Source organism: Nocardia sp. NPDC003482 (assembly GCF_053588115.1).
This window is the reverse complement of the sequence record NZ_JBSFPI010000006.1, coordinates 114,860-170,489: the sequence shown is the minus strand read 5'-3', so window position 1 is coordinate 170,489 and position 55,630 is coordinate 114,860. Positions and strand designations below refer to the sequence as shown.

Annotated in this window: 60 protein-coding genes (1 of these 60 only partly in view); 30 read left to right on the top strand and 30 right to left on the bottom strand. The window is 69.0% G+C overall.

Going from position 1 to position 55,630, the window contains the following annotated elements:
- Both ACWDSJ_RS11610 and ACWDSJ_RS11605 read left to right on the top strand, forming a co-directional pair.
- A protein-coding gene (locus ACWDSJ_RS11610; RefSeq protein WP_450031296.1) for a (2Fe-2S)-binding protein crosses the window boundary here: on the top strand, nt 1–193 show its 3' portion. It extends 311 nt beyond the left edge of the window; the window shows 193 of its 504 coding nt (coding positions 312–504); its start codon lies off the left edge, out of view; its stop codon occupies nt 191–193.
- The gene (locus tag ACWDSJ_RS11605; protein ID WP_450031294.1) at nt 190–864 is read left to right on the top strand and encodes an SRPBCC family protein; all 675 of its coding nucleotides are present in this window, start codon (nt 190–192) and stop codon (nt 862–864) included. Before ACWDSJ_RS11610 ends, ACWDSJ_RS11605 begins: the two co-directional genes overlap by 4 nt.
- Nucleotides 865–916: 52 nt before the next feature.
- Here the strand turns inward: ACWDSJ_RS11605 and ACWDSJ_RS11600 are convergent, their stop codons facing one another.
- Nucleotides 917–1,408 (bottom strand): hypothetical protein, encoded by a 492-nt coding sequence (locus ACWDSJ_RS11600; protein WP_450031293.1) that lies wholly within the window; start codon nt 1,406–1,408, stop codon nt 917–919.
- A 44-nt stretch (nt 1,409–1,452) separates the two neighbouring features.
- On the opposite strand from ACWDSJ_RS11600, the gene ACWDSJ_RS11595 reads away from it, so the two are divergent.
- Genes ACWDSJ_RS11595 through ACWDSJ_RS11585 form a run of 3 tightly spaced genes read left to right on the top strand, consistent with a single transcriptional unit; the run spans nt 1,453 to nt 3,112 of the window.
- Complete coding sequence (locus ACWDSJ_RS11595) at nt 1,453–1,737, top strand: hypothetical protein (protein WP_450031291.1); 285 nt, start codon at nt 1,453–1,455, stop codon at nt 1,735–1,737.
- A complete protein-coding gene (locus tag ACWDSJ_RS11590; protein WP_450031289.1) occupies nt 1,737–2,285 on the top strand; it encodes a DUF6879 family protein in 549 nt (182 codons plus the stop codon). The genes ACWDSJ_RS11595 and ACWDSJ_RS11590 overlap by 1 nt, the downstream gene beginning before the upstream one ends.
- A complete protein-coding gene (locus tag ACWDSJ_RS11585; protein ID WP_450031287.1) occupies nt 2,282–3,112 on the top strand; it encodes a helix-turn-helix domain-containing protein in 831 nt (276 codons plus the stop codon). The genes ACWDSJ_RS11590 and ACWDSJ_RS11585 overlap by 4 nt, the downstream gene beginning before the upstream one ends.
- A gap of 24 nt (nt 3,113–3,136) precedes the next feature.
- On the opposite strand, the gene ACWDSJ_RS11580 is transcribed toward ACWDSJ_RS11585, so the two are convergent.
- From ACWDSJ_RS11580 to ACWDSJ_RS11540, 9 genes are all read right to left on the bottom strand, one after another.
- Entirely contained in the window at nt 3,137–4,558 is a 1,422-nt protein-coding gene (locus ACWDSJ_RS11580) for an MCE family protein (RefSeq protein WP_450031563.1), read from the bottom strand.
- Between the two features lie 2 nt (nt 4,559–4,560).
- Nucleotides 4,561–5,703 (bottom strand): MCE family protein, encoded by a 1,143-nt coding sequence (locus ACWDSJ_RS11575; protein ID WP_450031285.1) that lies wholly within the window; start codon nt 5,701–5,703, stop codon nt 4,561–4,563.
- A 2-nt stretch (nt 5,704–5,705) separates the two neighbouring features.
- Entirely contained in the window at nt 5,706–6,944 is a 1,239-nt protein-coding gene (locus ACWDSJ_RS11570; RefSeq protein WP_450031283.1) for an MCE family protein, read from the bottom strand.
- Entirely contained in the window at nt 6,941–7,966 is a 1,026-nt protein-coding gene (locus ACWDSJ_RS11565; protein ID WP_450031281.1) for an MCE family protein, read from the bottom strand. Before ACWDSJ_RS11565 ends, ACWDSJ_RS11570 begins: the two co-directional genes overlap by 4 nt.
- Before the next feature lie 2 nt (nt 7,967–7,968).
- Nucleotides 7,969–8,991, bottom strand: coding sequence for an MCE family protein (locus ACWDSJ_RS11560; protein ID WP_450031279.1), 1,023 nt, complete (start codon nt 8,989–8,991; stop codon nt 7,969–7,971).
- Nucleotides 8,988–10,148 (bottom strand): MCE family protein, encoded by a 1,161-nt coding sequence (locus tag ACWDSJ_RS11555; protein WP_450031277.1) that lies wholly within the window; start codon nt 10,146–10,148, stop codon nt 8,988–8,990. The genes ACWDSJ_RS11560 and ACWDSJ_RS11555 overlap by 4 nt, the downstream gene beginning before the upstream one ends.
- Nucleotides 10,149–10,154: 6 nt before the next feature.
- Nucleotides 10,155–11,000: an MlaE family ABC transporter permease gene (locus ACWDSJ_RS11550; RefSeq protein ID WP_450031275.1), complete on the bottom strand. Its 846-nt coding sequence runs from the start codon at nt 10,998–11,000 to the stop codon at nt 10,155–10,157.
- 10 nt (nt 11,001–11,010) lie between these two features.
- Nucleotides 11,011–11,808 carry an MlaE family ABC transporter permease gene (locus tag ACWDSJ_RS11545; protein ID WP_450031273.1) on the bottom strand — a complete coding sequence of 266 codons (798 nt, stop codon included), beginning with the start codon at nt 11,806–11,808 and terminating at the stop codon, nt 11,011–11,013.
- Nucleotides 11,809–11,882: 74 nt separating this feature from the next.
- Nucleotides 11,883–12,545, bottom strand: coding sequence for a TetR/AcrR family transcriptional regulator (locus ACWDSJ_RS11540; RefSeq protein ID WP_450031271.1), 663 nt, complete (start codon nt 12,543–12,545; stop codon nt 11,883–11,885).
- A gap of 151 nt (nt 12,546–12,696) precedes the next feature.
- Here ACWDSJ_RS11540 and ACWDSJ_RS11535 point away from each other — a divergent pair, with 151 nt between their 5' ends.
- Genes ACWDSJ_RS11535 through ACWDSJ_RS11510 form a run of 6 tightly spaced genes read left to right on the top strand, consistent with a single transcriptional unit; the run spans nt 12,697 to nt 17,371 of the window.
- Nucleotides 12,697–13,557: a mycofactocin-coupled SDR family oxidoreductase gene (locus tag ACWDSJ_RS11535; protein ID WP_450031269.1), complete on the top strand. Its 861-nt coding sequence runs from the start codon at nt 12,697–12,699 to the stop codon at nt 13,555–13,557.
- 34 nt (nt 13,558–13,591) lie between these two features.
- Nucleotides 13,592–13,783, top strand: coding sequence for a ferredoxin (locus ACWDSJ_RS11530; protein WP_387360372.1), 192 nt, complete (start codon nt 13,592–13,594; stop codon nt 13,781–13,783).
- A gap of 22 nt (nt 13,784–13,805) precedes the next feature.
- On the top strand, nt 13,806–15,173 hold the full coding sequence (locus ACWDSJ_RS11525; protein ID WP_450031267.1) for a cytochrome P450: 1,368 nt from the start codon (nt 13,806–13,808) through the stop codon (nt 15,171–15,173).
- A complete protein-coding gene (locus tag ACWDSJ_RS11520) occupies nt 15,170–16,138 on the top strand; it encodes a hypothetical protein (RefSeq protein WP_450031265.1) in 969 nt (322 codons plus the stop codon). The genes ACWDSJ_RS11525 and ACWDSJ_RS11520 overlap by 4 nt, the downstream gene beginning before the upstream one ends.
- Before the next feature lie 23 nt (nt 16,139–16,161).
- Entirely contained in the window at nt 16,162–16,683 is a 522-nt protein-coding gene (locus ACWDSJ_RS11515; protein WP_450031561.1) for a twin-arginine translocation pathway signal, read from the top strand.
- Between the two features lie 28 nt (nt 16,684–16,711).
- Nucleotides 16,712–17,371 carry a TetR/AcrR family transcriptional regulator gene (locus ACWDSJ_RS11510; protein WP_387360366.1) on the top strand — a complete coding sequence of 220 codons (660 nt, stop codon included), beginning with the start codon at nt 16,712–16,714 and terminating at the stop codon, nt 17,369–17,371.
- On the opposite strand, the gene ACWDSJ_RS11505 is transcribed toward ACWDSJ_RS11510, so the two are convergent.
- Nucleotides 17,352–17,861, bottom strand: coding sequence for a hypothetical protein (locus ACWDSJ_RS11505; protein ID WP_450031559.1), 510 nt, complete (start codon nt 17,859–17,861; stop codon nt 17,352–17,354). The genes ACWDSJ_RS11510 and ACWDSJ_RS11505 overlap by 20 nt on opposite strands.
- 223 nt (nt 17,862–18,084) lie before the next feature.
- On the opposite strand from ACWDSJ_RS11505, the gene ACWDSJ_RS11500 reads away from it, so the two are divergent.
- The 4 genes from ACWDSJ_RS11500 to ACWDSJ_RS11485 are packed head-to-tail and all read left to right on the top strand — an operon-like array spanning nt 18,085 to nt 24,118.
- The gene (locus ACWDSJ_RS11500; RefSeq protein ID WP_450031263.1) at nt 18,085–19,254 is read left to right on the top strand and encodes an amidohydrolase family protein; all 1,170 of its coding nucleotides are present in this window, start codon (nt 18,085–18,087) and stop codon (nt 19,252–19,254) included.
- Nucleotides 19,251–20,486, top strand: coding sequence for a M24 family metallopeptidase (locus ACWDSJ_RS11495; RefSeq protein ID WP_450031261.1), 1,236 nt, complete (start codon nt 19,251–19,253; stop codon nt 20,484–20,486). Before ACWDSJ_RS11500 ends, ACWDSJ_RS11495 begins: the two co-directional genes overlap by 4 nt.
- Nucleotides 20,476–21,594 (top strand): M24 family metallopeptidase, encoded by a 1,119-nt coding sequence (locus ACWDSJ_RS11490; RefSeq protein ID WP_450031260.1) that lies wholly within the window; start codon nt 20,476–20,478, stop codon nt 21,592–21,594. Before ACWDSJ_RS11495 ends, ACWDSJ_RS11490 begins: the two co-directional genes overlap by 11 nt.
- Nucleotide 21,595: 1 nt before the next feature.
- The gene (locus tag ACWDSJ_RS11485) at nt 21,596–24,118 is read left to right on the top strand and encodes a CoA transferase (RefSeq protein WP_450031258.1); all 2,523 of its coding nucleotides are present in this window, start codon (nt 21,596–21,598) and stop codon (nt 24,116–24,118) included.
- Between the two features lie 31 nt (nt 24,119–24,149).
- Here ACWDSJ_RS11485 and ACWDSJ_RS11480 read toward each other — a convergent pair whose 3' ends face one another.
- Genes ACWDSJ_RS11480 through ACWDSJ_RS11410 form a run of 15 tightly spaced genes read right to left on the bottom strand, consistent with a single transcriptional unit; the run spans nt 24,150 to nt 39,867 of the window.
- Nucleotides 24,150–25,373: a cytochrome P450 gene (locus tag ACWDSJ_RS11480; protein WP_450031557.1), complete on the bottom strand. Its 1,224-nt coding sequence runs from the start codon at nt 25,371–25,373 to the stop codon at nt 24,150–24,152.
- Between the two features lie 30 nt (nt 25,374–25,403).
- On the bottom strand, nt 25,404–25,598 hold the full coding sequence (locus tag ACWDSJ_RS11475) for a ferredoxin (RefSeq protein ID WP_387360354.1): 195 nt from the start codon (nt 25,596–25,598) through the stop codon (nt 25,404–25,406).
- Between the two features lie 13 nt (nt 25,599–25,611).
- The gene (locus tag ACWDSJ_RS11470; protein ID WP_450031256.1) at nt 25,612–26,820 is read right to left on the bottom strand and encodes an NAD(P)/FAD-dependent oxidoreductase; all 1,209 of its coding nucleotides are present in this window, start codon (nt 26,818–26,820) and stop codon (nt 25,612–25,614) included.
- Entirely contained in the window at nt 26,817–27,659 is an 843-nt protein-coding gene (locus tag ACWDSJ_RS11465; RefSeq protein ID WP_450031254.1) for an SDR family NAD(P)-dependent oxidoreductase, read from the bottom strand. Before ACWDSJ_RS11465 ends, ACWDSJ_RS11470 begins: the two co-directional genes overlap by 4 nt.
- Complete coding sequence (locus ACWDSJ_RS11460; protein ID WP_450031252.1) at nt 27,656–28,495, bottom strand: alpha/beta fold hydrolase; 840 nt, start codon at nt 28,493–28,495, stop codon at nt 27,656–27,658. The genes ACWDSJ_RS11465 and ACWDSJ_RS11460 overlap by 4 nt, the downstream gene beginning before the upstream one ends.
- Nucleotides 28,492–29,259 carry a hypothetical protein gene (locus ACWDSJ_RS11455; RefSeq protein WP_450031250.1) on the bottom strand — a complete coding sequence of 256 codons (768 nt, stop codon included), beginning with the start codon at nt 29,257–29,259 and terminating at the stop codon, nt 28,492–28,494. The genes ACWDSJ_RS11460 and ACWDSJ_RS11455 overlap by 4 nt, the downstream gene beginning before the upstream one ends.
- The gene (locus tag ACWDSJ_RS11450; protein WP_450031248.1) at nt 29,256–29,873 is read right to left on the bottom strand and encodes an NADPH-dependent FMN reductase; all 618 of its coding nucleotides are present in this window, start codon (nt 29,871–29,873) and stop codon (nt 29,256–29,258) included. The genes ACWDSJ_RS11455 and ACWDSJ_RS11450 overlap by 4 nt, the downstream gene beginning before the upstream one ends.
- A 33-nt stretch (nt 29,874–29,906) precedes the next feature.
- The gene (locus tag ACWDSJ_RS11445) at nt 29,907–30,896 is read right to left on the bottom strand and encodes a cyclase family protein (RefSeq protein WP_387360342.1); all 990 of its coding nucleotides are present in this window, start codon (nt 30,894–30,896) and stop codon (nt 29,907–29,909) included.
- Nucleotides 30,896–31,723, bottom strand: a complete 828-nt coding sequence (locus ACWDSJ_RS11440; protein ID WP_450031246.1) for a coniferyl-alcohol dehydrogenase — start codon at nt 31,721–31,723, stop codon at nt 30,896–30,898. The genes ACWDSJ_RS11445 and ACWDSJ_RS11440 overlap by 1 nt, the downstream gene beginning before the upstream one ends.
- A gap of 21 nt (nt 31,724–31,744) precedes the next feature.
- Entirely contained in the window at nt 31,745–33,049 is a 1,305-nt protein-coding gene (locus ACWDSJ_RS11435; RefSeq protein WP_450031244.1) for an LLM class flavin-dependent oxidoreductase, read from the bottom strand.
- Nucleotides 33,046–34,764 (bottom strand): FAD-binding protein, encoded by a 1,719-nt coding sequence (locus ACWDSJ_RS11430; protein ID WP_450031242.1) that lies wholly within the window; start codon nt 34,762–34,764, stop codon nt 33,046–33,048. The genes ACWDSJ_RS11435 and ACWDSJ_RS11430 overlap by 4 nt, the downstream gene beginning before the upstream one ends.
- Nucleotides 34,761–35,726 carry a 3-carboxyethylcatechol 2,3-dioxygenase gene (locus tag ACWDSJ_RS11425; protein WP_450031241.1) on the bottom strand — a complete coding sequence of 322 codons (966 nt, stop codon included), beginning with the start codon at nt 35,724–35,726 and terminating at the stop codon, nt 34,761–34,763. Before ACWDSJ_RS11425 ends, ACWDSJ_RS11430 begins: the two co-directional genes overlap by 4 nt.
- Entirely contained in the window at nt 35,683–37,329 is a 1,647-nt protein-coding gene (locus ACWDSJ_RS11420) for a bifunctional 3-(3-hydroxy-phenyl)propionate/3-hydroxycinnamic acid hydroxylase (protein ID WP_450031239.1), read from the bottom strand. Before ACWDSJ_RS11420 ends, ACWDSJ_RS11425 begins: the two co-directional genes overlap by 44 nt.
- Nucleotide 37,330: 1 nt before the next feature.
- Nucleotides 37,331–38,194: an alpha/beta fold hydrolase gene (locus tag ACWDSJ_RS11415; RefSeq protein WP_450031237.1), complete on the bottom strand. Its 864-nt coding sequence runs from the start codon at nt 38,192–38,194 to the stop codon at nt 37,331–37,333.
- Nucleotides 38,195–38,226: 32 nt separating this feature from the next.
- Nucleotides 38,227–39,867 (bottom strand): FAD-dependent oxidoreductase, encoded by a 1,641-nt coding sequence (locus ACWDSJ_RS11410; protein WP_450031235.1) that lies wholly within the window; start codon nt 39,865–39,867, stop codon nt 38,227–38,229.
- Between the two features lie 161 nt (nt 39,868–40,028).
- Here ACWDSJ_RS11410 and ACWDSJ_RS11405 point away from each other — a divergent pair, with 161 nt between their 5' ends.
- From ACWDSJ_RS11405 to ACWDSJ_RS11370, 8 genes are all read left to right on the top strand, one after another.
- Nucleotides 40,029–41,120, top strand: coding sequence for an amidohydrolase family protein (locus ACWDSJ_RS11405; RefSeq protein ID WP_450031233.1), 1,092 nt, complete (start codon nt 40,029–40,031; stop codon nt 41,118–41,120).
- Between the two features lie 331 nt (nt 41,121–41,451).
- Entirely contained in the window at nt 41,452–42,546 is a 1,095-nt protein-coding gene (locus ACWDSJ_RS11400; RefSeq protein ID WP_450031231.1) for an amidohydrolase family protein, read from the top strand.
- A complete protein-coding gene (locus ACWDSJ_RS11395) occupies nt 42,547–42,939 on the top strand; it encodes a Rieske (2Fe-2S) protein (RefSeq protein WP_450031230.1) in 393 nt (130 codons plus the stop codon). It begins immediately after the preceding gene.
- Between the two features lie 11 nt (nt 42,940–42,950).
- Nucleotides 42,951–44,372: an NADH-ubiquinone oxidoreductase-F iron-sulfur binding region domain-containing protein gene (locus ACWDSJ_RS11390; RefSeq protein ID WP_450031228.1), complete on the top strand. Its 1,422-nt coding sequence runs from the start codon at nt 42,951–42,953 to the stop codon at nt 44,370–44,372.
- Complete coding sequence (locus ACWDSJ_RS11385) at nt 44,369–44,605, top strand: ferredoxin (protein WP_450031226.1); 237 nt, start codon at nt 44,369–44,371, stop codon at nt 44,603–44,605. The genes ACWDSJ_RS11390 and ACWDSJ_RS11385 overlap by 4 nt, the downstream gene beginning before the upstream one ends.
- Nucleotides 44,598–44,918, top strand: a complete 321-nt coding sequence (locus tag ACWDSJ_RS11380) for a hypothetical protein (RefSeq protein WP_387360320.1) — start codon at nt 44,598–44,600, stop codon at nt 44,916–44,918. The genes ACWDSJ_RS11385 and ACWDSJ_RS11380 overlap by 8 nt, the downstream gene beginning before the upstream one ends.
- Nucleotides 44,903–45,892, top strand: coding sequence for an enoyl-CoA hydratase/isomerase family protein (locus tag ACWDSJ_RS11375; protein WP_450031224.1), 990 nt, complete (start codon nt 44,903–44,905; stop codon nt 45,890–45,892). Before ACWDSJ_RS11380 ends, ACWDSJ_RS11375 begins: the two co-directional genes overlap by 16 nt.
- A gap of 14 nt (nt 45,893–45,906) precedes the next feature.
- Nucleotides 45,907–46,773, top strand: coding sequence for an alpha/beta fold hydrolase (locus ACWDSJ_RS11370; protein WP_450031555.1), 867 nt, complete (start codon nt 45,907–45,909; stop codon nt 46,771–46,773).
- Nucleotides 46,774–46,786: 13 nt separating this feature from the next.
- Here ACWDSJ_RS11370 and ACWDSJ_RS11365 read toward each other — a convergent pair whose 3' ends face one another.
- On the bottom strand, nt 46,787–47,341 hold the full coding sequence (locus tag ACWDSJ_RS11365) for a hypothetical protein (RefSeq protein WP_450031222.1): 555 nt from the start codon (nt 47,339–47,341) through the stop codon (nt 46,787–46,789).
- Between the two features lie 101 nt (nt 47,342–47,442).
- On the bottom strand, nt 47,443–47,916 hold the full coding sequence (locus ACWDSJ_RS11360) for a hypothetical protein (protein ID WP_450031220.1): 474 nt from the start codon (nt 47,914–47,916) through the stop codon (nt 47,443–47,445).
- A 181-nt stretch (nt 47,917–48,097) separates the two neighbouring features.
- Here ACWDSJ_RS11360 and ACWDSJ_RS11355 point away from each other — a divergent pair, with 181 nt between their 5' ends.
- The 7 genes from ACWDSJ_RS11355 to ACWDSJ_RS11325 all read left to right on the top strand — a co-directional run bounded on the left by ACWDSJ_RS11355 (nt 48,098) and on the right by ACWDSJ_RS11325 (nt 53,922).
- A complete protein-coding gene (locus ACWDSJ_RS11355; protein WP_450031218.1) occupies nt 48,098–48,421 on the top strand; it encodes a hypothetical protein in 324 nt (107 codons plus the stop codon).
- 221 nt (nt 48,422–48,642) lie between these two features.
- Nucleotides 48,643–50,055, top strand: a complete 1,413-nt coding sequence (locus tag ACWDSJ_RS11350; protein WP_450031216.1) for an alpha/beta hydrolase — start codon at nt 48,643–48,645, stop codon at nt 50,053–50,055.
- A complete protein-coding gene (locus tag ACWDSJ_RS11345; RefSeq protein ID WP_450031214.1) occupies nt 50,052–50,618 on the top strand; it encodes a hypothetical protein in 567 nt (188 codons plus the stop codon). Before ACWDSJ_RS11350 ends, ACWDSJ_RS11345 begins: the two co-directional genes overlap by 4 nt.
- Nucleotides 50,619–50,658: 40 nt before the next feature.
- Nucleotides 50,659–51,051, top strand: a complete 393-nt coding sequence (locus tag ACWDSJ_RS11340; protein ID WP_450031212.1) for a hypothetical protein — start codon at nt 50,659–50,661, stop codon at nt 51,049–51,051.
- Between the two features lie 69 nt (nt 51,052–51,120).
- Nucleotides 51,121–52,161: a fatty acid desaturase family protein gene (locus ACWDSJ_RS11335; RefSeq protein ID WP_450031210.1), complete on the top strand. Its 1,041-nt coding sequence runs from the start codon at nt 51,121–51,123 to the stop codon at nt 52,159–52,161.
- A 60-nt stretch (nt 52,162–52,221) separates the two neighbouring features.
- Nucleotides 52,222–53,040, top strand: coding sequence for a PIG-L family deacetylase (locus ACWDSJ_RS11330; protein ID WP_450031208.1), 819 nt, complete (start codon nt 52,222–52,224; stop codon nt 53,038–53,040).
- Nucleotides 53,041–53,115: 75 nt separating this feature from the next.
- On the top strand, nt 53,116–53,922 hold the full coding sequence (locus tag ACWDSJ_RS11325; RefSeq protein ID WP_450031206.1) for an LLM class flavin-dependent oxidoreductase: 807 nt from the start codon (nt 53,116–53,118) through the stop codon (nt 53,920–53,922).
- Nucleotides 53,923–53,989: 67 nt separating this feature from the next.
- Here ACWDSJ_RS11325 and ACWDSJ_RS11320 read toward each other — a convergent pair whose 3' ends face one another.
- Complete coding sequence (locus ACWDSJ_RS11320; RefSeq protein ID WP_450031204.1) at nt 53,990–54,592, bottom strand: hypothetical protein; 603 nt, start codon at nt 54,590–54,592, stop codon at nt 53,990–53,992.
- A gap of 32 nt (nt 54,593–54,624) precedes the next feature.
- Nucleotides 54,625–55,518, bottom strand: coding sequence for a Scr1 family TA system antitoxin-like transcriptional regulator (locus ACWDSJ_RS11315; RefSeq protein ID WP_450031202.1), 894 nt, complete (start codon nt 55,516–55,518; stop codon nt 54,625–54,627).
- Between the last annotated feature and the right edge of the window lie 112 nt (nt 55,519–55,630).

Sequence of the window (55,630 nt, the reverse complement as noted above, 5' to 3'; positions counted from 1 at the left end):
CTGCACACCGGGTTTCGTGGTGTCGGTGACCGCCTTCCTGCGCGAGCACCCCGATCCGTCCGAGGACGAGATCCGCGAGGGCTTGTCCGGAAACCTGTGCCGCTGCACCGGATATCAGGGCATCGTGCGCGCCGTCCGCGCCGCCGCCGACACCCTCGCCACCGAATCCGCTCCCGTCGAGGAGATCGCATGAAACTCGAGAACTCCTTCAGCATCCCGGTCCCCGCCGCCGACGCGTGGCCGGTCCTGCTGGACCTGGAACGCATCGCGCCCTGCGTGCCCGGAGCGGTGCTCACCTCCCGCGAGGGCGACGACTTCCACGGCAAGATCAAGGTCAAGCTGGGTCCGGTGGGGCTCACCTACACCGGCGTCATCAAGGTGCTCTCCCAGGACGAGCAGGCTAGGGTGGCCGTGCTCGAGGGGGGTGGGCGCGAAACGCGCGGCAACGGCACCGCGAAGGCGGTGGTCACCTGCCGGATGGTCGAGAACGGCGGTGCGACTGACGTTTTCGTGGAGACCGATCTGGCGATCACAGGCAAGCCCGCGCAGTTCGGCAGGGGGGTGCTGGCGGATGTGGCGGGGACGCTTATCGGGCGGTTCGCGGACAATCTGGCGGCTGAGATTTCGGCTTCGGTACCGGCGGATCCCGTTGCTGCGCAACGGGAACAGGGAGGGGGAACGCAACGGGAAGAGGGAGACGAAGGGCGAATCACCCCGGCCCGACCGGCGGCCGAGCCCATCGACCTCATCCGCGCGGCGGGGATGGGCGGCAATCGGGAACTGGGACTGACCGTCGCGGTCGTGGCCCTGGGTCTGCTGTCCCTGGTGTTGCTGTTGCTGCGGCGGCGGACAGACCGGACATAGCACGAGATCAAAGAGGACGTTCGGCGTCATCGCCATGATTCATGCGTGATATTCAGTTGGGGCGCTTCGCTTTTGGCTGGGGTGAGCGGCCGATGCCCGCGGTCTCCGGCGCTTGCCAGCGTTGCAGGCTCCGGGCGCCCACCGTGTACTCCTCGATGTCGCCGATCATCGGGCCCGCGCTGAGATCGACGTCGAAGGTGTCGGGCGCGGCTCCGGTGAGGGCGGCGATCATCTGCCGGGCGGTCGGCTCGATCGCCTTCTTGTCGTCGACCGGCGTCCACCGATCGACCGCGGGGACCTGGATCAGCCAGCGACTGCCGCAGCAATGAACCTTCACCAAGTATCGACGCACCGAAACGCACTCCTTCGATGTTGAGGTGGGGCAGTTCGGCACCAGGGATGAACAAGCCGAATGCGCTGTCCCGCGCGGGCTTTCGCTGATGCCGAGTGCCTGTTCGTCGATGCTGAAGCCCACCACTGTGGCGTGGCCACCGTTTTGCGCGTCTTTGCGCGCGACCTTGACCGACATCGCCGTGGACGTCACGATTTGCGTGCCCGCTCTTCCGCATTCCGCAAAGGGGCTCTGCCATGACCACACTTCGCTTGCTCGGGTCCGGCTCCGATCACGGCGCGTGTCCGGCCGTCTACGCCACCGACGACAACGGCCTCATCGTGCAGGGCGACCGGATCCCCGATGGGCACGCGGTCGCTGTCCCCCACCGGCTGCTCGATTGGCTCGAACCGGGCATGACGCTGCCCGTGGAAGCCACGAGCACCCCCGGCGTCATCTTGGTTCCCGGTACCCCTGCGACCGAGGACGTGCGTGGGCAGCTGACGCTCGATCCGCACGAAATCGCCGTCGAGGTGCGCTGATGCTCCACGTCAGCGGCGACGACATCTGGGCCCCGCTGTTTCGTCGGGCGCACAGCAGCGCCTTTCATCTCGAAGTGCGCGACAGCTACGCCGTGGCCGACGAAACCGAAGCGCTGCGCCGCTGGGCGGCCGGTGAGCCGTACGAACGCGAAGAGCAACCCGACTCCTGGCGGGCGTGGGATGAGCTGATGATCGAAACCGCCCGTCGCGGCGTCGCGCTCGAACGACTGCGGGTCGTCACCGTGCCGCACTCCGACTACGTGCGGTGGCTACTCGAGAACACCGACGACAACGTGGAAACCGGCGAAGACGTGCGCTGGCTCCCCCGCCATCTGGCTGAGCCGACGGCCATTCCCGGCGACGACTATTGGTTGTTCGACAGCGCCACGCTCGCGTTCACCACCTTCGACGAGGAAGGCGGCTTCATGGGCCTGTCGATCAGCACCGATCCTGGGCTGGCGGCATGGGCCGGTCACGCACGAGACATCCTGTGGCCCACGGGAATCGATCACGCCGCCTACGTCAAGAGCGAGTACGTCCAGGCGTGACCGATGTTCAGCGGGCGCGGGCGGCACTCGGCGCACGCCTTCGGGAGTTGCGCCGAGCCGCCCGCATGTCCGGCGTCGAGCTGGCGGCCGTCTGTGGCTGGCACTCGTCCAAGGTGTCGCGAATCGAGCACGGCAAGCAGAGCCCGACGGAAGAGGATGTGGCCCAGTGGTGTTCGGCCGTCGGCAATCTCTCCGTTCTCGATGATCTCGTCGCCTCGCTACGAAACGCGCAGGCGATGTATCTCGAATGGCAACGCGCGGTGGCGGCGGGGCACGCGCACCGACAGCGTCGATCCATCCAGCTCGAAGGCCGCACCAAGCTCATCCGCTGGTGGTCACCCGACGTCGTCCCCGGCCTACTGCAAACCGAACCCTACGCACGCGCCGTCCTCACGGCCTGTATCGCCGTCACCGCGGGAAGGAACGATCTCGACGAGGCGCTCACCGCCCGCATGCAACGCCAACACGTCCTGCACCGGGGCGAGCGTCGCTTCCACCTGATCGTCGGCGAATGGTCGCTCTACCGCACCGTCGGCGACGACGAGGTGATGCTCGGTCAACTCGCCCGCCTGACCGAGACGATCACCCATCCCCGTATACGACTCGGCATCCTCCCGCTGACCGCCGAATACCGCGTGCCCGCAACCAATTTCGTCATCTACGACCGCACCCGAGTCCAGACGGAGACGGTCAGTGCCGAACTGACCATCACCCAACCCTCGGAAATTGCCCTACACGAGAAGACCTTCGCCACTCTCGCCGCACAAGCCGCCTACCGGGACGACGCCCGCGCCCTGATCGCCCGAGCGATGCAAAGGCTCCGGTAATTCCGACACCTTGGCCGCTCCCCGTCAATGCGGCAGCATGTCCTTCCACACCTGCGGCTTCCCCCCTGCCAAATCGGTCTGCTCATAGAGCTTGCCGTCGGGCCCCACGTACTTGCCGGTGTTCGGGTCGTACTTCGCGACACCGATCGACGGACCCATCAGGTTGGCGGACCCTGGTGTGCGGGACTGCTCGTCCTGGGGGATGCCTTGTCCAGCCAGGCCCGGATCGTAGGGGTAGGGGCCGACTACCGGTTGCTCGTTGGCGACCGGCTCGTATTGTTGGTCGCTGTCGCACAATTCGGCTGTGGGGGCGCGTTTGTCAGGATGGCCGGCGCAGGGGTAGTTGCGGGCGCCGCGGACGGCTATCGGGGAGTCTTGGGGGAGTTTGCAGTACATGCCGTCGGGGGTGTCGAGGGTGGTGGTGTCGGCGGGGGAACGCCATTGGGAGGGTGGGAGGAAGCCGACGGTGCAGGCGGGGGGATCGGAGGTGCCGCTGAGGCGGAAGTCGCCGAGGCCCCAGCCGGAGGCGTTGTTGGTGGGGTGGACCGCCTCGATCATGGAGATGGCGGGGGGCAGCAGGACCAGGACCTGTTCGATATTGGCGTGGTAGGTCACGGCCAGCTGGCCCACGGTGGTCAGGTTGGCCAGCAGCACCGGGAGGGTGAGTTTCACCGAATCCAGCAGCTGCGCCACGTCGTGGGTGAAGCCGGGGCCGTTCTGCAACAGCGCTCGCACCCGCGGATCGTCGGCGACGAGCTGATCGGTGACCCCGGCCAGGCTGCGGCTCCAGATGCGGATCGCGTCCGCGGTGCGGGCCTGCGAATCGATCAGAGGCCCGCTGTCCTCCACGAGGGCGCGCGCGTTCTCCCCCACCCCGTTCAGGCCCGCGGCCACCTTGCCCGCCGAGGACAGCAGCGAATCCAGGTCGTAGCCACCGCCGTTCACGCCCCGGAACATCTCGTCGAGCAGCTCGTGCAGTTTGTCCTTGGGGATCGTGCCGACCAGGGCGCTGAGGCTGTCCAGCATCGGGCCGACCGGCTGCGGGATCGTGGTGTCGCGCCGCGCGATCACCGAACCGTCGTGCAGATACGGCCCGTTGTCGGTGCGCGGGCGCAACTCGACGTACTGTTCGCCGACCGCCGACACGCTGCGCACCTCGGCCTCGAGATCGGCTGGGATGCGCCACTTCTCGCCGATGGCGAGGGAGGCGCGCACCCCGTCGTGGGTGAGTTCGACGCTGGTGACCTTGCCGACCTCCACGCCACGATAGGTGACATTGCCGAACCGGTACAGCCCGCCCGCCGCGGGCAGATCCACCGCGACCCGGTAGGTGCTCATCCCGGTCAGCGCGGGCAGGCGCATGTACACCGTCGCCATGACCACGATCCCGATCACCGACAGGATCGCGAAGATGGTCAGCTGCATCCGGACGAAACGCGACAGCAGCATCAGCGGCCTCCCGAATTCCCCTGTGCGGGAGCGGGTTCGATGCCGACCGACAGCGGATCGCTGGTCTGGCGGGCGTACCCCGGATCCCCGATGGCCGCCTGCACCACCGCGGTCGGATCGCCGAGCGGGGTGCCGAGCAGCAGTTCGCGCCGCAATCGCGGGATGGTCAGATCCACCGTGGCGTCGAGATTGACGTAGTCGCCCTTGAGCGCGTGGTCGATGCCGTACTGCCCGTAGGGATAGGTGGTGGCGAACGCGATGGCTGAGTTGATGTCGGCGCCGACGTCGGCGAGCGAGTGCAGCGTCGGCTCCAGATGCCTCAGATCCGTGACCAGGTCGTCGCCGACGTCGGTGACGACCCCGGTCGCGGTGTCGCTGAAGGTCTTCAGCTTGTTCAGCGCGGTGACGATATCGGGCCGCGCGGCCAGCAGCGTGTCCAGCGCGGGCGGCAGCTTCTCCAGGGCGTCGGTGAGCACATCGCGCTGACCGGCGAATGTCGTTGCCAGCCTTTGTAATCCGGTGATGGTGGCGACGATGTTGTCGCGCTGGCCGTCGAGCGCGCCCATGAGGGTGTCGAGCCGGGTCAGCAGCGATCCGACGGTGTCCTGCCGCCCGGCGAACGCCTCGTTCAGTCCGTGGATGATGTCGCCGATCTGGCCGAGCCCGCCGCCGTTGACGACCACCGACAGCGAGGCGAGAGTTTGTTCGGTGGACGGGTAGGTCGACGAGGAGTTCAGCGGGATCGTCGCCCCCGAGGACAGCCGTCCGGTGGGCGCGGCGCCGGACGGGGTGTTCAGCGCCAGATGACTCGAGCCCAGCAGGCTGGTCTGCCCGATCATCGCCACCGCGTTCGCGGGCACGACCGTGCCGGGCCGGATCCACACCTCCACCTCGGCGTGCCAGCCGCGCAGCGTGATCGCGCCGACGCTGCCGACCACCACATCATCGATCATGACCGGCGAATTCGACACGAGCGTACCGACGTCCGCCATCTCGACGTGGAGCACGGTCGATCCGGATTCGTGCCCGGTCGCACCGGGCAACGGCAGCGAGTTCACCCCGTTCCAGCCGCAGCCCCCGGCGGTGAGCACCGCGCAGACGCCCAGCGTCAGCAGCAGCCGGCCGCGATGCGAGTCGGTCATGGTCAGCGCCTTCCGCCCGGGAGGAGGATGTCGCCCAGGCTCGGCGGCGGGGGCGCCGGGGTCCGGGTGTCGACCACCTTCGGGATGAGATCGGGCTCGGTGTAGATCAGGTTCTTCGGGTCCGCGGTGGGCCCGAGGATCGGATTCACCGGCAGCGGAAGGTAATTGAACGCCAGCATCTTCAGAAACGGCCCGAGGTATTCGCGACAGCGGTCGGCGGATTGTGCGGCGGTGGCGTTCTCCAGACTGGCGATGGCGGTGCACACGAACTGGACCGGGTTGGTGAAGTTGTTCAGCGTGAAAACGCCCGCCTCCGTACCGGTGTCGGGGTTGTAGATGTTGTAGAAGTTCGCCAGGCTCGTCGGGAACAGATGCAGCAGGTTCGCCAGATCGCCGCGATGGTCGACGAGGTTCTGGGTGACGTCCGCCAGCCGCCGCACCTGCTCACTCGCCTTGTCGCGGTTCTCGTTGACGAACCGCTGCACCTCGCCGATCGCGGTGGTCAGCGTCGTCAGCGCGGTGTCGAGTTCGGAGCGGCTGTCGTCGAGCACGCTGGTCAGCGAGGCCAGCCGGTTCTCGAACTGCACGATCTCGGTGTTGCTGTCGCGCAACGCCGTCACGAACCGCTGGAGATTCTCGATGATGTCGACGATGTTGCCGCTGCCGTCGGCGAGAATCCGTCCCACACCGGACAGCTGGGCCAGGGTCTGGCGCAGCTTGTCGCCGTTGCCCGCCAGCGCGTCGGCCGCGCTGTCGACGAACCGGCCGGTGGAGCTGCTCGCCAGCACGCTGTCGGGGCCCAGATCCGTTGCCAGCCGGGTCAATTGGGATTTGATCTCGTCCCATTCCACCGGCACCGCGGTCCGTTCGCGCGGGATGGTCGCGCCCGCGGCCAGCGTCGGCCCCGACCCGCGATAGGCCGGGGTGAGCTGCACGTAGCGCGCGGCGATGAGGCTCTGCGCGATGATGACCGCGCGCGCGTCGGCGGGCACGCGCAGCCCGCGGTCGACGTGCAGCACCATCTCGGTGCCGGTGCCGCGCGGTTCGATCGCGGCGATGGTGCCGACCTTCACCCCCGCCACCCGCACGTCGTCGCCGGGGTAGATGGCGGTCGCGGAGGCGAACACCGCGCGAATCGTGGTGGGCGCGAACATCTCCCGGCGCACGACCAGCGCTCCCGCCGCGACGACGGCGACGATGAGCACGGCCCCGGCGGCCCGCAGGATGCGACGGTTTCTCATCGGGGCGCCTCCGGTGCGGGAGTGGGGACCGGCAGCTGCCCGAACGCCTGATCGATGAACGGCTGGGTCAGCTCGGCGGGCAGCAGATTCGCGACGTAGGCGTTGTAGAACGGTCCGCTGGACACGATCTCGCCCTGGGTGAGCGTGACCTTCACCAGGCCGGGCAGCGCCGCGGAGATGCTGTCGCGGTTCTTCTCGAGCATGGCGGCCACCGAGTTCAGGTGGTCGAGCACGGGCCCGAGCCGCGCCTCGTTGTCGGCGACCAGTCCGGACAGCTGCCGCGACACGGCGGTCGTGTTGGCCAGCAGGTCCACGATCGCCTGCCGCCGCTCCGCGAGCACGCCGAGCAGCGAATTCGCGTTGAGCAACAGCGTGTTCAGCCGATCGCCGCGCTGGGCGAGGATGCCGCTGACGTCGGCGGTGGCGCCGAGCAGGGCGCGCAGCGCGGCGTCGCGGTCGTTGAGGGTGTGCGAGAGCTTGGTCAGCCCGTCCAGGGTCGGGCCCAGCTGCGGGGCGATGTGGTCGAGGGTGGACGACAGCAGATCCAGCGACTCGTTGAGCGCCTTGGTGTCGAAGTCGGTGACATTGCCGGTGAGGTCGCCGACCGCGTCGGTGAGCGAATACGGCGACGAGGTCCGCTCGGTGGGGATGACCGCGTGCGGGCGCAGCGTGCCCGACCCCTCGGAGACCACGGTCAGGATCCGTTTGCCCAGCAGCGAACCGGTTTTGATGTGCGCGGAGGTCCGGTCGCCGAGCCGGACGGTGCACTCGGTGGTGAACTCCACGTGCGCGTCGCCGTCGCGCAACGCCACCGTCGCGACCCTGCCCACCTTCACCCCCGACACGATGACGTCGTCGCCGACGGTGAGCCCGCCCGCCTCGGTGAACACCGCCTCGTAGCGAACCGTTGTGCCCCAGGCCAGTACGGCCTGGGACTGCAATCCGATCAGGATGACGCACACGATGACGACGATGCCGACCAGACCCTGACGGAACAGCTGACCGCCTCGATACTCGAGCATGACTAGGGCGCACACCTCCCCGCGTCCTGCTTGATCGCGGGCAGCACCACGACCTGGCCGGACGGATCGTTCACCCGGACGGTGATCTCGCACAGGTAGTACTGGATGAAGTTGCCGTAGGTGCCCGTGCGGGCCATCTTGCGGAAGTTCTCCGGGGCCTTCTGGATGGCGGTCTCCAGGGTTCCCTTGTCGCCGTCCAGCGCGGGCGCGAGCCGGGCGAGTTCGGCCACGCTGCCCGCCAACGGGTTTCGCGTCCGGGTGAGCAGATCGGCGATCGAGGCGGTGCCGGTGTCGAGCGCGGTGATGGCCGCGCCGATCGGATCGCGATCCCGCGACAACTCGGTGACCAACTGCTCGAGCCGGTCCACGGTCCCGGCGAACTGGTTGCCGTCCGCGGCCAGCGTCGCCATCACCGTGTTCAGGTTGTCGATCAGCTGCTGGATCACCGCGCTGTTGTCGGCGAGGGTGGTGGTGAACGACGCGGTCCGGGTCATCAGCGAATCGAGGGTGCCCTGCTTGCCCTGGACGGCCTCGAGCAGCGACCAGGTGAAGGCGTTCACCTCGCGCGAGTTCAGGCCCTGGATCACCGGTTTCAGCCCGCCCAGCAGCAGGTCCAGATCCAGTGCGGGCGTGGTGTTCTCGACCGGGATCCGCGCGCCGGGGCGCAGGATCGTCGTCGAGCCCGGTCCCTCGCTCAGTTCGAGGTACCGGTCCCCCACCAGGTTCAGGTAGCGGACCGCGACGTGGGTGCCGGTGGTGAGCGCGACGCCGCGGTCGGCGTCGAAGGTGACCGTCACGGTGTGGTCGGGCCGCAGCTCGATCCCTTTCACCGTGCCCACCCGCACCCCGGCGACGCGCACGGTGTTGCCCGCGCGCAGGCCCGAGGAGTCGGTGAACACCGCCGAGTAGCCGTTGGTGGAGCCGGTGCGGTAGTCGCCGAACACCAGGATCAGCACTCCCGACAGCACGACCATCACCGCGGCGAAGGCGCCGAACTTCAGCAGCGGGGCGTTGCGCCGCGTCATCGCGGCGCTCCGTTCGCCGGAATGCCCAGCAGCAGTTGCTGAATCGAGTCGACGTTGAGTTCCAGATCCCGGCGCGGATGCTCCCAGGGCGAGGCGCCGACGTCCGCGACGACGAACGGGGGCTTCCCCTCGTAGGGCACCGGAACCACCTCGCACTGCGGACCGCCGCTGGCCGCCACCTTGGGCAGATCCTGCGGGTATTGATACGGATACGTGCCGAACTGGAAGTTCGCCGAGATCGCGACGCCCTCCATCCGCGCCGGGGGCAGCCGGTACAGCTTCGCCAATCCGGCCATCGAGCAGTTCAGCGCGTCGCGGTACTCGTCGGTGAGTTCGGTGGTGGGCACCAGCAGCCGCAGCGTGGACGCGAGGCCCGCGTGGTTGTCGCCGAGCACCTGGGTTCCGGTGTCGGACAAGCCGATCAGGCCGGTCAGCAGGGCGTCGAGATTGTGCTGTTCGGCCACCAGGGTCTCGCTGATGCGCGCGGCGTTGCCCGCGGTGTCCAGCAGCGCGGGCGCGGCATCGGCGTAGGCGTTCACCACCGTCGGGGCCTGCACGAGATCGGTGTTCAACGCGAGCAGGCTCGGTTCGAGCTTCGCGAGGAACGCCTCGAGGTCGGTGAGCATCTGCCCGATGTGCTGGCCGCGGCCCTTGGTGGCGGCCGCGATGGCCCCGAGGGTCTCGTTCAGCTTCTCCGGTTCGATGCTGCCGAGCACCTGGGTGAGTTGTTCGAAGACCGTGTTGATCTCGACGGTCACATGGTCGGCGTCGAACACCTGACCCGCCGCGAGCGTGGCCCGGGCGGGCCGATCCGGCGGGATCAGTTGCACGAACTTCGCACCGAAGACGGTGGTGGAGGCGATGTCGACGGAGACGTCGGCGGGGATCATCCGCACCTGATTCGCTTGGATCGCAAGGTGGATCGCGGCCGTGCCGTCGGGGCGTTCGTCGATCGCGCTCACCCGGCCCACGGTCACCCCGCGCATCTCCACCTTCGCGTCGGGGTACATCACCAGCCCGGCGCGCCCGGCCAGCACCGTCACCGGGACGGTGTCGGTGAGCCCGCCGCGGAACAGCGTGATCGCGCCCGCGACGATCGCCACCACGGCGCCGATGGACAGCAGACCCAGCAAGGGCCGCAACACATTCGACAGCATCGCTCCCTATCCCGACAGGTTGAAGTTGCCGTTGGCCCCGTACACCGACAGCGACACCAGCAGCGTCACCGAGACCACCGCGATCAGCGAGGTGCGCACCGCGTTGCCCACCGCGATGCCCACCCCGGACGGCCCGCCGCTGGCGAAGAACCCGAAGTAGGTGTGGATGAGCAGGATCGTGATGGCCATGCACAACGCCTGCACGAACGACCACACCAGATCCAGCGGATTGAGGAACGTCGAGAAATAGTGGTCGTAGAGTCCCGCCGACTGCCCCAACAGGAACACCGTGGTGAACCGGCTCGCGAGGAACGAGGCGATGACCGCCAGCGCGTACAGCGGCGTGATGGCCACCATGCCCGCGACGATCCGGGTGCCCACCAGATACGCGATCGGTTCGATGGCCAGCGATTCGAGCGCGTCGATCTCCTCGTTGATGCGCATCGCGCCCAGTTGCGCGGTCGCGCCCGCACCGAAGGTCGCGGCCAGGCCGATGCCCGCCACGACGGGCGCCGAGATGCGCACATTGATGAACGCCGACAGGAATCCGGTCAGCGCCTCGATCCCGATATTGCCCAGCGAGCTGTATCCCTGCACCGCGAGCGTGCCGCCGGTGGCCAGGGTCAGGAACCCGACGATGACGACCGTGCCGCCGAACACCGCCAAAGCCCCTGAGCCCATGCTGATCTCGGCGATGAGCCGGATCGTCTCGCGCGGATAGCGGACCGCCGCCGCGGGCGCGCGCACCAACGCCTTCAGATAGAACAGGGTGTGGTCGCCGATGCGGCCCAGCCCCTTGATCGGCCGCTGCGCGCGGCGCACCTGTTTGGGATAGCGCGCGGCAATGGTCATGGGCGGCACCTCATTTCGCCGTCATCTGGATGCCGATCGCGGTGACGACGACATTGATGACGAACAGGGACATGAACGCGTACACCACGGTCTCGTTGACCGCGTTGCCGACGGCCTTGGCCCCACCGGTGACGATGAGCCCCCGATAGCAGGCCACCAGCCCCGCGACCAAGCCGAACAGCAGCGCCTTGATCGAGGAGATGATCACCTCGTTCACGCCGGTGAGCAGCGTGATGCCCGCGGCGAACGCGCCCGGATTGACGTCCTGGACGTAGACGGAGAAGACGTAGCCGCCGAGGATGCCGATGATGCAGACCAGATTGTTGAGCAGGAACGCCACCAGACCCGAGGCCAACATGCGCGGAGTCACCAGGCGCTGCACCGGATTGATGCCGAGCACCTGCATGGCGTCGATCTCCTCGCGGATCGTGCGCGAGCCGAGGTCCGCGCACATGGCCGTCGCCCCCGAACCCGCGACGATCAGCACCGTCACCATCGGCCCGACCTGGGTCACCGCCCCGAAGGCCGCGCCCGCGCCGGACAGATCGGCCGCGCCGAGCTCGCGCAACAGGATGTTGAGGGTGAAGCTGACCAGCACGGTGAACGGGATCGCCACCAGCAGCGTCGGCACCAGCGACACCCGCACGATGAACCAGGACTGCTCGAGGAACTCCCGGGTCTGGAACGGCCGCCGGAAGACGAACCGAACCGCGTCGGCCGACATGGCGAACAGCCCGCCGACCACTTGGAGAACGCTCACGCTCCGCCGGGCCAGGGCCGGGGACCAGCGGGGCACTCCGACACCCATCGATCCACCTCCCTCTCACAAACGGATAATGAGATTCTCGTCATCGACAAGGCTCGCATACCGAATATGAGAATTCAATACTCGCCAGCGCCGACGATGCCGTGCGCGCAGAACGCCCACGCCTCGGCGGCCGAGATGGGATGCGGATCGGCCTCGACCGTACCGGGATGGGCGATGAACATGACCGCCTGCATGGTCGTCGCGGCCAGCCGTCGCGGATTCGCGCCAGGCCGCAGCCGCCCGGCCGCGCCGACCCGTTCCATCAGCTCGGCGAACAGCGCGAACAGCGCGGCGTGCGCGGCCCGCACCTCGGCCGGATCGCAGGTGCGCAGCCGCGGCGAGAACTCGGTGAACAGCGGCCGGTGCGCGTCGGGGTCCGGGCGGCACAGATGGAACAGCAGCTCGACCGCCGTGCGCAGCGCGTCCACCGGATCCTCGCGCACGGTCGCGGCCGCGCGGATCTGGGCCGCGGTCTTGCCGACCGCCTCCTCGTAAAGGGCCAGCAGCAGTTGATGTTTGCCGTCGAACTGGAGATAGAAGCTGCGCAGCGACTGCCCCGACCGGTCCACGATCTCCTGAACGGTGAAGTCGGTGCTGCCCTTCTCGGTGATGATGGCCTGCGCCGCGTCCAAGAACTGCTCGACCCGCCGCCCCGCGCGCTGGGCCGCGCCGCGCAGGGCACGCTCGACCGCGCGCTGTTTCCAGGCGGCTTGCCGCGTCTCGCCGGTGTTACCCATCGCCGCCTCACTGAAAATGTGATTCTCGCGTTCCACTCCTGGTCGTGAACGGAGTCGAACCTTGCTGCCAACTTCTAGGTAGAGTACCGTTCTCTTTCGCGGAAGTATGATTCTTCTCGCATCGAGCACCCAGCAGTGAAGGGGAACGACCGTGGGACGTGTCGAGGGCAAGGTCGCATTCATCACGGGCGCCGCGCGCGGCCAGGGTCGCAGCCACGCGGTCCGCCTCGCCGAGGAGGGCGCCGACATCATCGCGGTCGATCTGTGCGAGGACATCCCCACCCTCGGCTACGCGCTGGCCCGTCCGGAGGATCTCGAGGAGACCGCGAATCTGGTCGGCAAGACCGGCCGCCGCATCGTCACCGCGAAAGCCGATGTGCGCAAGGTGGATTCGCTGCGCGCCGCGCTGGACGCGGGGCTGGCCGAATTCGGCAGGCTCGATATCGTGGTGGCCCAGGCCGGGATCGCGGGGATGAAGGGGGAGCCGCAGTACCAGGCGTGGTGCGATGTCATCGACACCAATCTGATCGGCACCATCAACGCCATCCAGGTCGCGTTGCCGCACTTGAGGTCCGGCGCATCGGTCATCGCCACCGGATCGACCGCGGCCATGATGGACACCTCCAAGACCGATCAGCCCGGCCGCGATCTGGGCGGCATCGCCTACGTGCACTCCAAGCGGGCGCTGTCGGCCTACGTGCACGACCTCGCGACTCACCTCGCGCCCCACGGCATTCGGCTCAACGTCGTGCATCCGACCAACTGCAACACCCCGATGTTGCAGAGCGAGCCGATGTACCGCTCCTTCCGCCCCGATCTGGAACATCCCACCCGCGCCGACGCCGAACCGGTGTTCGGGGTGCAGCAGGCCATGCCGATCTCCTACATCGAGCCCGAGGACATCAGCAACGCCATCGTCTACCTCGCCTCCGAGGAGGCCCGGTACGTGACCGGCATGCAGCTGCGGGTGGACGGCGGCGGCTATCTGAAGTGGTACGACCACCACCTGTGAGACCGGCGGACGAGACGACAGCGAGGACAGTGCGATGAAGGTTCGGGTCGATCCGGAACGCTGCCAAGGCCACACCCTGTGCGCCCTGGCTGCGCCGAAGGCGTTCGAGTTGAGCGAGATCGATGGCCATTCGACGGCGGTGTTCGACGAGGTGCCCGCCGATCAGGAGGAGCAGGTGCGCGAGGCGGTGCGTTCGTGCCCCGAGCGCGCCATCGCCGAGGCGTGAGCACACCGGAGGGAAACACACTGTGAGCATCGACGAGGTCGCCGCGGGCGAGGACCGCAAACGCAACCGCTACCACTTCGACCGGCACACCCCCGAATACCGCGGCCGCTTCGAGCAGATCACCCGGGAGATGCACGAGCGCTGCCCGATCGCGTGGACCGACACCTACGACGGGCACTGGGTCGCCAGCGGCGCCAACGAGGTCTTCGAGCTGGCCCGCTGCCCGCACGTGTCGAATGATCACGACCTGAACGGGGAACGCAAGGGCTACAAGGGAATATCGATCCCCACCGCCCGGCGCGCCTCGGTGGTGCGCGGCGGCATCCTGGAGATGGACGATCCGGAGCATCGGATCTATCGGCAGGTGCTCAACCCGTATCTGTCGCCCGCGGCGGTCAAGCGGTGGGAGCCGTTCATCGACGAGGTGGTCCGCGCGAGCCTGGACGAGCGGATCGAGGACGGGCGCATCGACTTCGTCGACGATCTGGCCAATATCGTTCCCGCCGTGCTGACCCTGGCGATGCTCGGTATCCCGCTGGAGAAGTGGTCGGTCTACAGCGAGCCGGTGCACGCGGCGGTCTACACCCCCGAGGATTCCCCCGACGCGGTGCGGGTGGCGGAGATGCACCGGCAGATGGGCCTGGATCTGGTCACCAATCTGCACGAGATCAAACAGAATCCGCGGCCCGGTCTGGTCGACGCGCTGATCCAGCTGCGCATCGACGGCGAGCCCGCGCCGGATCTGGAGATCCTCGGCATGCTCGGGCTGATCATCGGCGGTGGGTTCGACACCACCACCGCGCTCACCGCGCACGCGCTGGAGTGGCTGTCGGAGCATCCGGACCAGCGCGAGCTGCTCGGCCGGGAGCGCGAGCATCTGCTCAATCCGGCGACCGAGGAGTTCCTGCGCTACTTCACCCCCGCGCCCGGCGACGGGCGGACCATCGCGCAGGACTTCGAGGTGGCGGGCACCCGCTTCCAGGAGGGCGAGCGGCTGTGGCTGTCGTGGGCGATGGCCAATCGCGATCCGGCGGTGTTCCCGGATCCCGACGATGTGCTGCTGGATCGGAAGGGCAACCGGCACTTCAGTTTCGGGATCGGCATCCATCGCTGCATCGGCTCGAACGTCGCGCGCACGGTGTTCAAGTCCATGCTCACCGCCGTGCTCGACCGGATGCCCGACTACCGTTGCGATCCCGAGGGCACCGTGCACTACGACACCATCGGCGTCATCCAGGGGATGCGGCATCTGCCCGCGACCTTCACCCCCGGGGAGCGGCTGGGCCCCGGACTGGACGACACCCTGAAGAAGCTGCAACGCATCTGCGACGAACAGCGATTGGCCGCGCCGGTGACGGTCCGGCCGGAGGCCGCGGTGATCACCGAGTGAAAGATCTCGCCGATCCCGACGTGGATCCCCGCACCCTGCTCCTGGCCGCCGAGGAGGCGGAGGCCGCCGCCGAGGCCGCCGAGGCCGAGGCCGCCGCCGCCCGGGCCCGCGCCCGCGCGGCCCGGCTCCGCCAGCGCGCCGACGCTTCGGCCCGCACGTCTGAAACCAGCACGCCCGCAACCGAACCCAGCGTGCCCGTCTCCCCCACCCCGCCTGAACCCCCCGGGTCCGAGGAACACTCGACACCGCAAACGGCGCTGCACACGACGAACCCCGCTGTGGCAGAGGACGATTCCGCGACAGATACGGATACCCGAGCGCGCGCCGGGGCCGAGGAGGACGCGACGCCGCAGGCGGTGCGGTCCGTGGCGGATCCGGAGGCCCGAGCGGGTACCGACGCGGCGGGGGAAACGGCTGGGGGCGAGGCGGATTCCGAGGAGCGGACCCGGCTGCGGCGGGTGCGGGCGCGGGTGGCGGCGGTCGGGTGGCGGCGGGGCGCGGTGGTGGCCGTGGCGGTGGTGCTCATCGTGGTGTCGCTCGGGGTGAGCGGGTTCTCGGTGTGGCGGCATCGTCAGGCGGAGGCGGAGCAGCGGCGGGCCGCGGAGTTCACCGCGGCGGCGCGGCAGGGGGTGGTGGCGCTGACGTCGCTGGACTTCAACCACGCCAAGGACGATGTGCAGCGCGTGCTGGACAATTCCACCGGGGCGTTCCGGGACGACTTCCAGGGCCGCGCGGACGATTTCACCAAGGTGGTCCAGCAGTCGCAGGTCACCACCGAGGGCAAGGTCACCGCGACCGCCGTGGAGTCCATGACCGACGACTCGGCCGTGATCCTGGTGGCGGCCACCTCGCAGATCACCAATTCGGCCGGGGCGAAACAGGAACCGCGGGTGTGGCGGCTCAGCGTGACCGTGACGCGGGCCGACGACCGGATCAAGATGTCGAAAGTGGAGTTCGTGCCGTGAACGCCGTCCGCACCGGGGCCACCGTGGCCGCGCACCTGATCCGTCGCGGATTCGCCGCGCTGCGCCGCGCGCCCGGGGCCGTCGCGCTCACCGTGCTCGTGCTCGCGAGCACCGTCACCGCGGCGTCGCTGATCTGGTTCCAGTACCTGCCCGATCGCCGCGCCGACGACTCGGACCGGGCCGCCGCGCTCGCCGCCGCCCGGGACGGCACGGTTGCGCTGCTGTCCTACGCCCCCGACACCCTCGATCACGACTTCGACACCGCCAAATCCCATCTCACCGGCGACTTCCTGACCTACTACACGCAGTTCACCCAGCAGATCGTGGCCCCGGCGGCCAAGGACAAATCCGTCAAGACCACCGCCACGGTCGTGCGCGCCGCGGTCTCGGACCTGCGCGACGACACCGCCACGGCCCTGGTGTTCATCGATCAGAGCACCACCTCCGCCGCCAAACCCGATCCGGCGATGACGGCCAGCAGCGTGCGCGTCACCCTCACCAAAACCCAAGGGATATGGCGCATTTCGGCGTTCGATCCGGTGTAGGCCCGCCGGGCCGAGGGGCAGGACGCGCATGAGCCACCTCGAGGAGGAGCGGCAACCGGCGTGGGTGCGGCGCTCGGTCGACCGCTCGCTGCGCGGGGCCCGGGTGCGAGCGGGCAACCGCGCCAACCGTTTTCTGGACGCGGCGCAGGCGGCCATCACCGAGAAGGGCAGCACCGACATCACCGTGCAGGAGGTCGTCGACCGCGCCGGGCAGTCGCTGACCAGTTTCTACATGCGCTTCGACGGCAAACACGAACTGCTGCTCGCGCTCTACGAGGACACCCTGGACCGGACCGTCGCGCAGATCCGCGCGGCCACCGGCAATCGCACCGATCCGCTGGACAAGCTGCGCATCGCGGTCGAACTGCTCTATCAGCTGTGCCGGCCCGATCCGCGCACGCAACGGCCGCTGTTCACCGAGTTCGCGCCGCAGCTGCTGCGCTCGCGGGCCGCCGAGGTCCGCAAGGCGCACGCGTCGCATTTCGAGCTGTTCACCGAACTGCTCACCGAGGCCGAGCGGGCGGGCGCGCTGCCGCCCGGGGCGAATCCGCGCCGCCTGGCGGCGATCACCATGCAGGCCGTCATGTACATCGCCCGGCCCACCGCGGCCGACGACGACGCCGATCCCATCACCGCCGCGGACGTGTGGGCGTTCTGCTCGCGCGGGATCACCCGCCCACGGGACTGAGATCCGCGACAACCGGTGGCCACCAAGCCATTCCGCTGCACAGCGTCTCGGTGGGCCCGGTCGCCGCGACGCGCACGCCCGCGGCGGCCAGCGCCTGCGCCTTGAACACCTGGGCCGCCGCGCTCAGGTGATGCAGCACCGGATCGACCCGGTACTCCGGCACCGCGGGCCAGTTGGCGCCCCAGCCGACGACCTGGATGCCACCGTCGTCGAGGGCGCGGCGCAGCCCGTCGGCCATGCGCGCGTCCCAGTCGATCAGTTCGGCGGCCACCGCGATCGCGTGCGGCCGCCGATCCACCCCGCCCGTATCGAGCACCGCCCGCAGGTCCAGCACCTCCGCGCCGAGGATGCGCAGCGGCCGATCGTCGTCGGGCTCGGGGACGAGCACGCTCACCTCCCAGCCCGCGGCGGCCCGGTCGAACAGCCAGCCCCCGGCGTGTTCGACGGCGTCGGCGACGCTGGTCGCGACCACGTCGAGGCGGTATCGCACGACTCCCCAGTCGAAGCGCAGGCGGGTTCCGGCGAGCTTGTGCACCCGCGGATCGCCGCGGCGGCCGGGATCGTGAGACCGAGCGTCCATGGCCTCGAGGATAACACCATTCTCCCAGTCAAAATGCCCGAAAAGGGCCAGCTCTTCGATGCCTGGATGTACACGCCTCTCGAAAAATGATAACGTCATTCTCGCAAGCGAACCTCAGTCATGGAGGGACCCGATGTCGGCTCCGACCAGCAGTGCTTCCCTGTATCCGCCCGGCGGCTTCGGACCGCCCAAGGACCGGCGCGGCCATGCCGAGGGCGGTCTGGGGCTTCCCGTCGGGACGGAGGTGTTCTCGGCCGACAATCACATCTCGCTGGCCGACGACATCTTCTACGAGCGGTTCCCCGAGTCGCTCAAGGACCGGGCGCCGCGGGTCTGGTACGAGGACGGCGCGTATCAGCTGGGCCGCAAGGGAAAGTCGTTCCTGCCCGGCGATTTCAGCCATGTACTCATGCAGTACGACCCGCTCGAGGGATCGGGCAGCGCGAACCTCGAGGCCCGCATCGCGGACCTGCGCGCCGACGGCATCGCCAAGGAGCTGGCCTTCCCCAACGCGCTGCTGGCGCTGTTGTTCTACCCGGACAAGGAGATTCGGGAGCTGGCGTTCCGGGTGTACAACGAGTACATCGCCGAGTTGCAGGAGCGTTCGGGCGGCGCGTTCTACGGTGTGGGCCTGATCAACTGGTGGGACGGGCAGGGCGCGCGGCGCACCCTCGCGGAGCTGAAGTCGTTGGGGCTCAGGACGTTTCTGCTGCCGCTGTCGGCCGGTAAGGACGACGACGGCAAGGTCATCGACTACGCGGGCACGGCGATGCGTCCGGTGTGGGAGGCCATCGAGGAGTCCGGGGTGCCGGTCGCCCACCACATCGGCGAATCGCCGCTGTCGGCGCCGTGCGAGGTCAACAGCGTGGCCGTGGGCATGATGCACAATGTCGCCCCGTTCCGGGAGTTGTTCGCCAAGTACATCTTCAGCGGCATCCTCGACCGCCATCCCGGTCTGTCGGTCGGCTGGTTCGAGGGCGGCATCAACTGGGTGCCCGCGGCGTTGCAGGACGCCGAGCACATGCTCGCCTCCTTCCAGCACATGCTCGACCGCCCGGTCGAGCACGAGGTGCGCCACTACTGGCGAAATCACATGCGGGCCTCGTTCATCGTCGATCCGCTCGGGCTGTCCATGGTCGACCAGATCGGCCGCGACCGGGTGATGTGGTCGTCGGACTACCCGCACAACGAGAGCACGTTCGGCTATTCGGAGAAGTCGCTGGCCGCGGTGGTCGAGGCGGTCGGACCCGAGGACGCCGCGCGCGTGGTGAGCGGCAATATCAAGGACTTCCTGGGCCTATGACTTCCTCCGTGACCGCGGGCGCCGCGCGGTTCGAGATACCCGAGCGGCCCGATCGCGCCCGCATGCGCCGCGACACCGGGGCGCGGCTGCGTTCGGCGATGGCGGCGCGGGGCGTGGACGCGCTGGTCCTGCTGCACAACAGCAATGTCGTGTACGCCACCGGGGCCAACTGGCCGCTCGGCGACGCCGGACTCGCGCACGTCGAGCGCCCGGTGGCGGTGGTGGTGGCCGGGGATCCGTGGCCGCATCTGTTCCTGCCGTTCCGGGAGGGCGCGGCGGCGGAATCCGAGCTGCCCGACGACCATCTGCACGGCCCGGTGTACCTCGAATTCGACGAGGGCGTCGCCGAATTCGCGCGGCGGCTGGCCGAACTCGTGCCCGCGGGCTCGACCGTCGCGGTGGACGAATGCACCGGGGCGATGCGGCGCGCGGGCGACGCGGTCTTCCCCGGCGGCCCGCCCTCGGACGCGGCCCTCGTGGTCGGGGCCGCCAAGCTGATCAAGACCCCGGACGAGATCGCCTGTATCCGCACCGCGTGCCGGATCACCGAACGGGCCATGGTCGACGTGCAGGCCGCGCTCGCTCCCGGCCGCCGCCAGATCGATCTGTCGGCCCGATTCATCCGGCGCGCCTTCGAACTCGGCGCGACCGCGACCATGCTGGACGCCATCTGGCAGGTCATGCCCGACAGCAGGGCCGACGGTGTGTGGACCACGCACGGCGATCTGGCGCTGCCGCTGCTCACCACCGCGCGCGAACTCGCGGCGGGCGATGTGCTGTGGACCGATGTCAGCATCACCTACGGCGGCTACTGCTCCGACTTCGGCCGCACCTGGCTGGTGGGTGGCGAGCCGAATGCCGCTCAGCGCGACCAGTTCCGGCGGTGGCGCACGATCCTGAACGCCGTGCTCGACGTGACGAAGGCGGGGGCGACCGCGGCGGATCTCGCGCGGGCGGCGACCGCCGCCAACGACGGCGTGAAACCCTGGCTGCCGCACTTCTACCTCGGCCACGGCATCGGGGTCAGCGCGGCCGAAATGCCCATGATCGGAACGGATCTCGGGCCCGAGTACGACGAGAACTTCGTCTTCGAACCCGGCATGGTCCTGGTGCTGGAGCCGGTCGTCTGGACCGACGGCACCGGCGGCTACCGCAGTGAGGAAATCATCGTGATCACCGAGGACGGCTGGACCGCACTCACCGACTACCCCTACGCGCCCTATGAAGACTGAGGTAGCGCCGGACGACCGCGCCCTGCGCCTGGGGCGGCGCGAGCGCGCGCTGGCCCAGATGCGCGCCCACGATCTCGACGTCCTCGTCCTCGGCCGACAGGGCAACGCCCGCTACGTCTCCGGCGCGCCGCAGCTGTGGGTGGCCGGGACCCGGCCCTTCGGCCCGGTCGCCACGCTCGTCCGCGAGACCGGCGACGTGCACCTGCTGAGCACCTGGGACGAGGGCATCCCCGACGACATCCCGCACGAGCACCTGTACGGGCTCGCCTGGAACCCGATGAACCTCGTCGCGGTGCTGCGCGAGATCCCGGGCGCGGCGACGGCGAAGCGGGTCGGAACCGACGCGCTGTCACCGTCTTTCGCGGCGATGCTGCCCTCGGCGTTCCCGAACGCCGAGCTGGTGGACGGCGAACTCGCCCTGCGGGCGGCGCGGCGGATCAAGACGCCCGAGGAGATCGCGGTGCTGCGCGACTCGCTGCGGGTGGCCGAGGACGCGCTCGCCGCGGCCGGGGCCCATCTCGCGCCGGGCGTGACCGAACAGGAGCTGACCGGAGTCGTGCTGGAGGCGGAGGCCGCGGGCGGGGTGAGCACCCCCGCCGCGCAGGACTGCGCGTGGGTCACCTCGCGCGAACACCCGTGGCGCCGAGCCGGAGTGGATCGGCGCGTCCGGGACGGCGATCTGGTGGCGATCTCGGCGAGCGTGCTCGGCGACGGCTACATCGGCGAGGTGGGCCGCACCCACCCGGTCGGCGACTCCGCCCACGCCCGTGGCCTCTACGGACGCTGGAACAGCTTGTGGGACAGACTGATCGGAGCCTGCCGCCCGGGCCGGTCGGCCGCCGGTCTGCTCGACGCCTACACCGCCGCCGGGGAGGCGCTGCCGCCGGTGCCGGTGGCCCGGGGCCTGGGTATGGGTTTCGATTCACCCGTGGTGTCGCCGATATTGCGCGGCACCGCGACCGCGGAACGCCTCGAACCCGGCATGGTCCTGGCGGTCACCGGCTATGTGTGGCAGTCCGGCGTCGGCGCGGTCTTCGGCCGGGACGCGGTGCTGATCACCGACACCGGGGCCGAGGTGCTGACCGGCGCGCCGCACTGGGACCACTGAGATGGCGGTTCTCGACGGCTGTCTGGTGGCCGACCTGTCCTCGGGCATCGCGGGCGGATACTGCACCAAACTGCTGGCCGACGCCGGGGCCGAGGTGGTGAAGATCGAAGCGCCCGAGGGGGATTCGCTGCGGCGGTGGACCGCCTCAGGCGCGCAACTCGCATCCGGGGCGGACGGGGCGCTGTTCGCCTTCCTCGCCGGATCCAAGCGCGGCGTCGTGGCCGATCCTGCGGTCGCGGTCGATCTGGAGCTGGTGGACCGGATTCTGGCGGCCGCGCGGGTGGCGGTGTGGTCGCCCGGTTCCCCTCTGGCCGAGCATCCGCACTGCGCGCCCGCGGCTCTGCGCGCCCGCCACCCGCATCTGATCGTCACCGCGATCACGCCGTTCGGGCTGGACGGTCCGTGGTCGGACCGGCCCGCCACCGAGTTCACGCTGCAAGCCTGGTCCGGGGGCATCGTCGGGCTCGGGCGCGGCGCGCCGGACCGTGCGCCCGTGCACGTGGGCGGGCGGATCGGCGAATGGTTCGCGGGCGCATACGCTTCCGTGGCCACGCTCACCGCGCGGTGGCGCGCGCACGACACCGGAGTGGGCGAGCTGTGCGATCTGTCGATGCTCGAGACCCAGATCCTGGGCCTGACCTACTATCCGGTGTCGTTCTTCGAGGGGTTGGGCCGCCCGTTCCGCGACCGGCGGCGGCTGAGCGTGCCCGGTGTCGCGGCGGCCGCCGACGGCATGGTCGCCGTGGGGTGCGGCACCGCCCAGCAGTGGTTCGACCTGTGCGCCATGGTCGGTCATCCGGAGTGGATCGACGAGGGCATCGGGCCGGGCATCACGGAACGTGCCACCGAGAAGGCCCCCGAGATCATGGCGTGGATGGCCGAACAGCCCGTGGACGTGATCCGGGATCTGGCAACGGCTTTCCGCATCCCCAACGGCCCCGTCGTGCACGGCGCGAACGCGCCCAGCATGGACCATTACCAGGCGCGGCGCTTCTTCACCACCAACCCCCGCGACGGCTTCACCCAGCCCGGTCCGCCCTACCGCACCGCTCCCCCGCTCCTGCGCGCCCCCGAACCCGCCCCGCGCCTGGGCGAGCACACCGACCACTACCGCGCGCTGCCACCGCCGAAGCCGGTGTCGCGCAGGGGTCCCGCGCCCGACACGCTGACGCCGCTGAATCCGTTGTCGCGCAACGTTTCCGAGGCCGACACGCTGACGACGCCGAAGCCGGTGTCGCGCAATGGTTCCGAACCGGACGCGCTGCCGTTCCGTGGTCTGCGGGTGGTGGATCTGACCACGTTCTGGGCGGGGCCGTCGTGCACCCACTATCTGGCCATGCTCGGCGCGGACGTGGTGCATGTGGAATCGGGGACCCGCCCGGACGGAACGCGGCTCATCGCGGGCGTGCCCGCCACCGAGGAGCGGTGGTGGGAGAAGTCGCCGATCTTCACCGGTCTCAATACCGGGAAGAGGAGCATCACCCTCGACTCGCGCACCGACGACGGCCGGAAGATCCTGCACGCGTTGATCTCTCGCGCCGATGTGGTCGTGGAGAACTACACGCCGCGCGTCATGGAACAGTTCGGCCTCGATCGGGACACCGTGCGCGAGCTGCGGCCCGACGCGATCATGGTGCGGATGCCCGGTTTCGGCCTGGACGGTCCGTGGCGCGACCATCCGGCGTTCGCCTACGTCATCGAGGACACGTCCGGATTGACCTGGCTCACCGGCTATTCCGATCAGAATCCCGTCGAGCCCTATTCGATCGGCGACCCCAACGCGGGCGTGCACGCCCTCAACGCCCTGCTGCTCGCCCTCGAACACCGCCGCCGCACCGGCGAGGGGGCGCTGGTGGAGGCGGCGATGGTGGAGGCCGCGCTGAATGTGGCCGCCGAACAGGTCATCGAGTACTCCGCCTACGGCACGCTGCTCGAGCGCGACGGCAACCGCGGCCCGGTGGCCGCGCCGCAGAACCTCTACCGCGCCAAGGGCATCGACGAGTTCGGGCGCGAAGACCGTTGGGTGGCGATCGCGGTGGAAACCGACGATCAGTGGCAACGCCTGCGCGCGGCCCTCGGCGATCCCGTGTGGGCGAGGGATGGTGACCTGTGCACGGCGCCGGGACGCCGCCGCCAGCACGACCTCATCGACGCCCGCCTCGCCGCGTGGTGCGCCGAACGCGACAGCGACTCGATTGTCGAAACCCTCTGGAAGGCAGGGGTTCCCGTGGCGAAGGTGATGCAACCGCACCGCCAGGCCGAGCTACCGCCCCTGCTCCACCGCGGCTTCTTCGAACCCGTCCCCCACCCCGTGCTGCCCACCGCGCGCCACAGCACCGTCCCGATCCGCTTCTCCGCCGGACCCGAACGGTTCCATCGCGCCCCCGCTCCCCTGCTGGGCGAGCACACCACCGAGGTCCTCACCGAACTCGGCCTGACCGAGGAACGGATCGCGACCCTGGCGGCCGACGGAATCATCGGCGGCACACCGGAAGTCGTGCGCGCCCCCGCCCGGACCGAGTGATCCCCTCGGCGCGGGCCGGGGCGTCGCGCACCTACCAGGTCACGGGCAGCACGTAGACGCCGTAGGCGAGGCGGTCGTGCTTGAACTCGACCTCCTCGAACGGGATCGCCAGCTTCAGGGTCGGGATCCGCCGCGCGAGGGTCCCGAACACGATCTGCAACTCCGCGCGCGCCAACTGCTGGCCCACGCACTGATGCGGGCCGAAACCGAAGCCGACGTGCTTGCTCGCCGGGCGGCGCAGATCCAGCTTGTCCGGCTCGTCCCACGCCTTCTCGTCCCAATTGGCCGGGGCCAGATCGAAGATGATGCCCTCGCCCGCGCGGATGGTCTGCCCCGCGACCTCGATATCGCCGACCGCCACCCGCCGCTGCCCGTTCTGGATGATGCTGAGATACCGCATCAGCTCCTCGACCGCGCCCGCGACCACCTTCGGATCGTCGGTGTCGCGCAGCAGCGCCCACTGCTCCGGATTGTCCAGCAGCGCGAGCACTCCGAGGGAGATCATATTGGCGCTGGTCTCGTGGCCCGCGATGAGCAGGCCGGTGCCGAGCTGCGCGGCCTCGCCCATGGTGATCTCGCCCGAGCGCACCCGCTCGGCGATATCGGACAGCGCGTCCTCGGCCGGTTCGTCCAGCTTCTGTTTGATGAGGTCGACCAGGTACCGGGCCAGGGTGCTGCGGCGCTCGTCGGCCTGCTCCTTGGTGGCGAAGCGGTCGACGCTGGCGGTGGCCGACTCCTGGAAGAACTCGTGGTCGTCGTAGGGCACGCCGAGCATCTCGCTGATCATCAGCGTCGGCACCGGCAACGCCAGTCCGGCCACCAGATCCGCGGGCCGTGGCCCGGCCAGGATTCGGTCGATGTGCTCGTCGGTGACCCGCTGGATCACCTCGCGCAGCCCGTTGACCCGCTTGACGGTGAACGGTTTGGTGAGCATCCGGCGGTAGTGGCTGTGCTTCTCGCCGTCACTGGTGAACACCGACGGCGGGCGGCTGGTGACGATGGACTTCATGCCCTCGTTCCAGTGCGGGAAGCCGTCGAGGTGGTCGTTCACGCTCACCCGCGGATCGGCCATCAGCGTCTTGTACTCGGCGTGGCCGGTGATCAGCCACGGGGTGCTGCCGTCCCAGATCCGCACCCGGCTCAGCGGCGCGGCCCGCCCCAGCCGCAACGCCTCCGGGGGCGGCGCGAAGGGGCAGGCGGACGAACGGAGCATCGGGTACTCCGAGATACCGTCGGTCTGCGCGACGTCGGTCATCACTTCGGACACGTTGGGACTCCTGCCGTTTCATTCCTCGATGTGGATCGCCGAGGCCGGGCACACCGCCGCGGCCTGGCGGACGTCGTCGGCGAGCTCGCTGGGCGGGTGCTCGTCGAGCAGGACGACGATGCCGTCGTCGTCGCGCTGGTCGAACACCCGCTCGGCGTGCATGACGCAGTGCCCGGCCGCGACGCATTTGCCTTGGTCGACAGTGACTTTCATCCGAACCCTCCTTCTACGGGGCGTACGCGGGCGCGTGGACCTCGAATGTGCCGATCAGCGAACGCCGGTGCGCGGCTACCTGTTTGGGCATGTTCCAGCCGAGCACCGCGACGGGTGCGCCGTCGGCACGGTCGAAGCGGGCGACGAACCGCCCGGCCGCCGGATCGCCCTCGACCACGACGGCGCGGGCGTCCGGCGGGATGATCCCGTGCACCTGGACCTTGGTGTCGTACTGATCGGTCCAGAAGTACGGGACGGGCTGGTAGGCCCGGTCCGCGCCCAGGATGTTGGCGGCCACCAGTTGCGCCTGGGTGGTGGCGTTGGTGCGGTTCTCCAGATGGCAGCCCCCGCCCACGGCCGGATGGTGCCAGCGCGTGACATCGCCTGCCGCCCAGATGTTCTCGGCGGCGCGGCACCGCGCGTCGCAGACGACGCCGCGATCCAGCCGCAGCCCGCTGCCGACGAGCCAGTCGGTGACGGGTGCCGCGCCGATCGCGATGACCACGAGATCGGCGGGCACCGTCTCCGCACCGCCCGCGGAGTCCAGAACCACCCCGGTGACCGCGCCGTTGCGGGCGGTGAGGTTCCGGACGCCCGCACCGAGCCGCAACCGGACGCCGTTGTCCGTGTGCAGCTCGGCCAGTTTCCCGGCGGCGAGGTCCCCGAGCTGGTTCGCCATCGGGGCGTGCTGCAACCCGGTCATGGTGACCTCGTGCCCGAGTCGCCGTGCGGTGGCGGCGATCTCGGCGCCCAGCACGCCTTCGCCGACCACCACCACGCGCCGGGCGCGGGTCAGGCCGTCGCGCAGGGCGAGCGCGTCGTCCAGGGTGCGCAGCACGTGCACCCCGGCCGGCTCGATCGCGCCGGGCAGGGTGCGCGGGCGGGCGCCGGTGGCGATCACGATGTGCTCGGCGGTGATCGGCCCGGTCGCGGTCGCGACGGTGCGGGTCGCGGAATCCAGTGCGAGCGCGGGGTTTCCGAGCACGAGGTCGATCTCGAGGTCGGCGAGCAGCCGGGGCGCGCGCAGCAGGGTCCGTTCGGGTCGCCAGGTCCGCGACAGGATCTGCTTGGACAGCGGCGGCCGGTCGTAGGGCAGGTGCGGTTCCGCGCCGAGCAGGGTGATCGGGTCGCGGTAGCCGTCGCGGCGCAGCGCCTCGACCGTCGCCAGCCCGGCGGCGGAGGCGCCGACGACGAGGACGCCGGTGCGGCGGACGCGGCTCACGACCGCTCCGTCGTCGCGGCGACCCGGCCGTCCGGTTTGGGCAAGGGGCGCAATGGTTTTCCGGCGGTGATCCCGCCGTCGATCGGCAGCACGGTGCCGGTGACGTAGCGGGACCGGTCGCTGGCGAAGTACTCCGCGACCTCGGCCACGTCCTCGGGGGTGCCCTCGCGGGCCAGCGGCCGGTCGGCGCGCATGGATTCGCGCACGGCCGCCTCGAATCGCTCGCTGACCTCCGAGCGCATCCGGGTGGCCGACGCGGCGAGGAAGCCGGTGGGGATGTTGCCGGGCGCGATGCAGTTGACGCGAATGTCGTGGCGCGCCAGCTCGATCGCGGCGGATTTGGTGAAGTGGATGACCGCGGCCTTGGACACGCGGTAGCACTGCACCCCGCCCCCGGCCTGGATGCCGCCGATGGAGGACACGTTGACGATCGAGCCGCCGCCGTGGTCGGCCATGTGCCGGGCGGCGAGGCGGGTTCCGGCCATGACGCTGAGCAGGTTGACGCTCAGCACCCGGTGGAAGTCGCCGAGGTCGTCGTCGAGGAAGGTCTTGTGCATGGTGCCCGACATCCCGGCGTTGTTGCACAGCACGTCCAGCCCGCCGAAGGTCCGCACCGCCACGTCGACGAGCGCCTCCAGCTGCTCCGGATCGGCCACGTCGACGCGCCGGAACACCGCCGAATCACCGTAAGCGGCAATCGATTCCGCGCCCGCCTCGGCGTCGATATCGCCCACGACGACGCGCGCCCCGGCGGCGACGAACCGGGCGACCGTGGCGCGGCCGATCCCGGCGGCGCCCCCGGTGACGATGGCGACCTTGCCCGCCAGTTCCTCGCTCATGAGGTCGATTCCTTTCCTGAGTGTTCGTCGAGGAAGCCCAGCAGCAGCCGGTTCACGACCCCCGGCTGTTCGATCTGCGGGCAATGCCCCGCGTCCGGGATTACCTCGGCGCGCCCGTCGGGGATCTGCTTGGCGATCTCGGCCGCCCAGCCCGGCGGCAGCAATTTGTCCCGTTCGCCCTCGACCAGCAGCACCGGCACCGTGATGCGGTGGTAGGCGCGCTCGCTCGACGGCGCGGGCGGCGCGTCGGCCTCGGGACGGCGAAATCGGGCCGCCGCCAAGGCCTCCCACGCGCCCGGCGCGATACTGGACCGGTAGCGGCGTTCCACGTACCGCTCGTCGCCGGGGAACGACGGCGAATGGAACAAGGCCGTCACGATGCGCCGCATGGCGGGCAGGGTGGCGTCGTAGTCGTAGAGCGCCCGCATGTGCTCGTTCTGCTGGATGGTCCCCCCGCCGCACAGCGCGACCAGGCTCCGCATCGGCAGTCGCGGTCGTGCGGCGGTCGCGTCGACCAGCAGATTGATCGCCCCCATCGAATTGCCCACGAAATGCGCCGAATTCACCCCGAGCACGGCCAGCCACCGCGCGAGATGCCGGATCCGCAGCCCCCGCCCGTCGGTGAAGTCCACCACCTTGGCCGAGGCCCCGAACCCGAGCATGTCCGGCGCGAGCACGCGGTATCGCCCGGCCAGCGCGTCGATGGTGTGCTCCCATGCGATCTCGGCGTCGCAGCCGAACTCCCCGCCGTGCAGCAACACCACTGGCTCCCCCGCACCGGCCTCCAGATATCCGGTGACCAGCCCGTCCACCACGAGTGTCCGCCGCGCGCTCACGACGCGCTCCCCATGGCGTCGTCCGGCCACGTCCACGCGCCGCCGGGCAGCGGCACGCGGTCCACGATCCGCACGCCCTCGGGGTCGGGTTCGGTCCCGGTCACCGCCAGCCGGATTGTGCGCAGGCCGAGGTCGGTCAGGATGGCCGCGGCCACATAGCGATCGAGGGCGGTGAGCGAATGTCGCTGCGCCCCAGCGTTCAGGGCTGTGCGGATCGCCTCGCGCTGGGCACGCACGTAGACCAGGACACCGCAGCCCGCGCGGGCGATCCGATCCAGGGCGCCGCGCAGGTTCGCGCGGCAGTCGCACAGCGCCGAGCCGAGCACGTCGCCGAGCAGGCATTCCCCGTGCAGCCGTACCAGCGGGGCGGGGGCCGACTCCGGGTCGCCGTGGACGAAGGCGACGTGTTCGCGGCCGAGGCCGTCGACGAATCCGATGGCCCGGAAACTTCCGGGCGGCAACGGTACTCGCGCCGCGCCGTGGCGGCGCACCCGGGCCAGCTCGCGGTCCCGGTGATCGGCGAGGTCCGCGGTCGTGATCGTCGGGAAGCCCTGCGCGCGAATGGCGTGCAGCGATTCCGCCGCCACCGGCACCCGCACCAGCAGCGCGCGGGAGCCCTCGCCGAGCAGATCCGCGGCCTCGATCGCGTCCGCGGGAGCGTGTTCGGCCGCCGTCACCAGCTGCCCGTGCCGCCCGTCCGCGGCGAGCACGAGAACCATGCCGCGCGAACGCACTTCGGCGAGGGCGGCGGCGACGGCGGTCACGACCGGGCCCCGCCCGCGCGGGCGAAGGACAGCACCTGCGCCGCGAGCAGTTCGAGTTGGGCGTTGACCGTGGAGTCGACCAGCGTGCCCTCGGCGTCCCACACGGGATCGGCGGAGTTGATCGCCACCCCCAGCGGCGTCGGCCAGGCGCGCAGCGCGTGCCCGATGACCCGCAGCTGCCCCAGCGTGCCCACCGCCGCCTGCCAGCCGTAGGCGCAGGTGATGCAGCCCCACGGCTTGTTGTCCAGATACACCACCGGGTCGCCGCGCAGATCCTCGATGTAGTCCAGCGCGTTCTTCACCAGACCGGAGATGCCGCCGTGGTATCCGGGTGAGCCGATCACCACGGCGTCGGCCGCGCGCAGGGCCTCGACCAGGGCGGTCGCGGCGGGGGTGCGCGCGGTGTCGTGCGGGTTGTACATCGGCAGGTTGATGTCGGGACCGCTGAACACCGCCGTGCGCGCGCCCAGGCGCTCGGCCACCGAAAGGCAGTGGCGCAGCGCGCGTTCGGTGGACGAGCCCGATCGCAGCGTGCCGCCGACGCCGACGACGAACGGGCGCTCGTCGCGGTCGGTGGCGTCGCCGACGGCCGCCGGTGTGGTGCTCACGGTCATGCCGGTACCTCGTGCTTCCTCCGGGTCGCGCATCTACTTGATGGCGAGGGGGTTGATCGGTGAGCCGACCGCGCCCACCACGCGCAACGGCGGTGCGATCAACTGGAATTCGTAGACGCCGTCCGCGGCGCAGTCGGCGGCCAGCGCGGTCAGGTCCCAGTACTCGCCGAGCATCAGGCCCATATCGCGCAGGCAGAGCATGTGCATCGGCAGGAAGGTGCCGTCCACGCCGGACACCGGGTCCTCGACCATCAGATTGTCGGCGGCCACTGCGGCGACCTCGCGTTCGTGCAGCCACGTCGCGCACCGCCAGTCCAGCCCCGAGTACGGTTCGGAACCGTCCCCGGCCTCCTGGAACCGCGCCCACCAGCCGGTGCGGATGAGCACGATGTCGCCGGTGCCGACCTCGACGCCCTGGGCGCGGGCCACCTCGTCGAGTTCGTCGGGGGTGATGGGTTCGCCTGCGGCGAGGAACGTTTCGGCTCCGCGGTGGCGGACCAGATCGAGCAGCACGCCGCGGGTGGTGATGCCCTTGCCGTCGACCTTGTCGATGCCGCAGTGCACCGCGCCCAGGCTGGTGACCGAACTCGCCGGGAACCCGTTGTACAGCTGCTCCTCGTAGTACACGTGCGACAGCGCGTCCCACTGGGTGGCCGCCTGCAACGGCATGATGATCAGATCGTCGTTGAACCGGAACGGGTTGTCGGCGAAGAATCCGCTCAGTTCGCGAGCGACGCTGTTGCGCAACCACTTCGGCCCGTACTCGGCCAGCGTCCGCGCGTCCCCGCCGTCCACGGTCATCACGTGCACGGGGTTGTGCCGGAACTGGAACGCGCCCTGCGGGCCGTTCGAGCCGAAGTCCACGCCCAGCGGGAACACCTTCCCGTGCCGGACCAGACCCGCCGCCGCGGCGACCTTCTCGGCGGTGATGAAATTGAGCGTGCCGAGTTCGTCGGCCGCGCCCCAGCGGCCCCAGTTGCGCACCCGCTCGGCGACGCGCCGGAAATCTGTCAGATCGGCCACTATCGTTTCCCTTCGGAGCTTGCGGCGGCCGCCCCCGCGATGCGGGCGGCCGTGTTCCCCCCGTCGACCCACACCACCTGGCCGGTGATGTAGCTCGCGGCCCGGCTGTTGAGGAACACCAGCACCGCCGCCTGCTCGGCCGGGGTGGAGACGCGGCCCAGCGGTTTGGGGATGGTGTCGAGATAGTCCTGGCCGTAGGCCGAGCGCAGCTGGTCCAGGATGGGCGTCTCGGTGACTCCCGGTGCGGTGCAGTTGATCCGGATGCCACGCGCCCCGAGCGGGACGGCGTGGCGCATGGTGTAGTGGATGATCGCCTCCTTCGACAGCCGGTAGCCGCCGTCGGCGATCGCCTCGGGATGCGCACGGCACCAGTCGATTCCGTCCGCGAGGCCGGTGGTGGCGAGCAGGCCCTCGGACTGGTCGCGGTGCTCGAGGTAACCCGCGGCCGCGAGCGAGGAGACGCTCGCGATGGTGCCTCCGGAACCCATTGCCGCCCAGAGTGATTCGGCGCAGTACCGCATACCGAGGAAGTTGATCGCCACCACCCGCAGCGGATCGCCGATGCCCGAGGACACCCCGGCCACATTGAACAGCGCGTCCACCACCCCGCCGATCGCGGCCACCGCGCGATCGATGGAGTCGGTGTCGGTCAGATCCACGCGGTGGAACGCGTCGAGCGCGAGGTCGGGGTCGGCGCGATCCAGGCCGATCACCTCGCCGCCCAGTTCCCGGACCTGACGCGCCACCTGCGCGCCGATCCCCGAGGAACAGCCGGTCACCACGACGCGTCGGCCGTCGTACCGCCAGAGTTCATCGATGCGTTCCACCGCGGGCATCCTCGTTCTCGCCTACTGCTGCTGTTCGTCCTTGAGCCGCTGGGCGGCCTGTACGCGTCCCTCGTTGATCTCGGCCATGGCCTCGGGGATCTCGCTGGCGGTGAACTTGCCGCCGCGTCCGGTGGGCAGCCCGCCGAAGGCGTAGGTCTCGTCGAACTCGGGGGAGGGCAGCGGCCTGCGGCGCTTCTCGACCTTCTCGATGACCGGTTCGAGCCGTTTCGCCTTGTCCGCCACGGCCTTCGCGTCGCGTTCGATGAACTCCGGCAGCACGTGCTTGCCCATGAGCTCGATGGATTCCATCGTGGCCTCGTGGCTGCGCGGGTTGAGCAGCAGGATGATCTCGTCGACCCCGCTCTCCTCGTAGCTGCGCAGGAATTCGCGCACGGTGTCGGGCGAGCCGATCGCGCCGCGGCCGGGACCGTAGGCCAGCGTCTCGTCCTCTTTCACCGCGTCGAGGTAGCGCTCCCAGACACCGGTGCGACCGGGGGTGTGCTGACCGGTCATGTAGTAGTGCATGATCCCGAAGGAGAAGAACCCGCCGCCGACGCCGAGCCGCTGGACGGCCTGTTCGTCGGTGGGCGCCACCATCATCGACAGATCGCCGCCGATGGCGAGGATGTTCGGATTGATCTGCGGGATGGTCGGCGCGGCCTTGTCCTCGAACTCCTGGTAGTACCCACGCACGCGGTCGCCGAGCGGGCCGGGCCCGGTATACGCGAAGCTGAGCGCGCCGATACCCTTCTGCGCGGCCATCTGCACCGACGACGGCCGGGTGCACGCCACCCACACCGGCGGATGCGGGCGCTGGTACGGCTTGGGAATCACGTTGCGGGCGGGCATTTCGATGTGTTCGCCCTTGAACCCGGTGAACGGCTCCTCGATCATGCAGCGGATGGCGACGTCGAGCGCCTCCTCCCACTGCCCGCGCTTGTCGGCCGGGTCGATATTGAATCCGCCGAGTTCACCGACCGACGACGATTCGCCGGTGCCGAACTCCACCCGCCCGTTCGAGATCAGGTCCAGGGTGGCGACGCGCTCGGCGACACGGGCGGGATGGTTGATCGCGGGCGGCAGGTGCATGACGCCGAATCCGAGCCGAATGTCCTCGGTGCGCTGGCTCGCCGCGGCCAGGAACATCTCCGGGGCGGTGGAGTGGCAGTACTCCTCCAGGAAGTGGTGTTCGGTCAGCCAGACGGTGGCGAAGCCCGCCTTGTCGGCGGCCTCCACCTCGTCGAGGCCGTCGCGGAACATCTCGTGTTCGTCCTCGGGCACCCACGGCCGCGGCAGCGCGAATTCGTAGAACAGGGATATCTTCATTGGTTTCCTCCGTGGGAGTCCGAAATGTGCTGGGCCGCTATGTATCCGAAGGTCATGGCGGGGCCGATGGTGGCGCCCGCGCCGGCGTAGCTGCGGCCCATGACCGCGGCCGAGGTGTTGCCGGTGGCGTACAGTCCCTCGATCACCGAACCGTCGGCGCGCAGGACCCGGGCGTGCTCGTCGGTGCGCAGTCCGCCCGAGGTGCCGAGGTCGCCGAGCACCATCCGGAATGCGTAGTAGGGCGGCTTGCCCAGCGGCCGCAGGTTGGGGTTGGGCAGGGTGGGGTCGCCGTAGTAGTTGTCGTAGACGCTGTCGCCGCGGTTGAAGTCGTCGTCGTGACCCGTGCGGGCGAGTTGGTCGAAGCGTTCGGCGGTGGCGCGCAACCGATCCGGCGGCACGTCGATCTGCGCGGCGAGGTCCTCCCAGGAGTTCGCGGCCTTCACCACGCCGGACTCGAGCCACTGGGCGGGGATCTTCCGGCCCGTGGGCACCGGCGCGAACGGGATCTTGGGCAGCGGCAGATGTCCGGCGATGACGTACCGGTGCCAGGAGCGGGCGTCGGTGATGAGCCAGCTGGGGATGTGCCGGACCCCGGTGCGTTCGCCCGCGAGCATGGCGTGCCCGAAGTCCATGTAGGGCGCGGCCTCGTTGATGTACCGCTCGCCCGCGCCGTTGACGATGAACTGGGCGGGCATCATGCGCTCGTTGAGCATGAATTGCATGCGCCCGTCGGGCCATTGGATGGCGGGGAACCACCACGCCTCGTCCATCAGGTCGGTGTCCGCGCCGATCCGCTGGCCCGCGCGGATGCCGTCGCCCATCGACGCGGGATTGCCGAAACTCCAGTCCTGTTCGATGACCGGTTCGAGTTCCTTGCGCCAGGCCATATCGTGGTCGAAGCCGCCGGTCGCGAGGATCACCCCGCGGGTGGCGCGCACCCGCAGGCGGGTGCCCTCCTTGTCGACGACCGCGCCGACGACCGACCCGTCCTCGGCGGTGATCAGCTCGAGCATCGGGGCGTCGAGCCACAGCGGAATGTCGTGCTCGCGCAACGCGAGTCGCAGCCGGGCCACCAGCGACTGCCCGATGGCGGCGATCCGGTCGCCGAACACGCGGGCGCGGAACATCCGCCACACCAGCTTCACCAGCACGGCCTTACCGCGCCAGGACTGCCGCACCCGGTAGAACAACCGAAGGTCCTTGGGGCCCAGCCAGATTCCCTTCGGCGCGAGCGCGAGCGGGGCGAGCAGCAGTTCCTCGTCTTCGCCGAGGACGCGCAGATCGATGGGCGGCACATTGATGGTGCTGCCCTGCGGGTCGCCGCCGGGAAGTTCGGGGTAGTAGTCGGCGTAGCCGGGTTTCCACACGAATTCCAGCCAGCGGCTCTGGCTTTCGAGGAATTCCATCATCTCCGGGGCCTTGGCCACGTAGGCGCGCAGGCGTTCCTCGGTGACCAGGCCCTGGGTGATGGCCTTCAGGTACTCGACCACGGCCTCCGGGTCCGGGGTGTAGCCGTCGCGGCGCTGCGCGGGCGCGCCCGGCACCCAGATACCGCCGCCGGACAGCGCGGTGGAGCCGCCGTAGCGCGGGGACTTCTCGACGACGAGGGTGTCGAGCCCGGCGGCGCGGGCGGTGAGGGCGGCGGTCAGGCCGCCCCCGCCGGATCCGATGACGAGGACGTCGACGGTCCGGTCGAAGCTCGGTTCGGGGGTCACACTCGCCTCCGGTCGGTGCGGTCCCGCTCGGGAAGCGCTGTGCGCAGGGCGAATCCGGCGATGAGCGCGGGCGCGGGTCGGTAGTAGTGGTGGATGGTGCGGTAGGGGCCCTGGCTCGCCAGGGCCGCGAAGGCCGCGATCCAGGTGCGGATCTCGTGGGCGGAGTTGCCCGCCTCGCGGGTGATCTCCGCGGTGGTCCAGGCGTCGAGGTCGGGCAGCCGGTTGCCGTCGATCACGTCGAGGAACCGCCGGTCCCAGTCCGGGTTGAGCGGCCGGGAAGGTCCCGCGCCGGAGGCGAATTCGCGGGCGGCGGCGATGACCTGTTCCTGGCGGGCGGCACGGCGTTCGGCGGTCATGGGCCCGCCGTGCAGGATGCGGTCGCGCACCGGCCCGGTGGCGGTAGCCAGCGTGGGCACCGGCGGATCGTGGGACAGGCCGCCCGATCCGATCACCAGCACCCGCCGGTCGAGCCCGGCCAGGTACTCCCCCACCGCCGCGCCCAGCGCCCGCACTCGGGCGAGCGGACCCAGCGGCGCGGCAACGGCATTGACGAAGATCGGCACCACCGGCACGGCGGTCGCGTCGCCGAGCAGCCGTTGCAACGGCTGCACCGTGCCGTGGTCGACGTCCATGTCCATCGATACCGCGAGATCGACCCCGGCCGCGAGCACCGACTCGGCGAGATCGGCGGCCACGTCGGCGGGCACGGGCAGCGGGCCGGAGTGGGTGCCGTAGTCGCCGACGCCCCGGGCCGCGAGGCCGACGCAGAACGGCGGCATGAGCCGGTAGAAGAACCCGTTGTAGTGATCGGGCGAAAAGGTCACCACGAGTTCGGGTTCGAAGTCGCGCACGAACTCCGCCGCCCCCGCCAGCGCCCGCTCGATATCGTCGAGCAGGTCGCGGTCGGGCCCGGGGAGGTCAAGAAGCGGGCTGTGCGAGGCGCAGCACAGGGCCAGCGGCATCGTCACCTCCCGGAGTGAGCGTGAGGGTGTCGGCGAGTTCGGCGGCGAGGTCCGGCGCGAGTTGCGCGATGGTCGCCCCCGCGATACAGCGGTCCGGGCGCAGGAACAGCACCGAGTCGGCGTGTCCGTCGAACCAGCGTTTGAGCGCGCCCGTGCGGTCGCCGACGATGACGACATCGGGATCGTCCTGTTCGGTCCAGTGCAGCTGTGCTTGCGGCCGGGCGGCAATGAACTTGGCGCCCAACGCCTTCCATCGCGCGAAGGCGTCCTCGCCGAGCAGCCTGCGCGGCTGATTGTTCCAGCACAGCACCGTGAACCACGGGCCGAGCACATCGTCGAGCAGGACCCCGGCGTGTTCGCGGGTGTCCACCCGCGGCTGCACGAACAGCGTGCCCACCGCCGATTTCGGCGACCGCGACCAGGTGTGCACGACCGCGCCGCGGTCGTAGCGCGGCATCGGCTTGAACCGCATCCCGAGCACGTACCGCTTCACCGGCGGAATCGCCGCCGCGAGCCGCACCAGCGCGTCGCGCGCGGCGGCCACCCTGCGGTCGGTGGGCGAGATGACCCGGCCCACCAGCGTGGACAGGTCGATCATGGCGCGCGCGTGGTTGCGTCGCTCGAGGTCGTAGCTGTCCAGCAGCGCGTCGGTGGCCTTGCCGGTCACCACCGCTGCCAGCTTCCAGCCCAGATTCGCCGCGTCGCGGATGCCGCTGTTGTAGCCCTGCCCCTGCCACACCGGCATCAGATGCGCGGCGTCGCCCGCCAGAAGGACACGGCCCCTGCGGAATTCGCCCGCGATGCGGGAGTGGTGGGTGTAGAGGCGGCGGCGGATGATGTCGAGCCGTTCCGGATGCGGCACCAGCGGGGCCAGCATCCCGGCCACGAATTCCGGATCCTCGGCCTGCGCGTCGGTCTCGTCGTCGTGGATCATGAATTCGAACCGGCGGATGCCGTGCGCGATCGACACCGACACATTGGGGCGCGCCGGATCGGCGGCGACCTCGATATTGGGGTGGCCCAGTGGGTCGGTGGCGAGATCGATGACCAGCCAGCGGGTCGGGGAGGTGGTGCCGTCGAAGCTGACGCCCATCTGTTTGCGGGTGGCGCTGCGGCCGCCGTCGCAGCCGACGACGTAGCGCGCCGTCGTCACGGAAATGCCTGTCTCCGTGGACAATTCGACCCGGACGTGCTCCCCGGTGTCCACGCAGGCGGTCATGGCCGTCGACCAGGCCACCTCGACGCTGTCGAACCGGTTCAGCCCCGCCAGTAGCTCCGCGTCGACCAGCGGCTGTACGAACCCGTTGCGCTTGGGCCAGCCGAACGAGGTGTCGCTGGGCGCGATCTCGGCCAGCAACCGGCGGCGCGCGTCCACGAACCGCATGATCTGGTCGGGCGTGGTGTGCGGCAGGATCGCGTCGGCGAGCCCGATGGCCTGGAAGGTGCGCAGCGATTCGTCGTCCAGGCCGACGCCGCGCGGATAGTCGATGAGGGTCGCGCGCTCCTCCACCACCCGGGTGCGCACGCCGTACATCCCGAGCATATTCGCCAGCGTGAGGCCGACCGGCCCCGCGCCGACGATGAGGACATCGGTGTCGGTCATGTCAGCCGCCCAGCAGGAAGCCCAGATGCAGGGCGTCGAAGGTCTCGGCGTCCTCGTACTGCGGCCAGTGCCCGCAGTCGGACATCACCTCGAAGCGCGCGCCCGGGATCATCGAGGCGATCCGGCGGCCCTCGGCGACGTCGGCGGTCGGATCGTGACTGGTCCACAGCACCAGCGTCGGCGCGGTGATGGCGCCGTACTCCTTGGGGCCCAACAGGTTCCGTTGCCGGATGTCGGGGCCCTGCAATGCCATGATGTCGCGCATGGCGGCCACGAAGCCGGGCTGGCGGTATACGCGCTGCCTGCTGGCCACCAGATCGTCGTAGTCCTTGGTCTTGTCGGCCATCAGCCACTTGATCCGCGCCTGCACCGTCTCCCACGTCGGATCCGAGACCGCGGCCATCGAGAGATTCACGATGCGCGCCATGACCTCCGGGTCCGCCTGCGACCCGCCCGCGGTGTTGAGCACCAGCCGATCCACCCGGCTCGGATGGTCCACGGCCGCGCGGGCGGCCACCCACCCGCCCAGCGACTCACCGCTGATGTGCGCGCGATCCGCGCCGATCACATCGAGGAAACCGATGAGATGCTCGACGTAGTGAGCGATTTCGAGCGGATGACCGGGCTTGCCGGTGTACCCGTGGCCCAGCATGTCGATTGCCCAGGTATCGAAGTGCTCGGCGTGCGCGGCCAGATTGCGCACGTACGCCTCGGCGTGCCCGCCCGACCCGTGCAGCAGCACCAGCGACGGCTGCGCGGGATCACCGGCGTGCAGGTAGCGGGTGCGCACCCCGCCCACGTCCAGGTACCCCTGGCTGAACGCCACGCCCTGGAGATCGCTCCAGATGCTCTCGTACTCCGACAACTGTCCTCCTCCGTCCGCCCGTCGCGCCGCGCTCACGGCTCCACCGATTTGCCGGTCGCCGCCGCGTGCCCGGCCCGGTACCCGAAAACCATTGCGGGCCCGATGGTTCCGCCCGCCCCGCCGTAGGCCCGCCCGGTCGGCCCGCCCATCGCGTTGCCCGCCGCGAACAGGCCGCCGATCACCGAACCGTTCACATGCAGCACGCGGCCGTCGCGATCGGTGCGCGGCCCGCCCTTGGTTCCCATCGCGCCCACGCTCACCGGGACCGCGTAGTAGGGGGCGGTGTCGAGGGGGCCGAGGGTGCGGCCCGCGAGGGTGGTGGCGTGCTCGTCGCCCCAATACCCGTCGTAGGCGCTCGAGCCGCGGCCGAAGTCGGGATCGGACCCCGCCGCCACCGCGCGGTTCCACCGTTCCACGGTCGCCCGTAGCCCGTCGGGATCGATGCCCGTTCTGGCCCCGAGCTCCGCGAGATCGTTTGAGGCACAGAACCATTCGGGCACCTCGTCGCCGGGTGCGATGCCGAGGAAACCGTAGCGGCGCAAATGTTCGGCGTCGAACACGATCCACGCCGGATCGTTGACGTAGCCGTGCCTCGGGTCGAGATAGTGGAAGGCCCCGGCCATGGAGTTGTACTCCCCGGCCTCGTTGGTGAACCGCCTGCCCGCCCGATTGACCATGATGCTGCGCGGCCGGGTCCGCTCGAGCCGCACGCTGCGGCTGCGCGGGTGCCCGTCGATGGTGTCGCCGGGAATCCGCACGATCGGCACCCACCACGCCTCGCCCATCGTCGACAGGTCCGCGCCGTGCGCCATCGCCATCCGCAACGCGTCGCCGGTGTTGTTGGGCGGGGACACCGCGCCGTGCATCGGGCCGCGCAGATACGTTTGGGTCAACCGCGCGTCCCATTCGAACCCGCCCGCCGCCAGCACCACACCGCCGCGCGCGCGGATCGTGGATTCGCCTGTGGCCGTGGCGATTCGGACGCCCGCGATCACACCGTCGGCGGCGATCAGCTCGACCGCCCGCGCGCCCGTGCGGATCTCGGCCCCGGCGGCGAGCACCCCCGACAGCAGGCTCGCCACCAGCGCGGTCCCGGCCACGCACAGATCGGCCGATTCCGAGGTCACCCCGGTGTGCAGCCGGGCCCGGGTCTCGGCGTCGAACCCGACATTGCTCCAGTCCGGCGGGAACGCGGTGATGCGGTCGCGCCACTCCCCCAGCCGCACCAGGTCGAAGGCCACCGGGCTCAGCGACCGCCCGCCGCCCGGCTTCCCGCCCGGCAACTCCGGTTTGTAGTCGGGGAAGCCCGCGGCGATCTCGAACCGCAGCGGGCTGTGCCGCTCGACGAAGTCGACCATCGTCGCGCCCGTGCGCACGAATGTCTCGACCAGTTCGTCGTCCATCGCGCCCAGCGACTGGGCGTGCAGATAACTCAGCGCGTCGGCCACCGTCAACGGGCCATCGGGTGAGCGGTCGTGCGCCGGGATCCACGCGATGCCGCCGGAGACAGCGCTGGTGCCACCGACCGTGGCCACCTTCTCGCACACCAGCACCGACGCACCGGCCACCGCGGCCGTCAGCGCCGCCGTCAAACCCGCTGCGCCGCTGCCGATCACGGCGACATCGACCTCGGTGTCCCAGGAGGTGACCTGCGATTCCCGCTGCGAAGACACGGTGTAGACCTCGATTCTCTGTTGAACAGAATCGTATTCTCATACGGTCGATACTGCAATCTCGGAGATCGGCCGCAGCGGCGGCGCTTGCCCGGCCGAACCACCGAGAGTAATGTTCTCATACAGAGAGAATTAGATTTCGATCAACCGAGAGACTTCAGATGATCCGACTGTCCGACGGCACCGACCTGCCGGTGATCGACGCGAGCGTGCACATCTTCTTCGCGTCGAACCGCGACCTGCGGAGCTTCCTGCGCGAACCGTTCACCAGTCGCGGGATACCCGATCCGGAGATGGATTGGTACGGGGCGCCAGGCGGGGAGTACGCGAAGGGCACCCGCGGCCCGGACAAGGGCTATCCGGGTTCGGATCCGGCGTTCGTCGCCCGGCAGCTGTTCGCCGAGCGCGGTGTGGATGTGGCGGTGCTGCATCCGATGACGCGCGGCATCCTGCCCGACCGGCATCTGACCTCGGCGGTGCTGGCCGCGCACAACGAGATGATGGTGACGCGCTGGCTCGAGCACGCCGAGTTCGGCGACCGCTTCCGCGGCACGATCCGGGTCAATCCGGAGGACATTCCCGGCGCGCTGCGCGAGGTCGAGCGCTGGGGCGGGCACGAGCGGGTGGTGCAGCTCGGGGTGCCGCTGCAATCGCGCGAGCTGTACGGCAAACCGCAGTTCTGGCCGTTGTGGGAGGCGGCCGCGGCCGCGGGCCTGCCGGTGGCCGCGCACATCGAGACCGGAGAGTCGATCGCCTTGCCGCCCACGCCTTCCGGGCACACCCGCACCTATGAGCAGTACGTCGGGTTCATGGGCCTCAACTACGTCTATCACCTGATGAACATGATCGCCGAGGGCGTGTTCGAGCGACTGCCGGGCCTGCGGTTCGTCTTCGCCGACGGCGGCGCGGATCTGCTGACGCCGTTCATGTGGCGGATGGACACCTTCGGGCGGCCGCATCTCGAGCAGACCCCGTGGGCGCCGCGCATGCCCAGCGACTACCTGCCCGGCCACGTGTATTTCGTGCACGGCGGCCTGGACGGTCCCGGGGACGCCGAGTTCGCCGCGGAGTGGTTCGCGTTCACCGGCAAGCAGGACACGGTGATGTTCGGATCCAGTTACCCACACTGGCACTGCGCCGACATCACCGCGCTGCCCCCGGCCCTGTCCGCCGAACAGCGCGCGAACCTGTGCTGGCGCAACGCTTCCCGCCTGTACGGCATCGACATCCCCGCCACGGCCGCGGCCCGTTGACGACATCCGAGGGAGGACGACCATGACCTTGGCCCATCGGCGCACCCACGATCCGGCACCCGGGGGGTCGGCCCGGCAGGGTGCTTCGGGTCCCGAGCTGGTACCCGGGGGCTCGGCCCGGCAGGGCGCTTCGGGTCCCGAGCGGGCACCCAGGGGCTCAGCCCGCCAAGGTGTTTCGGGTCCCGAGCTGGCACCCAGGGGCTCGGCCCGGCAGGGTGTTTCGGGTCCGGAGCTGGTATCCGGGGGTTCGGCCCGCCAGGGTGCTTCGGGTCCCGAGCTGGCACCCGGGGGCTCGGCCCGGCAGGGCGTTTCGGGTGCCGAGCTGGTACCCGTGCGGGTGGTGGACTCCGACGTGCATCCGGTGCCGCGGCGCGGCGAGCTCGTGGAGTACATTCCCGAGCCGCAGCGTGGCGCGTACTTCCTCAGCCATCGGGTCGGCGACACCATCGTCTACGACGCCCCGGATTACGCGCACTCCTATGCCATGCGGGTGGATACCTTCCCCGCGGACGGCGAATTCCCGGGCAGCGACCCGGAATTGGCGTTCCGGCAGCTGATCGTGGAGGCGGGGTCGGATATCGCCATCCTCGAGCCGACGGTCAAGGCGTGCCGGCTGCCGGAGGCGACCAGCGCGCTGGCGACGGGCATCAATCACTGGCTGGCCAACCACTGGCTCGATCCGAAGCACAACTGGCATCAGCGCTGGCGCGGCTCGATCTGCGTGGCCATCGACGATCCGGTGGCCGCGGTGCGCGAGATCGAGCAGTGGGCCGGGCATCCGTACATGGCGCAGATCCTGATCAAGGCCGAGCCGCGGCCCAGCTGGGGCGATCCGCGGTACCACCCGATCTGGGCGGCGGCGGTGAAACACGATCTGGTGGTGAGCTGTCATCTGAGCCGCGGCTCGTACGAGACCATGCCCATGCCGCCGGTCGGATTCCCCAGCTACAACCACGATTTCATGGTCAGCTACTCGCTGCTGGCGGCCAATCAGATCATGAGCCTGATCTTCGACGGCGTCTTCGACGCGTTCCCGGCGCTGCGGATCGTGTTCGTGGAGCACGCGTTCACCTGGATCCTGCCGCTGATGTGGCGGATGGACGCCGTCTACGAACAGCGCAAGGCGTGGACGACGATCAAGCGCAAGCCGTCGGAGTACGTCAAGGAGCACATCCGCTTCACCACCCAGCCGCTGGACTATCCGGAGGACAAGACCGAGCTGACGCGGGCGTTCGAGTGGATGGAGGCGGAGAAGATCCTGCTGTACTCCTCGGACTATCCGCACTGGACCTTCGACGATCCGCGCTGGCTGGTCAAGCATCTGCCCGAGCCCGCCCGCGAACGGGTCATGTTCCGCAACGGCATCGAGACCTATCACCTGCCCGAGTCGATCCCGGCCGTCGACGGCCAGCGGCGGGTGTTCTAGATGACGGCCCAACCGGAACGGCCCCGCCTCGCGCAGGGCCGGGAGCACGTCGTGGCCACCGTCGCCGAAATCCCGCCCGGCACTTCGAAAGTCGTGCCCATCGGGCGGCACGGGGTGGGGGTGTTCAATGTCGGCGGCACCTTCTACGCCATCGCCAACTACTGCCCGCACGAGGGCGGTCCGCTGTGCGCGGGGCGGCCGCGCGGGCGCACGGTCGTCGACGAGTCGGTGCCCGGCGACGCGGTGATGGTGCGCGACGGAGAGTTCATCTACTGCCCGTGGCATCAGTGGGGGTTCGAGCTGGCCACGGGGACCACCCCGGTGAAACCGGAGTGGAGTATCCGTACCTATCCCGTACGTGTCGTCGGTGACGACGTCGTGGTCACGGCCTGAGGGGAGGGGCGGTGCTGGATACTGTCGAGCCGCGGGGGCTCACGCTCGGCGCGCTACCGGGATGCCCGCCTCGGCTGCTGCGCACGACCGCCGCGGGCATGAACCCTGACGACGACGGGGCGCGTTCCGTGGATTCGGTTGCCGCCCTTGGCGAGAGCGCCGCGCTCCGACCAGAGGACCTGGTCATCACTCGCGGCGAGAGCGCGGCGCTGCGAGCCGAGGGCCTGGCCGCCTATCGCGCCGAGGGCGGGTATCGCGCGTCGGGCTCCGCGCAGGACGTGCTGAATGCCGTGCGCGAGAGCGGATTACGGGGGCGGGGCGGCGCGGCGTTCCCGCTCGCGGTGAAGCTGGCGACGGTGCGTGCGGCCGGGTTGGACGGTGCGGAGACGGTCGTGGTCGCCAATGGTGAAGAGGGCGAACCGGCTTCGGTGAAGGACAAGTGGTTGTTGCGGAATCGGCCGCATCTGGTGTTGGACGGGTTGCGGCTGGCGGCGGGGGTGGTCGGGGCGCGGCGCGCGTATGTCTATCTCTCCGATGCCGAGGCGGCCGCCCGGGTCGACGCGGCGCTGAGCGAATTGGAGTCCTGGGCCGAGCTGGATTTCCCCGCAACAGAATTGGTGACCGTCGGCGCGGGTTATGTGGCCGGGGAGGAGACCGCCGCGGTCCGCGCGATCAACGGCGGCCCGGCGCTGCCGACCGATAAGCCGCCGCGCCCCTTCGAGCGCGGTGTCGATGGCGTGCCCACGGTGGTGAGCAATGTCGAGACGCTGGCCCAGCTGGCCTACCTCCACCGGCATGGGGCGGCGGAGTTCGGATCCGTGGGCACGCCCGCCTCGCCGGGGACGTTTCTGGCGACGGTCACGGGCGGTGGTCTGCCCCCGGGCTTGTACGAGCTGCCGCACGGCACGCCCGTCACGGAACTGCTTGCGCTGCACGGTATTTCACCTGACTCCGTGCGCGGCGCGCTGACCGGCGGCTACTTCACGGGCGTGCTGGGCCGGGAGGTGCTGGGGGCCACACTCGACCACGAATCCTTCCGCGCTCTGGGCGGCGGGCTCGGCTGCGGGGCGATCTCGTTCCTCACCACGGAATGCCCGGTCGCCGTCGGCGCCTCCGTGCTCGCGTACTTCGCCCGGGAGAACGCCGGGCAGTGCGGTTCCTGTTTCAACGGGACCGCGGCCATGGCGGCCGTCGCCGCGGCGCTGCGGGACGGGCTCGCCGACCCCGGCGACCTCGAACGGCTGCGGCGCTGGTCGGTCTCGCTGCGCGGGCGCGGGGCGTGCGGCACGCTCGACGCGGCGGTGAATATGGCGGCAACGCTGCTGAATCGGTTCCCGGGCGAGGTGAACGCGCACCTCGAGGGCTCGTGCCGCGACTGCGCGGGCGGACCCTATCGCGCCGAACGCCCCTTCGCGGTGGAGGCGCTGCCGTGAGGATCCGCCTCGACAAGACCCTCTGCGACGGGTTCGGGATCTGCGCGCGGCACGCGCCCGCGTATTTCTCCCTCGACGACTGGGGTTACGCCGCGCTCGAGGGTGACGGCACGGTGCCGCCCGAGGACCGCGACAGCGTCCTGCGCGCGCTGCTCGACTGTCCCGCCCACGCCATCATCGCGCTGTCGGACGCGACACGAGCCGAAGAGATCCGGAAGGACACCGATGTCTGAGTCGAAGATGCTCGTCTTCTCGAATGCCGTTGCGGGACAGGACGACACGTTCAACGAATGGTACGACACCGAGCACCTGGACGACGTGCGGGCCGTGCCCGGGGTGGTCTCGGGTCAGCGGTTCGACGTGGTGCCCAGCGGCCTGCCCGGCGGCGAGTCCCCCGCCCACCGCTATCTCGCCGTCTACGACATCGAGGGCGATCCGGCGACGGTCGTGGCGGAGTTCATGAAGCGCGCCGGGGCCGGGGAGATCCCGTTGAGTCCCGCGCTGGACCTCACGACCTTGGCGGTGTCGGTATGGCGCGCTCGGTGAACAACGGCTCCCGGGTGCGGGCTCGGGAACGCGCCGCCGCGGAGAAGATGATCCGCTACGACAAGGACGTCGAAACCCGCATCGCGACAATCACTTTCGACCGTCCCGACCACCTCAACGCCCCCACCATCGCCGCGCGTCTGCGCTACGCCGACCTCCTGCACCGGGCGAGCATCGATGACGACGTCAAGGTGCTGGTCATCCGCGGCGAGGGTGAGGACTTCGGCTCGGGCGCGGACCTCCCCGAATTCCTGGAAGCCCAGAACGACCCCGATCCGGGCCACCTCCTGAGCGAGTACCGGATAGGTCCGGACGAGGTACGGTATCCCCCACGCGGCTCGTTCCGGCACGGCGCGAATATCGGTGCCTGGTACGGGAATTCGGCCGCGGGGTGCCGGAGTTTGCAGGAGTTCAAGAAGATCAGCATCGTGGAGGTGAAGGGCTACTGCTACGGGTGGCACTTCTACCAGGCCACCGACGCGGACCTCGTCATCTCCTCCGACGACGCGCTGTTCGGGCATCCGTCCTTCCGGTACTACGGGTGGGGGCCGCGCATGTGGACGTGGGCGCAGACGATGGGGTTGCGGAAGTTCCAGGAGATGGTGTTCACCGGGCGGCCGTTCACCGCTCGGGAGATGCTGGACTGCAATTTCCTGAACAAGGTTGTCGCGCGGGAGGAGCTCGAGGCGGAGACGGCGAAGTACGCGCTGGCCTGTGCGCGGAATCGGCCGGTGGACACGGTGTTCATGCAGAAGGTGTTCTTCGAGGTGATGAAGCAGCAGCAGGGGGAGTACATGGGGAGTCTGTTGGCGGGGATGTTCGAATCCATTGGGGGCCATGCGCGGCCGGATGGGGATGAACTGATGCTGGCGCAGGCCCGGGAATCGGGGCTGAGCAATTCGGTGAAATCGAACGACGATCAGTTCCCGCCGGAGTTCCGATTGAGCAAATCGGGCCGGAAGAAGAAGGGGTAGTCGTGCCCGCGGAGATGGTGCGCGGCGGCCTGGTCGCCTACGAGATCCTCGGGGAGACAGGCGATCTCATCGTCCTGACGCCCGGCGGTCGGTTCGCCATGGACATTCCCGGATTGCGTCCCCTCGCCGAGGCGCTGGTGGCTGGCGGATATCGGGTGCTGTTGTGGGACCGGCCGAATTGCGGGTCGTCGGATGTGCAGTTCTACGGGCGGTCCGAATCCCATATGCGGGCAGAGACTTTGGCGGGGTTGCTGGGGGCGCTGGACCTCGGGCCGTGTGTGCTCGCGGGTGGGTCCGGTGGGGCTCGGGATTCCATGGTGACCGCGATCCTATACCCGGAGTTGGTCACGTCGCTGGTGTTGTGGAATATCGTTGGTGGGATCTACGGGACGTTCAATCTCGGTGCGTATTACGTGCTTCCGAGCTTGCAGACGGTGCGGGGGCGCGGAGTTGAGGGTTTGGTGCGGATGCGCGAGTGGCGTGAGCGCATCGCGGCCAATCCGCGCAACAAGCAGCGGCTGTTGGCGATGGACGCCGACGAGTTCGTCAAGCTGTCGTTGCGGTGGTTGAACGCTTACGTCCCCAAGCCTGGGCAGACGATTCCGGGGGTCGATGACGAGCTGTTCGATCGAATCCGGGTGCCTACGTTGATCATTCGGGGTGGGGAGAGCGATCTGGACCACCCCAAGCGGACGTCTCTGGAGGTGAGTTGTCTGATCAAGGGGTCGGTGCTGATCGATCCCCCGTGGCCTGAGGACGCGTGGGAGCGGGCTATGGAGGATCAGGCTCGGGGGCGGGTGGATCATTACAATATGTTCGATACGTGGGTGTTGGCCGCGCCCGCGATCCTGGAGTTCTTGGCGGACCAACGCACAACCTGACCTCTCCCCTACGTTACTCGAGTCCCATACGCATTCTCGCGGCGAATTCCGGTGATGCCGAGGGGAGGCGCCACCACCAGTGAGTGTCCGGAAGAGCAGCGGGGATACGATGATCCGGCAGCGGCTCGATGTATTGTGCTCGATCGTGCAGGATCTCGTCGATCTCCTCGAGGAGGTCGAGTTCTTCTTCACCGAAGGCCGAGGCGGCCTCAGGAAAGCTGTCGAGCAGCAACTGAATCGCGGAGCGTCGGATACTGGGCGCAACCCAGCCGTCGACAATCGCGCTTGCCGAAACCGTGAAGGTTCTGTTGATATAGCTGTACAAGGTGCGTTGGTTTGCCGCCACCAGCGAACCGATCGTGCGGCGGAACTCCGCCAGATCGGCGTCGGAGGGCCGGTCCGAGGATTCGAGTACCGCCTGTAGTTTAACGAGCGTTTCCATCGCATAGGTGAAACATCGGACACGGCGGCGATGGTCATCCGATCTGGCCCCCTCCAGTTCGAGCGAGAGCTTCAAGTCCGCACATGCGGAAGCCCTTAGCTGGTCGAGGTTGGACAGATTGGTCATTGCGTTACGCTGCCTTGGTATTTCCATAGCTTGCGATACAGGCTGTACAGACGGAGCTGTGGCGCTGCCTTCAGGATCACCGAAGTCCGATCGGTTCGAGATCAGTGGGTACTGATGCGCACCTCGCAGTTCAACGCCGCTTCCAGAGCGGTGTGGATGCGGCTCTCCGGGATGCGGTCGAGGGCCTGCTTCGGAAGGGATACGCGGACAATGTCGTAGCCGTCGGCGTCGGGTTCGCGGGTGATGTCGGCGGTGAGGCCGAAACCGGCGAGGACGCCGTGGGCGTCGTCGTCGGTGCCTCGGCTGATGTAGGTGAGGGGGCCTGCTTGGGGGTGGGTTCCGAACGCGTTGGCGCACAGGGTGATTGCGGGCTCAGGGTCGGTTTCCGGGTGCTCGGTGGTGATGAGTAGTCGAATCTCGCGGCGGTGGCGGGGCAGTGCGGCGGGATCGGTGTCGAGCACCTCCGCGCCGAGGGCTCGGGCGCTTTCGGTCAGCGTCGCGATGCCGGATTCCAACTCGGCAGCGGTGAGTTCGCCTGCGGGATCGACGTTTACGCGCAGCACGGCGGTTCTCATGATCGAATTCTAGCGGATCGGCGGGGTTCGGGAAACGAATGGCAACCGCTGGGGATATCCTTCCGCATTCCCCGGCGTGCGAGTTTCGGCCCGGCGCAATGAAATTACATTTCTGAATCATTTTCATATTCCGGACACAGCGACAGAGGGGGGTCCGTCATGTTAATCTTCCTCGAAAGCTTTGCTGTTGGCGCTCGGCTTTCAGGGGGAAACATTGGCCGACATGCTTCAAGCGGACCTGGATACGCTGCATCGACTCGGGGATACGCTCGCCGACCACGCGGATGCCATTGGGAAGATCAAGATTTCGGTGTCGATCGTCATGCCGGAGTCGCCGTTGCAGAATGTGGGGGCGCGGATCGGTGACGCGGTGATCGGGGCGTTCGGTCTCATCGGTCGGAATATTCGCGAGATGGCGGATGCGTCGAAGGCGGCGGCAAAGACTTATGAGGAGAACGATCGCGTATACGCCGACCAGTTGGTTCGGTATACCACGGGTGGGTGAGCGCGATGGCGACGATAAGTCATGTGCGGCACTGTGATCCGCAATCGCTGGTGGCCTTCGCGGCCGACGTGACCGCACAGAACGAGACCTTCACCGGGCGCATCGGGCGGATGAAACGCGACGTGGACGACGCGATGGCGGAGTGGAAGGGCGAGGGTGCCGCGGCCACCTCGGCCCGCGCGCTGGCGCACGGGCTGGCGGCGAATCACATCGGTGAGGACGTGCGGATCATCGCGGCCCTCGTGCACAGCTGCGGCGATGAACTCGACGGCTACCGCAGAGCGTTGCTGGGCATCGTCGACGCCGACGTCCCGCGCGGTGGCATGAAGGTCGACGACAGCGGCCGAGTCACCGCGCCCACGCTCCCCAACGCCGCGAATTCCATAGCGGTGCATTTCATCCAGAAACTGCTGGACGACGAGGCCGGTCACCTCCAGTCTCGAATCATGAACCTGCTGGCCCGGTTCGACGAGGCCGAACATCGAGCGGCACAGGCCATTACCGTCGAACTCCAACAGCTCGCCGGTTACCGGAAGAACCCTGAAGGTGAGCCACTGCGACCCCCGGTGTTGAGCATCATCGAAGGGCGGAAGCCGCTGCCGACCGATCCGGTTGCGCTCCATGACTTTTGGGAGACCTTGACCCGATCGGAGAAGGACGCCCTCTGGCAGCACGACAATTATCTGGGCAACCGCGACGGTATCCCGGTGATCGATCGCGACTACTACAACAGGATGAAACTCGACGACGAGATCGCTCGGGCCGATGCCGGGGATCCGGCGGTAAAGGACAAACTCGACGACCTGCGCACGACAGCGGCATCGCTCGCCGATTCCGACCGGTACCTTATGCTGCTCGACAGCCAGAGCGGCCGCAACACACATACGGCGATATCGATTGGCAATCCCGATTCCGCCGATTGCGTGGCCACCTATGTTCCCGGTACCGGTGCACGTCCCTCGAAAATGTCCGTCGATATGGAGAGGTGTTACCGCATGGCGACGAACGCCCAGATCAGCGGTGCCGCGAATCCGGCGGTGATCGCGTGGTTCGGATACGACACGCCCCCGATACCGGTGAACATCGATCAACACCTGGACCCGTTCGCCGCCGACGTGGACGACGCCTCGAACATCAAATACGCCGACGCGGGCGCATCGGCGCTGGACAAATTCCAAGAGGGACTACGCGCGTCGCACGAGGGACAGGTCTCGCACAATTCCGTGGTGGGGCACAGTTACGGCACCACACTGGTGGGCGACGCCGCCGCGCGGGACAGAAGGCTCGACGCCGACGCCGTGGTGCTCGTGGCGAGCCCCGGCACCACGGTGGACCACGCGTCCGATCTCCACCTCACCGGCGTCTCGCAGGACGAGGTACCGAAGCATATCTTCGCGACGAAGGCCGAGCACGACATCATCCAGCTCGCCCTGCTCCCAGACCCGTTCGGCCCCAACCCGAACAATCCCGACTTCGGCGCACAGGTATTCGCCTCCGACGCCGGTAAGGACAGTCCGTGGGGCGTCACCACCGACGCGCACAGCCAGTACTGGGACCTGGTCGATGGCAATCCGTGCAAGTCCCTGGTCAATATCGGCGACATCATCGCCGGAAACCCTCCCTCCGCCCGATGATCACCCGATTACGGTTCGCGACACTGGCCGTCTCGGCACTGACGGCACTGACGCTGTCGGCGGGCGGGTGCGCGAATCCTCGCCACAAGGAGAACGTTGCAGTGGATCGATCCCTCACCGAAGAGGCTGCCCGCCAAGGCATTTTCTCCTACCTTCAGAAGACTGCGGACGAAACCGGGATCGGTTTCTCACTGACACCCGACGGCACGAACTACGGCAAGCCCCTCGGCCCGCCGGGGCGCATGCCCTGCTTCGACGGATATCAGGAGCGCGGACCGCATCAGGTTCAGGCGAGCTACTGGGTGGTCGGCGTCCCCGCCGGACAGACCCAAAGCTATTTCGCGCGACTGCGCGACACCTGGAAGACCTGGGGCTGGCGGCTCAATGCCACGGCGACAAGCACTCTCGCGGGACTGGAAACCCCGGACCACTACACCTTCGCCCTGCGGGACACCGGAAAGGGCGACGGCTGGCTGAGCGTCACCGCGGGCTCCCCCTGCTTCCCGTACGAGGGTCTGGGCCCGACGACCCCTCATCCGACCCGGATCGATCCCAAGCCGTGACGGTGACCGACATCTCCCGTGCCGAACGGAGGTACAGCGAATGCAACCGCGCCCCAGCGACTTCGAGGAACTCGGCCGAAAAGTCCAACGCGCCCACCAAGCCCTCCAACAAATCCGCGGAACCGGCGTCGCACAAGGCATCCGAGTGATCATCGACGCCGAGAACCGCCTCCTCTCGGTCACCGTCGACGACGAACCCGCCATCCTCGCCGCCTACCGCGCCGCCCTCGCCGACAAACAACCCAAGGTCGACGAGGCCCTGCGTGAGCTCCGCGCCGACGCCCGCTTCGACGCCGTCTCCACCTTCACCGAGGCCAACGCGGCCCGGCAGCGGGCCGAGAACGCCCGCCGCCGACGCAAACGTGAGGAGGCCGAGGACCGTTTCTTCGAGAACCGCAATCGCAACGGCTGGTTCGACCACCCAGATGTATGATCCCCCCACACATTCCGTTTGCCTGGTCGTGGTCTGATCTCGGCATTCTGTTACCCGAGCAGACCGGCGATGGCAGGAGAGGAACGGATGCACGCCCTGGTGGTGGACGGCGTCGTGGGGTCGCGGGGTAGTGAGTACGCGGTGCTGATGCGGCGGCTGCGGGAGGCGGGGTTGTTGCATCGGCGGCGGCAGTATTACTACGGGAAGGGTGCGGGGGTGCTGCTGGCGTTGGGGGGCGGGTGGGCGGCGTTCGTCGCGGTCGGGGACTCGTGGTGGCAGGTGGGGGTCGCGGCGTGGTTGGCGATGGTGTTCGCGCAGTGCGCGTTTCTCGGGCACGACGCGGGGCATCGGCAGATCTTCGCGGGGCGGCGGGGGAACTATCTGACGGGTCTGCTGTTCGGGAATCTCGCGACGGGGGTGAGCATCGGGTGGTGGACCAGCAATCACAATCGGCACCACGCGCATCCGAACACCGAGGACGCGGATCCGGACATCATGGGGGTGCTGGCCCATTCGAGTGAGCGGGCGCGCACCGAGCGGAGTTTGCGCCGGTTCGTCTTCCGGTACCAGGCGTGGCTGTTCTTCCCGATGCTGTTGCTGGAGGGCTGGAGTCTGCACGTCCAGAGCGTTCGCGGGTTGCTGCGGTGGCCGCTCCGGCATCGGGGCGTCGAGGCGGCGCTGCTGGCCGTGCACGCGATCGGGTATCTCGGCGTGGTGTTCTCGGTGTTGCCGCCCGGTAAGGCGCTCGCGTTCGTCGTCGTGCAGCAGGGTCTGTTCGGGTTCTACATGGGCTGCACGTTCGCGCCGAATCACAAAGGGATGGAAGTACTTTCGGCCGCCGACGCCACCGACTTCCTGCGTCGTCAGGTGCTCACCTCGCGCAACGTCCGCGGCGGCCGCCTCACCGATCTGGCGTTGGGCGGGTTGAACTACCAGATCGAGCACCACCTGTTCCCGTCCATGCCGCGGCCCAATCTGCCGCGCGCCCAACCCCTGGTCACGCGGTTCTGCGCGGAGGTCGGCATCCCCTACCGCGAAACGACGCTGTGGGAGTCCTACGCCCAGGCGCTGCGCCACCTGCACGCGGTCGGACGACACGCCCGGCGCTGAGCGAAATCGGGCGTCACCGGCACGGAATGACCGCCCCGGTCCCTGGTGTTCAATGCCAGGGTGAACGCAACGACGCCACTGACGATCATGGCCGTACACGCCCATCCCGACGACGAGGTCATGAGCACCGGCGGAATCTTCGCCCGCTACGCCGCCGAGGGAATCCGCACGGTCCTGGTGACCTGCACCAACGGCGAACAGGGCGACGCGCCGGGCGGCATCAAGCCCGGCGAGCCCGGCCACGACGAGGCCGAGGTGCGCGCCCTGCGGCTGCGCGAACTCGAGGAGTCGGCGGCGCTGCTGGGCATCGAGCACGTCGAACTGCTCGGCTACCGCGATTCCGGAATGGACGGCTGGGACGCCAACCACGATCCCCGCGCGTTCAGCAACATCCCCGTCGAACAGGCGTCCGCCCGCCTCGCCGACCTCATCCGGCACTACCGTCCGCAGGTCGTCGTCACCTACGACGAGAACGGCAATTACGGCCACCCCGACCACATTCAGGCCAATCGCATTGCCGTCGCCGCGACCGAGGCGACCGATATCCCCGCCAAGCTCTACTACACCGCGATCCCCCGCGAGCCCTCCCTCGAGATGTTCGCGGCCCTGCGCGCGAGCGGCGCCGTCGATTTCGAGCCCCCGGCCGATTTCGGCACGCCGATGGACCGGATCACCACCGTCGTCGACGTCACCCCGTACGCCCCGCGCAAACTCAAGGCGCTCCAAGCCCACGGCAGCCAGAGCGACAGCATCATGCTGCTGAGCCTGCCCGCGGAAGTGCAGCAGGGCATCTTCGGCACGGAAACCTTTGTGCGCCACAGCAATCGGGTGGCGGGTGTGCCGGATCAGGAGACCGACCTGTTCGACGGGCTCCGCTGAACCCTGGCGCGGCCGATGAATTCCGCGCCGACTCGCCGTCCCAACGGGTGAATATCGACGATGAGGAGTTCAGCCATGACGAAACCGTTCCGCTTCGGGGTCGTTGCCCCGCTCTTGACCGACCTGCCGACCTGGCGTGAGCAAGCCCGCCGCATCGGCGACCTGGGTTACTCGACGCTGCTCGTGCCCGACTTCCCGCTCACCCAACCCGCGCCCGCGCCCCTGCTGACGATCGCCGCGGAGATCACCGACCTGCGCGTGGGCACCTGGGTGTACGCGTCCCCGCTGCGCGCGCCGTGGCTGACGGCGTGGGAATCGCATTCGCTGTCGCTGCTGACCGATGGACGCTTCGAGATGGGCATCGGCACCGGCCGGCCCGGCATCGAGGACGAGTTGCACGAGAAGGGCGTGGCCGACGTCCCGTCGCGAGGCGAGCGGCTGCCCCAGATCCGGGAGACCGTCGAGCGGTTGCGCGAATTGGACGGACCCGACCGGCACACCCCCGTCGCGATGGCCGTCCTCGGGCCGAAGGCGCGCGCCTTGGCCGCCGAGGTCGCCGACACGGTGACCTTCGTCCTGGGCGATCAACCGCGCGCCCAGGTCGCGCCGATGGCCAGCGAGTTCCGGGACAACGAGAAGGTCGAGCTCGCGCTCGCGGTACCGGCCGTCGGCGACTGGGTCGCACCGCACATGGCCCCGCCCGGCATCGACCCCGCCCAGTGGCGGGAGGCCGACGCGCTCACCGTCCTGCCCGACGATCCGGCCGCGGCGGTGGCGGAGATCCAGCGGCGGCGGGAGGAGATGGGGTTCTCGTATTTCGTGATCGGTGCGGGGGCCGCGGAGCGGTTCGGCCCGGTGGTGGCGGAGTTGGCGGGGCGTTAGGCGGTCGCGAACCGATGAGCGGTTCGCTCCGGTCCAATCCGTGCTGGCGGGGCAGGGACGACGCCGCTCAGCCCGCCGCAGGGGTCGGCACGACCTGCAACCCATCGATGAAACTGTCGATATCGGGTCGGTAGAGGTCTCGGTCGGCGGCCGTGGCCTCGACCAGCATTCGGATCGGATACAGCAATTCGCCTGCGGGACAATCGAAGTCGAGGAATTCGTGGTAGCGGTCGCCGCCCTCGGCGTCGGACGCGGGGTGGATTCCGCCGGAACGGGTGCCGCCGCGGCCGCATACCTGAACCGGCTCGGAGCGCCACTGCCGCCAAGGGCCCGCGTATGCGACGAACACGCTGGTGCGGTTGTCGGCGCGACGCGGTTCGGTCACGCGGAGGGTGATGGTCGCGCTGCCCGTCCGCCCGGCGAGCCGATCGGTGCGGCGCAACACCAGATCGGACTCGTCGTCCGGCGTGACCTGCCAGCCCCGCAGTTGCGGAAGGTGGAGCGTGAAGGGCAGATCGGGGCGCGCTCGGGTGGTGAAGACGGCTCCGTTCGCCGCGCTGGCGTCGCAGGTCGTGCGCGTGATCGGAGCCGATGTGGGCTCCGACTCGCCGCACGCGGTCACGCCCGTCGCCACGATGGCGGCGAGAACCAGATGCCGAATTCTCATCACGGTCGGCAGCCTATCCGGCCGACCCTCGCGGGTCATGCCCCCAGTTCATCCGATATTCTGAGAAGCATTGCGCTGGAATCGCTTTCGCTCAGCGCCACGCGGCGGAGTTCGGGAATCACGGATTTGTAGCTGGCCACCTCGGCCGAGCGTTCGAGGTAGAGGTTGCCGACGTATTCCTCGATGTAGATCAGTGGCGGTTCGAGGAAACGGGTGTGGGGCAGGAGGGGGAATTCGAGGAGGGCGAAGGGGCCGGTCAGCGCGCCGATGTGATTGCGGGTGTCGAAGGGGACGATACGGACGGAGACATTGGGACGCTCGGCGAGTTCGGCGAGGTGGCGACGTTGTTCGGCCATCACCCCGGGGCCGCCCCATTCCTCGCGAATCGCCGCCTCGGACAGGATGATCTCGGCGTGGAAGGACAGATCCTCCAGTCGCCGAGCGTGTTTGAGGGATCGGTCGATGCGGCCCTCGATCAGATCCGCGGGGGCATTGGGGAATTCGGTCCAGGCGACGGCACGGCAGTAGTCCGGCGTGCGCACGATCTTCGGCAACAGGATGACCGACCACGCCGTCATCCGGGTGGCCGCGTCGTCCACCGCCGAGTACGGGTCGGGGTCGCCTTCGGTACGGTCCAGGTGCGGACGCCACCAGCCGCCACCGTTCTTCGCCGTGGTACGCACCTCCCGGGCCAACGCGAGAATCATGCGCCGATGCTCGTCGGAGATGCCGTAGTTGTCGCACAGCGTATTCATGTACAAGTCGCTCGCCGAACGCACGGAAAGGCCGTCCTCGAGGCGACCCATCGTCTGCGGCGAGATCCCGAGAATTCGGGCGGCCTGGAATTGACTCATGGCCGCCATATTCCGGAACTTCATCAATTGCCGGCCGAGCGCTCGTCGCGCCACCGTCGAACCCGCTGCGGGCATATTTGTTTCCTTTGCTATCGAATGAACCTGTCTGCCACAAGCTTCCGGGAAATTCTTCGGCCATCCCAGCCACAAACCTGGCACGAAGGCCGTACTCTTCTCCCATTGATCA

Excerpts from the sequence above, each read along its gene's own strand:
- ACWDSJ_RS11530 (WP_387360372.1), top strand. The coding sequence starts at position 13,592 with ATGAAGGTTCGGGTCGATCCGGAACGCTGCCAAGGCCACACCCTGTGC.
- ACWDSJ_RS11500 (WP_450031263.1), top strand. The coding sequence starts at position 18,085 with ATGTCGGCTCCGACCAGCAGTGCTTCCCTGTATCCGCCCGGCGGCTTC.
- ACWDSJ_RS11435 (WP_450031244.1), bottom strand. The coding sequence starts at position 33,049 with ATGAAGATATCCCTGTTCTACGAATTCGCGCTGCCGCGGCCGTGGGTG.
- ACWDSJ_RS11560 (WP_450031279.1), bottom strand. The coding sequence starts at position 8,991 with ATGACGCGGCGCAACGCCCCGCTGCTGAAGTTCGGCGCCTTCGCCGCG.
- ACWDSJ_RS11590 (WP_450031289.1), top strand. The coding sequence starts at position 1,737 with ATGCTCCACGTCAGCGGCGACGACATCTGGGCCCCGCTGTTTCGTCGG.
- ACWDSJ_RS11495 (WP_450031261.1), top strand. The coding sequence starts at position 19,251 with ATGACTTCCTCCGTGACCGCGGGCGCCGCGCGGTTCGAGATACCCGAG.
- ACWDSJ_RS11325 (WP_450031206.1), top strand. The coding sequence starts at position 53,116 with ATGACGAAACCGTTCCGCTTCGGGGTCGTTGCCCCGCTCTTGACCGAC.
- ACWDSJ_RS11375 (WP_450031224.1), top strand. The coding sequence starts at position 44,903 with ATGGCGCGCTCGGTGAACAACGGCTCCCGGGTGCGGGCTCGGGAACGC.
- ACWDSJ_RS11555 (WP_450031277.1), bottom strand. The coding sequence starts at position 10,148 with ATGCTGTCGAATGTGTTGCGGCCCTTGCTGGGTCTGCTGTCCATCGGC.
- ACWDSJ_RS11365 (WP_450031222.1), bottom strand. The coding sequence starts at position 47,341 with ATGACCAATCTGTCCAACCTCGACCAGCTAAGGGCTTCCGCATGTGCG.
- ACWDSJ_RS11380 (WP_387360320.1), top strand. The coding sequence starts at position 44,598 with ATGTCTGAGTCGAAGATGCTCGTCTTCTCGAATGCCGTTGCGGGACAG.
- ACWDSJ_RS11510 (WP_387360366.1), top strand. The coding sequence starts at position 16,712 with ATGAGCCACCTCGAGGAGGAGCGGCAACCGGCGTGGGTGCGGCGCTCG.
- ACWDSJ_RS11540 (WP_450031271.1), bottom strand. The coding sequence starts at position 12,545 with ATGGGTAACACCGGCGAGACGCGGCAAGCCGCCTGGAAACAGCGCGCG.
- ACWDSJ_RS11405 (WP_450031233.1), top strand. The coding sequence starts at position 40,029 with ATGATCCGACTGTCCGACGGCACCGACCTGCCGGTGATCGACGCGAGC.
- ACWDSJ_RS11480 (WP_450031557.1), bottom strand. The coding sequence starts at position 25,373 with ATGACCGACGTCGCGCAGACCGACGGTATCTCGGAGTACCCGATGCTC.
- ACWDSJ_RS11570 (WP_450031283.1), bottom strand. The coding sequence starts at position 6,944 with ATGAGAAACCGTCGCATCCTGCGGGCCGCCGGGGCCGTGCTCATCGTC.
- ACWDSJ_RS11345 (WP_450031214.1), top strand. The coding sequence starts at position 50,052 with ATGATCACCCGATTACGGTTCGCGACACTGGCCGTCTCGGCACTGACG.
- ACWDSJ_RS11490 (WP_450031260.1), top strand. The coding sequence starts at position 20,476 with ATGAAGACTGAGGTAGCGCCGGACGACCGCGCCCTGCGCCTGGGGCGG.
- ACWDSJ_RS11315 (WP_450031202.1), bottom strand. The coding sequence starts at position 55,518 with ATGCCCGCAGCGGGTTCGACGGTGGCGCGACGAGCGCTCGGCCGGCAA.
- ACWDSJ_RS11340 (WP_450031212.1), top strand. The coding sequence starts at position 50,659 with ATGCAACCGCGCCCCAGCGACTTCGAGGAACTCGGCCGAAAAGTCCAA.
- ACWDSJ_RS11605 (WP_450031294.1), top strand. The coding sequence starts at position 190 with ATGAAACTCGAGAACTCCTTCAGCATCCCGGTCCCCGCCGCCGACGCG.
- ACWDSJ_RS11550 (WP_450031275.1), bottom strand. The coding sequence starts at position 11,000 with ATGACCATTGCCGCGCGCTATCCCAAACAGGTGCGCCGCGCGCAGCGG.
- ACWDSJ_RS11565 (WP_450031281.1), bottom strand. The coding sequence starts at position 7,966 with ATGCTCGAGTATCGAGGCGGTCAGCTGTTCCGTCAGGGTCTGGTCGGC.
- ACWDSJ_RS11545 (WP_450031273.1), bottom strand. The coding sequence starts at position 11,808 with ATGGGTGTCGGAGTGCCCCGCTGGTCCCCGGCCCTGGCCCGGCGGAGC.
- ACWDSJ_RS11395 (WP_450031230.1), top strand. The coding sequence starts at position 42,547 with ATGACGGCCCAACCGGAACGGCCCCGCCTCGCGCAGGGCCGGGAGCAC.
- ACWDSJ_RS11335 (WP_450031210.1), top strand. The coding sequence starts at position 51,121 with ATGGCAGGAGAGGAACGGATGCACGCCCTGGTGGTGGACGGCGTCGTG.
- ACWDSJ_RS11420 (WP_450031239.1), bottom strand. The coding sequence starts at position 37,329 with ATGACCGACACCGATGTCCTCATCGTCGGCGCGGGGCCGGTCGGCCTC.
- ACWDSJ_RS11450 (WP_450031248.1), bottom strand. The coding sequence starts at position 29,873 with ATGACCGTGAGCACCACACCGGCGGCCGTCGGCGACGCCACCGACCGC.
- ACWDSJ_RS11425 (WP_450031241.1), bottom strand. The coding sequence starts at position 35,726 with ATGCCGCTGGCCCTGTGCTGCGCCTCGCACAGCCCGCTTCTTGACCTC.
- ACWDSJ_RS11575 (WP_450031285.1), bottom strand. The coding sequence starts at position 5,703 with ATGACCGACTCGCATCGCGGCCGGCTGCTGCTGACGCTGGGCGTCTGC.
- ACWDSJ_RS11370 (WP_450031555.1), top strand. The coding sequence starts at position 45,907 with ATGGTGCGCGGCGGCCTGGTCGCCTACGAGATCCTCGGGGAGACAGGC.
- ACWDSJ_RS11360 (WP_450031220.1), bottom strand. The coding sequence starts at position 47,916 with ATGAGAACCGCCGTGCTGCGCGTAAACGTCGATCCCGCAGGCGAACTC.
- ACWDSJ_RS11595 (WP_450031291.1), top strand. The coding sequence starts at position 1,453 with ATGACCACACTTCGCTTGCTCGGGTCCGGCTCCGATCACGGCGCGTGT.
- ACWDSJ_RS11465 (WP_450031254.1), bottom strand. The coding sequence starts at position 27,659 with ATGAGCGAGGAACTGGCGGGCAAGGTCGCCATCGTCACCGGGGGCGCC.
- ACWDSJ_RS11475 (WP_387360354.1), bottom strand. The coding sequence starts at position 25,598 with ATGAAAGTCACTGTCGACCAAGGCAAATGCGTCGCGGCCGGGCACTGC.
- ACWDSJ_RS11485 (WP_450031258.1), top strand. The coding sequence starts at position 21,596 with ATGGCGGTTCTCGACGGCTGTCTGGTGGCCGACCTGTCCTCGGGCATC.